Source organism: Stutzerimonas stutzeri, assembly GCF_051028275.1.
Lineage (GTDB): Bacteria > Pseudomonadota > Gammaproteobacteria > Pseudomonadales > Pseudomonadaceae > Stutzerimonas > Stutzerimonas stutzeri_AS.
The window spans coordinates 2,025,952-2,083,622 of the sequence record NZ_CP069269.1 but is presented as its reverse complement, the minus strand read 5'-3'; the positions used below and the strand labels follow the sequence as shown (position 1 = coordinate 2,083,622).

Sequence of the window (57,671 nt, the reverse complement as noted above, 5' to 3'; positions counted from 1 at the left end):
TTCCCCCGTTTGCAGTTATGCGTACTCGCGTTTGCGCTGTTGATCGCGCAAGCGTATCTGCTCTCTTATTCTGAGCTACTGCAGGTTTTCATCTCTGTGGTCGCTATCGGCTGCCTGGCCTACCAGGCCTGGTGGATCATCCCCTATACCTGGCTGTGGCCGCACGAGGTCAAATCGGCCGAGCCTGACAGTAATAAACCCCGTTTAACGGTGATGGCGGCCAACGTCCTCACACCGAATCGGCAGGCTGACCGCCTGGTCGCACTGGTCCGGGAGTTCGAGCCTGATGTATTGGTGACGCTCGAAACCGACAGCTGGTGGGAGGAACAGCTCGATGTGCTAACCGATGACTATCGGTATTCGATCCGCTGCCCGTTGGACAACCTCTACGGCATGCATGTTTACTCCAGGCTGCCGCTGGAAAATGCTGAAACCCGTTTTCTCGTCGAAAATGACAAACCGTCCATGCATGCCAAGGTCCGCATGAACGACCAGCTCGCGGTACGCATGCATTTTCTGCATCCCGCGCCCCCCAGCCCGACTGAAAACGACGAATCGACGGAGCGAGACGTAGAGCTCCTGGTCGTGGCCAAAAGTGTGCGAGACGACAAGGACGACATTCCCATTATCGTCACCGGCGATCTCAATGATGTTGCCTGGTCCGCCAACACCCGACTGTTCCGTAAAATCAGCGGCCTGCTGGACCCGCGGGTCGGTCGCTGTATGGTCAACAGCTTCCATGCCCAGCACTGGTTCCTGCGCTGGCCGCTGGATCACCTGTTCCACAGCCACCACTTCCGTCTCGTGCGGATTCAACGCCTGCAAGAGTTTGGCTCAGACCATTTTCCGGTCCTGGTTGAATTGCAATACGACCCAGCCCCCGAGCAAGAGAGCCTGCAGGGTGATGCCGGGGATGAGCAGGAGGCGAACGAGAAGATTGCAAGCGAGCACGTCGACGAGGGCGATGTGCCCGAGCCAGACAAGCGGTAAGACGTTCATGATGGGCCGCGTCTGCTAACCCAACGTGACGCAGTGCTGCCGTGGTAGCAAGGCTGCCCGGGAGACGTCGCTCAGCGGTACGTTGATTGGCTCGTTGCCAAAAGAGACCTTTGCCGAATGGGCCGCATAACGAACGCAACCACCGATGACCTGCGTTTAGATGCCACAGAGGTATTAATGCGAACGATTTGTGTTTGATATAGCGTTCAGCTTGCCTTAGGATTCAGCCCGCCTGTCAAACCGAGCGCGCCGCAATCCGATGAAAGTTGCCGTCCAGACGAGGATCGCCGTCCACTTAGCGATGCTGATCAACATGCTGTCCATTGGCAGCCTGATGATGGTCATGCCGCTGGGGCCTGACCTTGTGCGCGAGCTTGGTATGGAGGCCAGCCACATCGGCTATATAAGCGGCGGCGCAACCTTGGCTGCCGCGTTGAGCGGATCCGCCGCTGCCCCTTGGCTGGATCGTTTCGACCGTAAGCGCGCGCTGGTCACCCTTCTTCTCCTGCGCTTTCTCCTGCTGCTCAGCTGTGCCTGGGTAAGCGGGCCGAGCCAGCTGATTGTAATCTTCGTCCTGTCAGGCCTGGTGGCGGGTCCGATGGGCGCAATTCTGATGGCAACCATGCTTGACCTGATACCGCCCTCAGAGCGAGGCCGTCAGCTGGCCTACGTCGGAATGGGCTTTTCGCTTGCAGCGATTCTGATCGTTCCATTGGCCTTGGAATTGTCGATTCGGTGGAACTGGACGGCTCCGTTCTTCGTGCTTGGCGGTACAGGCCTGTTGCTCGGGCTGCTGTGTCAGTTGTTCCTGCCCAAGCCCGCGGCTATCGAGCGGCCAAAGGCCTCAGTCAGGGCGCTGCTCACATCCCGCCTCTGCCTGGTTGCGCTCGGCATCACCTCATTGCAGATGTTCGGCCACTTTCTCCTGGTGCCCCACTTCGCCACCTACTTTGAATTCAATCTGGGGTTTCCCCGGGAACATCTTGGCCTACTCTATCTGCTCGGGGGCATTGCCAGCCTTGCGGCCATGCGTATTGGCGGTTCCTGGATTGATCGCGGCAGTGCCATAACCGTAGTGCTGGTCAGCAGCGGCTGCCTCTCGCTGGTGACCTTGCTCGGGTTCGCAGCTCCGGTGGGCATTTCCCTCTACGTCATCTTCACGCTGTTCATGGCACTGAGTGCTGTGCGCACCAACAGCACGATGACCATTGCCGCTGGCGTGCCCCACGCTCATCAACGCGCCGCATTCATGGCGTTTCAAGGAACCGTTTCGAATATCGCAGCCGGGCTCGGCAGTTTGTTTTCAGCGCGCTATTTGAGCGAAGGGCCTCAACACGATGTAGTGGGTTTCGAGCAACTGGCCGCCTTCTATGCAGTGGCAGGCGTCCTAGCGGGTCTGGGCGTGCTCTACCTGCTCCATGGCATCAAGCAGCGCGACATCAACCAGACCCCAACAGAACAACAGGCGGGTTAACCCGCCGCGGATACGTGATCAGTCCTTTCGACCCTTGAGCAGCAACGGAGCATGCTATGTCAATCGCACTTAACCGGGGCATCCGCCGCCCCCGTCACCTATCCCTGACCATCCTGGCCAGCCTCATGCCACTTGCTGCCATCGCGGCCGAGCCTGTTGCGCTCGAACAGCAAGTCGTCACCGCCACCCAGACGGCGCACAGCGAGCTCAGCGCTCCGGCCAGCGTCTCGGTCGTCACGCGCGAAGAGCTCGAGCAGCGTCCGGTGTACAACCTGGCCGATGCGGTGAAGTATTTGCCAGGGGTGCACGTAAACCCGTCCTCAACCTATGGACGCCAGGAAATCAAGATTCGTGGATTGGATTCGGACTACACGCTCTTGCTCGTCAATGGCAGACGAATCAATTCGCGAGACGCGTTAACATCGAACTATGCCAACGACTTCGACCTGTCAGCCATCCCCATGGCAGCAGTTGAACGTATCGAGGTCATTCGTGGACCTATGACGTCACTGTATGGTGCTGATGCCATGGGCGGCGTGATCAATGTAATCCTAAGACAACCAACCAATCAGACAGAAGCTGGCGTGTCTTACAGCTACGAACACCCCACCGAAGGCGATTCAGGTGACAGTCACAAGGCAAGCGGCTACCTGAGCGGTGCCCTGATTGAGGATAAATTGCTTGGCAATCTCATTCTGGACACGGCCGATCAGGCTGCCTGGCAGTCAGATCAATTAAGGCTTGAAGGCACCGACGCTGCTGAAAAGCGCCAGAACGTAAGTGCAATGGGCACGCTTAGCTGGCTTCTGGACGAGCGCCAATCCATAGATCTTGACATGAGCTACCGAGAGGACGACCGCAAGGCGCGCTGGAACAATGCGGGAGCGCCACAACCTCTGACCACAAACATTCAAGAGATGGATCGCTGGACTCTTGGCCTGACACATAACGGCCGCTGGGAAGGTTTCAACACCCGCCTCCGTTATTACTATGAAGAAGTTGAGCTGATGGACGACTCGCAGCTCATGACGACTATGCGTCGCGCCAAAGGCGACGTTAACCAGACTAACCACACCGTAGACGGACAGATAAGCGCCTTTATCGGCAACCAGCTATTTACGCTGGGCAGCGAGTTTCGCCGTACCGAGCTAACCCACAACCAGAACCTCGGCACTGATACCGAGGTCGACCAGAAGGCCATCTATCTGCAGGACGAGTTTTCGCTTGGCGCACTTGACGTAACGCTTGGCGGTCGCTGGGACCATCATGAGGTCTTCGGCAGCGAGTTCAGTCCTCGCGCGTATGGCGTCTACAACCTCAGTGACAACTGGGTGATCAAGGGTGGCGCAGGAAAGGCGTTCAAAGCACCGAGCATTTCGCAGTCCGATCCCAATTACGGCGTGCTGGCCTGCCGTGGTATGTGCACCGTCTTCGGCAATCCGAATCTCAAACCAGAAACGTCCACCAGCTACGAGCTTGGCACCCAGTACCAGACCGAGCGACTGGAAGCCGGCGTGATGTTTTTCCACAATGATATCGATGATCTGATCATTACTGAAACCACACGCCTGGTTTTCAACCCGGTCCTGGGCCGGCCCGTTCCGCTGCGCTCCGAGCTTAGCTATTACAATCTTTCCAAAGCGCGTATCAAAGGATACGAGCTGCAAGGCCGCTACCAGCTCAGCGACGCCGTATCTGTTCGCGCCAACTACACATATTCCGATAGCGAAGACCGCGAAACTGGCGACGAACTGGATTACACGCCAAAACACGTCGGCAATCTGGGCGTTGACTGGCGCGCCCTACCACAGCTCGATCTGAACCTCGATTACCAGTACACAGGTAGCCAGATGGTGTATGTCCCAGCATTGGCAAACAGCGAGCGTTCAGATGAGTTTCATACGCTGGGGGTTGGCGCCAGGTTCAGAGCTACAAACGAGTTGACCCTCAACGCGGGCCTCAACAACCTTACCAACGAGAAGCGTGACGAAGTCGCTCAGTCCGTTGATCACATCCTCATGGGCCGTACGGTGTTCGTTGGCTTCAGTTACGACATCTAATCCGGATGCACCCCGGCAGTCTCGCTGCCGGGTTCAGGAGTCTGCGCAAAACCAATGATACGGACTGATTCGACCTTCCCTGGCTACCAGCAAGCGGTCCTCATAATGGGTGGCGTGCTTCTGCTCTGTTTGGTGGTGCTCTCGATGAGCACCGGGGCCGGTGTCTACGGCGCGGTCGAAGTGCTGCACTATCTGCTGGGAGATCAGCTGGCCGTGGCGGATGAAAAGCTCGCCATGGTGGTAGAGACACTGCGTTTGCCGCGCACACTGGCAGCGCTTGTTGTTGGCGGAAGTCTTGCGATCGCCGCTTCACTGCTGCAAAGCGCGACACGCAATCCGCTTGCCGAACCCGGCTTGCTCGGCGTCAATGCAGGCGCCGTGCTGGGTCTGGTCATCGGTCTCATTTTCTACGACGTCGAATCGACAAGAGGCTATTTGCTCTGGTCCGGTGCCGGAGCCCTGTTGGGCAACCTCGTGGTACTGGGTATAGGCCTGATGCTGGGCCAGGCCAGCCCACTGAAACTCATCCTCGCCGGCGTCGCGCTGGCGGCGATATTCGGCGGTCTTTCCAATTTCATGCTGCTCACGACACGCGTGGCGCTGGAGCAGTTTCGATTCTGGAACCTGGGCTCGCTCTCAGCCACCCGGCTCGACGCGGTGGGCACGGTGACACCCGTCGCGCTGATGGGCTTGGTGCTTGCCGGGCTTCTATGCCGACAACTGACCTTGATGCAGATGGGTGATAGCCAGGCGCGGGCGCTGGGTATTCACACCAGTTGGGTGAGACTAGGTGTGCTGGTCGCGTCGACGTTGCTCACCGCCTGCGCGATTTCGCTGGCCGGCCCCGTTGGCTTCGTGGGTTTTCTAGCGGCGTATTGTGCTCGCTTGATCGAGCCGGTAGCCCTGCTGCGACAGCTGCTGTTCTCGACGATGTTCGGCATGTTGTTTCTGCTGGCGGCCGACGTTCTGGCGCGCTGGCTGTTGCAACCCTTCGAGCTGCCGGTCGGGACGTTGCTGGCTGCGCTGGGCGCGCCGGCTCTGATCGCCATCGTCTTGCGCGGCGGCTTCCGGTCCCTGCTGGCGGTAAAGTAATGATGGAATCAACGACTCCCCGCGGCGTGTGGGCCCTGCGCATCGGTGGCCTGAGCCTGCTGCTGCATCGGCGCAACTGGCTGATGTGTGGTCTGCTGACTCTCTTGCTCATCGTACTGGCCACGTTGGCGATCAGCCTAGGTTCCGGGCAAATGGGCGTGCGAGACGTGATTGCCACCCTGCTTGGCAATGGCAGCAAGCTGCACGAAATCATGGTCTTCAAGATCCGCATGCCGCGGGTTGCTGCAGCGATCGTGGCCGGCTTCGCCATGGGCATGGCCGGCTGCCTGATCCAGACGCTGGTGCGCAACCGCCTGGCAACGCCGGTCATGATCGGTGTGAACGAAGGCGCCTCGCTCGCAGTAGTCGGGTTTTCCCTTTACCTCACACTTGGCAGCTGGCCCTGGTGGGCGTCACCGCTGGGCGCGGTACTGGCCGCTGTGGCGCTGTTCACCCTGTGTCGGCGCCCCGGTGAACAAGGCTATCTGTTCATCGTCATCGGTATCGCGCTGTCGGAGCTGCTCGGCGCGATCGGTGACTTCGCCATGGCCACTCAACCGCTGGTGCACCTGGGCAGTCTATACCTCTGGACCATGGGTCACTTCGCTGGTGTCAGCTACCAGACCGTCAGCCCGATCGCGCTGATTCTGCTGGCGCTGTGTCCATTGATGGCTTTGGTCAACCGACCCCTGGCCTTGTTGCGCTTTGGCGATGCCACCGCCCAGAACCTTGGTATTCGCGTGCCGCTGGTGCAGCTCGGCGTGCTGGGCCTGGCTATTGTGGTGGCCTCGCTCGGCACGGCGATTGGCGGGCCCGTGGTGTTTATCGCGATGGGTGCACCCATTCTGGCGTCCTGGCTGGCGCGCGATAATCTTGCCCCGCTGTGGCTATCGGCCCTTTGCGGAGCGGTGCTGTTGTTGGGCAGTGACACCCTGGTGCGGGTACTGGCGCAGCCGGAAGAGATCCCTACCGGCATCATGACACGGCTACTCGGCGGCATTCTGCTGCTGGCATTGCTGCTCAAGGACAGACGAGGGGCTGATTGATGACGGTACTGAGCGTTGAAAACCTTCGTTTCGCCTATCAGGACAAGGTGGTGCTGGACGACCTCACCTTCTCGCTGCCCAAAGGCCGGCTGATTGGTATCGTCGGGCCCAACGGCAGCGGTAAATCGACCTTACTCAAGCTGCTGGCGCGTCAGCTGCCCTTGCAAGTTGGTGAAGTTCGCGTCAATGGCCAGGCGCTGTCTCGTTATTCGATGAAAAGTCTGGCCCGTCAGCTGGCGTTTCTTCCGCAGCGCCCCGTGATGGCCGAGGGGATTCGCGTCGAACAGCTTGTGCAATACGGTCGGCATCCGCATCAGGGCTGGTTCAACCAGTGGAGCGATGAGGATGCGCAGCAGGTTGCCCGTGCCCGCACGGCCATGCAGCTCGACGCTATCTGGCATCGCCAGGCGTCCTCGCTCTCTGGCGGGCAGGCGCAGCGAGCCTGGCTGGCCATGATCCTGGCGCAGAACACCGATCTGATTCTGCTCGACGAGCCCACCAGCGCACTGGATATCGGCCATCAGGCCGAAGTCATGGAAGCGGTGCACCGGATCGCAGCCGAAGGCCGCACGGTGCTCATCGTCATCCATGACCTGGGCATTGCCGCGCGCTACTGCGACGAGCTTATTGCCCTTGCCGATGGGCAAATTCAGGCCATGGGGCCTGCCCGCGACGTGATGACCAAAGCGCTGGTGGACCGTCTCTATCAGACCGAGGTGGACATCCTGCCAGCGCCGGGTGACGGCGCTCCGGTGATCGTGCCACGTCGCCGTTCGCTCGCAGCGTCATCGCTTCCCGCCGTTTCGCCATCAGCCACTCGCACCCCAGCGGTGCCCGAACCCGCTCAGAAGGACACGACCCAATGATCAAACGAACGCCCTGGCACTTCACCATTGCATTATTAGCCGGGTTGCTGACCCTCAGTGCGCACGCCGCCACCCGTCAGGTGGAAGATGCGTTCGGCAACACCGTCACCGTGCCGGCCACGCCTGAACGTGTCGTCACGCTCAACGAAATCGATCTGGATACGGCCCTGACGCTGGGTGTGACGCCGATAGGCACCGTCAACGGTCGCGGCCAGGCTGCACCGCCGCGTTATCTGGAAGGCAAGGTGCCGTCAAGCATCAAGGTCGTCGGCGATCTGGATAACCCCAACCTGGAGACACTGCTTGAGCTGGAACCGGATCTGATCCTTACCGGTCCGGTCAAGCCAGAGCAATTGGCGATACTCAATGAAATCGCGCCGACGGTCGTGACCTTCAAATGGGCAGAACCGTGGCAATCCAGCATGCAGCGAACCGCTCATGTGCTGAACAAGGATGCTGAGGCCAAGGCGTTTCTCGACCGTTACCAAGCGCGTGTAGCCGAGGCGCGCGAGCGTCTGAAGGACCATCAGGGCGAGACCTTCAGTATCGTTCGCTGGAACCCGAAGGGCCCGTCCTACATGTTCAAGGACGCCTTCTCCAGCACCGTGGTGGAAGACGTCGGCCTCGTCCGCCCGCCTCACCAGCAGGACCCAGGCCACACTCATTCGATGGCGCTCAGCCTTGAATCCTTAGAGCTGCTGGATGCGGACTGGCTGGTGATCGGGACTCTGGCTACCAGCGGCGAAGCCGTCGAAGCGCTTCGCCAGGCAGAGGAGACTCCGGCGTTCCGGCAGCTCTCGGCGATCCAGGCCAAGCGTTTCGCAGCCGTCGACGGTTCACTGTGGACCTCGTTGGGTGGGCCGATGGCCGCCTTGCAGGTGATCGAAGATGTGGAATCCATCGTCGGCAAAGCGGGCGCTGAGCCGGTAGCGGAAAACTAACTCAGAGGTATCCCGTAGCCACCTTGGCCACGGGATACCGCGCTTGCCGCTCAGACCGGTTCGGGCAGCCGCTTGCGATCGATCTTGCCGCTCGGCGTTTTCGGCAATGAATCCAACAGAACGATGCGACTCGGAATCATGTAGTGCGGCAGGCTCAGATGCAGTGCTCGGCGGATCTGAACCCGGCCGGGCGCTCTTTCGCCGCGTGTCTCCACGTAACCGACCAGACAGGCGTCGTCGTCCTCTCCAAGCAAGCGTACCGCAGCATCCTGAACCCCCTCGATGCGCCGTAGGTTGGCTTCGATTTCGCCTAGCTCGATCCGAAAACCCCGCAATTTGATCTGGTCGTCGCGGCGCCCAAGGTATTGGAACTCGTCGTCGGCGATGCGGCGAACGCGATCCCCGGTACGGTACAGACGCCGCCCTTGCCAGCTAACGAAGGCCTGCTCGCTCAGATCGCTGCGCTGCCAGTAACCCTGTGCCAGCGATAGCCCTTCGATGCACAGCTCACCCTCGCCGTCCGGCCCAATTTCATGACCGTCCTCGTCGAGAACCAGGTGCCGATACCCATCGAGCGACTGTTTGAGCCGTACACCTTGGTCTGCCGGTGGTAGCTCGACCTGCGCCATCATCGACCAGACGGTCGCCTCGGTGGGGCCGTAGCAGTTCCAGAGCTGCCCAACCGACGCGCTGAGACGCGCCGCCAGTGTCGCATCCAGCGCCTCGCCTCCGCACAGCGCAACCAGCCCTTCGCGCCCTTTCCATCCGGCTTTGAGCAGCATTCGCCAGAACGCAGGCGTAGCCTGAAAGGTATTGAGGTCCGGCCGGCTGTCGAGCAGCTGAATCAGCGCCACCGGGTCCTTGTGGGCTGGCGCGCAAACCACTTCGACATAGCCGCCGACCCACAGCGGCCCGAGCATTTCCAGCAATGAAATATCGAAAGCCGGCGTGGTGGTAAACAGCCAGCGAGTATCCGGTCCGATCCCGACACGTCGGGTCGCGGCGTCGAGAAAGTTGCTTAACGCAGCCCGGCCAATCACAACACCCTTGGGTTTTCCGGTGGAGCCGGAGGTGAACATCATATAGGCGGGCAACTCGTCATCATCGATATCGGGAGGTTCCGGCATCTCTGCCAGGCCGGGACTCAGGCGCAGTGAAGGTGCCAGCGAGCTCGACGGCTGCTCGTCCTGAACGATGCAGTGCAGACGCGCGTCGTCAGCGATGCCCTGCAGCCGGTCAAGTGGAAACTCAGGCTCGAGCGGCACGAAGCACAGCCCTTCATGCAGGCAGGCAAGCAGCGCCGCAACCAGATCCGGGCCTCGGGCAAGGTGCAGCCCCACGCGATCGCCCGCGGTCAGACCATTTGCGCGAAGTTGCAACACGATGGCCGCGACGCGTGCCTGCAATTCGGCGTAGCTGAAGCTGGCGCCGAGGCACCCTAGCGCCGGCCAGTCGGCGTGACGGGCAAAGACGTGGGCGAGATGGGGGCTCAGAGGAGTCATTGCACGTCTCCCCCTAGCGAAGCCAGGGTGTGCAGGTTTGCCCGCAGCACGTTCAACAATCGGGCGCTGAGGTCCGGGCGCAAGCTGCCGATTTGCCGCAAGGTCAGCAGGCCGTCATAGACACCGCCATGTAGGCTGATCAGTTCTGCAGACAGGTTGCCTGCACCGCTCGGGTTGCCCGGCGGGAGCGGCAATGCCTGCCAGTCGCCTGCTCCGCTCTGATAACTGCCCAGATAATTCAGCGCGACGCTAGGCAACGGAAGGCTTTCTCGATGCGTCGGATTGCTGCGCAGCGGCAGATAGCCAACGCCCTTGTCCGGCACTTGGCGCAATTGCTCGGCAGCGTGCCGAACCAGCGCCGGCCAGTCCGCCTGGTTATGCACCTTGACCGGGAACATGCTGGTGAACCAGCCCACCGTACGGCTGACGTCCAAACCGGCATCAATCGATTCGCGGCCATGCCCCTCCAGCATGATCCACTGCTGCTCGCCGAGGCCCAGATCGACCAGCGATCGGGTCAGCGCAGCCAACAAAAGTTCACGGACGTCGACCTGCAAGCGCCTGGTTGTCATCTGGGTCAGTTGCCTTGTGATGGCTTCGTCCAGCTGCAACAGGTGCGGTTCGGAGCGCTCGGGGGTCGACCACTCCGCGGGCATCGTGTGATGCATCGCACCGACCTGTTCACGCCAGTACGGCAGCTGCATTTCCGCACGCTGCGCATAGGCAGCGAGGCCCTCACCCCATTGCCGGTAGCTGCTGGTCTTGTCGGGCAAGGTGTCGCCGCGGGCCAGCCGTTGCAGGTCTTCGACCAGGATGCGCCAGGACACCGCATCAATGACCAAGTGGTGAAACGCAATGAACAGCCCGCGATGGCCGTTCGGCACGTTCTCGATCAGGGCCCATGCGAGCGTTCGGGCGCTGGCAGGATCAAGGTGGGATTGCAGCTCGGTTAACGCCTGCTGCAATCCCGACTCGCCCAGCTTCGACGCATCCAGTGTTACAGGCTCAGCCAGTGGCAAGAATTCCCGATAAGACTGACCTGACGGCGTGACGATCAACCGCAGTGCATCATGCTGCGCCAGCAATTGGCGCATGTAATCCATCAGCTGCAACTGGCTCACTTCGGCTGGCAGACACAGCACAACGCCCTGGTTCCAATGCTGGGGTTGTGCGAAGGGCTGATCGAAGAACCACCGCTGGATCGGCTGCAACGGGAAGTCACCGGTCAGCAGGCCCTGCTCGGCGCGGATCGCCTGGGTCTCGCGAGGCCCTTCGAGTACACGGCACAGCCTTCGCACGGTCTTTGCCTCGAACACCTCTTTGACGCTGCAGGCGTAACCGGAATCGCGCAGACGTGTGGCCAGCTGGATGCTCAGGATCGAATCGCCGCCCAACCGGAAAAAATCGCTTTCGACGCCCAGCGGCTGATTGAGCACGCCCTGCCAGATCTCCAGCACGTGTCGCTCCAGATCGTCAGCGGGCGGCACAGGCTGATCAGCTTCGGCCAGCTCGACCGTGGGCAGTTGCCGGCGATCCAGTTTGCCGTTGGCGGTGAGCGGCATCTTGTCGAGGATGATCAAACGCTGGGGCACCATGTATTCAGGCAGCCGATGGGCTGCGGCCTGCAATACTGCGTCTGGCTCGGGTATCGGTTCGCCAGGGACGACCGTGGCGTAGGCAACCAGCGCCTGGTGCGCATTCTGGCTGATGACCATGACGGTTGTTTCCTGCAGGACTCGGCAGCTGGCGTGCAGTTGGGCTTCGATTTCGCCCGGTTCGATGCGATAGCCGCGCAGTTTGATCTGCGCATCCAGACGGCCCAGGTATTCGTACTCACCGTTGGCCAACTGCCGTGCGCGATCACCGGTGTGATACAGACGCACCTTCACGCCGGCGACATCATGCTCACGGAAGGCCTTAGCGGTGCGCTCCGGCTGGTTGAGATAACCACGGGCCAGCCCCAGCCCCGCCAGACAGAGCTCACCCGGAACCCTGACCGGGCACACAGCGCCGTGGCGATCAAGAATGACGGCCTGCATGCCATCAATAGGTTTGCCTATGGTCAGCCGTGAGCCTGCTGTGAGCGTCTTGGTCAGCGCCGTGACGGTGGCTTCGGTCGGGCCGTACATGTCGACCAAACGGAACTGGGATGCCCAGCGTTGCGGAATCGACGGCGGACAGGCTTCACCGCCAAAACCCACCGCTTTCATGGCCGGCAATGGTCGCTCCGGCAGTGTTGCCAGCAAGGCTGTTGCGAAGATCATGTGGGTGGTTTCGGTACGCTCGATCTCATCCAGCAGGCCCTCGCCGGGATCGGCCCAGAGCAGGCACGCACCGTGAACCAGCGGCACCAGCGCGCACATATTGCCAGCATCGAACGACAAGGACATGCAGTCCAGCATTCGGTCACCTGGCGCTACATCGAGCCGGCGACCGTGGTCGCGTAACAGGTTGGCCAGTGATCCCTGCTCGATCATCACGCCCTTCGGCACGCCGGTCGATCCCGAGGTGTAGATCACCTGGGCAAGCTGTTGCGGGTCATGCTGGACAGTCGGCGCACTTGGTGACAGGGCATCCAGTTGCGCCTGGATTTCCGGGCTGGCCAGATCGACCCAACGCTGGTTCGTCTCCAGCTCGAACGGCGCTGAGCCCTGCCCGATGACCAGCCGCAAATCAGCGTCCCGCATGATGTGACTGAGGCGCTGCTGGGGATAGTTCGGATCGAGCGGAACATAGGCGGCGCCGACTTTCCAGCAGGCAAGCACCGCGACCGCAAAAGCGTTTTCCCGCCGGGCAAGTACACCGATCAGGTCGCCCGGCTCGCAGCCCTGAGCCTGCAGCCAGTTGGCGAGACGGTTGGCCCGGGCGTCCAGCTCCGCATAGCTGATACTGCCTCCGCCCTGCTGCAGGGCGGGTCGATTCGGATGTAGCCGAGCCATGTCATTGAACAGCGAAAGCGCGGTCAACCCTTCGGGATAGGCAGCGGGCAACGCCGCCAGTCGCTCTGCGGTCTGCTTCAGCAGTGAAGGATCGTGCATAGGCAGCTGCCAGATGTCCTGCTCCGGCGCATCGACCACTGCCTTCAACAAGTTCAGCAGGCGGCTCGCATAGCCTTCGATACTGCTGCGTTCGAACAGCACGGTCGCGTATAGCCAATCGACCCGCACCGAGTCCGTCAGCTCGGTAACTTTGACCGAAATGTCGGTTTTGGCAGGCAATACCGGAGAGGTCTCCTCCACCGCGTCACAGCCGGGGATAAGGTCGCTGAAGTCCACCCGCGCCTGGTATACGAGCATGATCTGGAAGATCGGGTTGATCGCGGTATGGCGGTCCATGCCCAGCGCTTCGCTCAGGGCCTCGAACCGATAGAGCTGGTGATCGAACGCCTGAAGGTCGTCAGCGCGGCACTGTCGCAGATAGTCGACGAAGCTTTGTGCTTCGGGGAGCTGGGTGCGCAACACCAGCGTATTGACGAAGAATCCGACCAGGGGCTCGATATCCGCCCGCTCGCGGTAGGCCAGCGGGGTGCCAATGACAATGTCGCGCTCGCCCGAATGTCGTGCCAGGAGCAACGCGAAGAGTGCGTGCAGGCCGATGAAGGGTGAGGTGTTGTGTTGCTGGCAAAGGCTTTTGAAACGGTCCCAGCGTGCAGTGTCGATGGTGGAGAACACCACCTCGCCGTCGCTGGCGGGTTGGGCGGGCCGTGGCTTGTCCAGCGGCAGACTGTGCACCTCGGGGATGCCAGCCAGGCGCTCGACCCAGAAGGGTTTGAACTGCTCATGGTAGTCGCGGAACAAGGGCGAGTTGAACCACCGGGCGTAGTCGATATACGTCAGGGCGGGGTCGTCCCAGATCAGAGGCTCACGGTTCTGATAAGCGAGAAACGCAGCCTTCAGGTCAGCGAACATGTTCTTCACCGACCAGCCATCGGAGATGATGTGGTGCTGGTTGATCATCAGCACGTGCTCGCGCTCGCCCAACTCCAGCAGCGTGACACGCGTCAGCTGTCCGCTGGTGATATCGAATGGGCGCAGGATCTCTTCACGCACTCGCTGCGCGACCAGATTTTCACGTGCGTGCGGCTCGAGATGACTGAGTTTCTCCTGCGCCAGACGGAACCCGGTGTGCGGCACTATTTCCTGCTCGCCGCGGCCCTCGGCGCTGCGCTGGAAACGCGTGCGCAAACTGGCGTGACGGGCGATCAGCGCATCGAACGCGAACTCCAGCGCCGCCACGTCCAGCTCGCCGGTCAGGCGGAAGAAAACGGGCATGTTGTACAGGTGCGAATCCTGTTCGTACTGCTCGATGAACCAGAGGCCGCTCTGCGAGGAAGACAGCGGCCCCACGCTGAGGTGTTGCGGCACAATCGGGGCATCGAATGCGCGCTGAGCCCTCAGGCACTCGATGATGGCGTCGCGGTTGTCCCGAATCTGCTGCCCGAGCGCGGGGGTCACCGCCTCTTTGCTCGACTGCGAAACCAGCTGCTGCTGATCGTTGAGCGCAAGGTGCACCCCATGCTGAGCCAGATGCTTCAGCAGGCCGATTATGTTGTGTTTCATCTGCTACCTCTCGGAGTCTCAGGCCGCCAGCGTGGCGCCACCGTCGACGACGATGTCCTGCAGGGTGATGTGGCTCGCCAGGTCCGATGCAAGGAACAAAACGGTTCGGGCGACTTCTTCTGGTGTGGCGATCTTGCGCAGCGGAATTCCCAGCTTGTACTGCTCAGGGAAACCGGCGATGGTTCGCTCTCGTGCATCCTCGCTGTGCCACATGCCACGCTGCATGGCGGTGTCGGTGGACCCTGGCGAGACCAGGTTGCAGCGTACGCCGTGCTCAGCGAGCTCCAGGCCAGCGGTTCGGATCAGGCTGGTAAGCGCAGCCTTTGATGCGCTGTAGGCGGCCATCTGCATGCGTGGCACGTGTGTCGCATTGCTGCTTACCGCCACCACCGCTCCGCTGCCCTGCGCCTTGAAGCGCGGGACCAGTTCGCGAAGCAGGTAGAACGGGCCGGACACGTTGACGCGCATCGAATCGTCCCAGTCAGCTAAATCCAGTTCCTCGATAGTCCCGAGCCGCAAGATGCCCGCAACACTGGCGAAGACATCAATTCGCTGATGTGCGCCCAGTAGCTCGTTGCACGCGTGCCGCACCGCGTCCGCGTCTCCCACATCCAGCAGGTAGGTCGTGAAACCGTAATCGCGTTCATCAAAGCAGCGGTCGAAGCCTGTGACCTGCGCACCCAGCCGTGCGAAGCCTTCAGCCACGGCGCGGCCGATCCCCTGCCCGGCACCGGTCACCCAAACGCTTTGCCCATCGAAACTCATCTGATCGTTCATCTGCCCGCCCTTCACCAAACCATTTCCACGAGTTCTTCCGGCTGTTGCAGTCGGCTATCCAGAAAACTGCAGAAGTCCGCCAGCTGCGGATGATCGAAGACATCGGAAACCTTCACGGCGGTGCCGAACTCGGCGCCCAGGCGATTGACGATCTGGATGGTCTGCAGCGACTGCCCGCCCAGTTCGAAAAAATTGTCTTCTGGCTGAATGCCGCTGACGCCAAGGATCTGCTGCCAGATAGCGCTGACGCGCCGCTGCGTCTCGTCGTTCAGCACGCGTTCGGTCGAGCCTTGCAGATAGGCCTGCTGCAAGCGTTTACGGTCGATCTTGTTGCTACCGGTACGGGGCAAGACGGCGAAATGACGGTAGTCGGTTGGCACCATCGCGGCAGGCAGCACTGCACTCAGTTCGCGCTTGATCGTGCGAACGTTGTCTTGCGGTCCGGAAAAGAACGCCACCAACCGACGCACCCCGGCGTCAAGTTCCAGGCCCAGCACGCAGGCTTCGTCGACGCCCGGCAGCGCCAGCATCCGCGCTTCGACCTCGCCAGGCTGGATGCGATAGCCGCTGATCTTGAACTCATTGTCCAACCGGCCGAGGTAGACCAGCTGGCCGTCTACCAGCCGCACGCGGTCCCCGGTGCGGTAGGCCCGCATCGTCTCCTCGCCAATGCGCAGATGGACGAAGGCCGGCGAGTCGCTATTCAGGTAACCATTGGCAAGCTGTGGCCCGAATAACACAAGCTCCCCTTCCTGGCCGGGGCGATTGCCACGCTGCAGCACCAGCGCTTCGATGCCTTCCAGTGGCTGGCCGATTGGCAACCGCTCACGATTGGGATCGAGGCTCTGCAGATCACAGGTGCTCGCGACCACGGTGGTCTCGGTCGGGCCGTAGGTATTGATCAAACGAACATCAGGCAGAACGACGCGTTGCCAGGCTTGCAGCTGCTCGGGGTATACCGCCTCGCCGCCGATGATCACCGTCTTGAGCGATGCCGGAATCCCTACCTGGCCGCTGCGCAACGCCACGACCCACTCATTCCAGAATGCAGTAGGCAGATCAACAACGCTGATCGCCATCTGCTCCAGCCCATCGACGAACGAGGACATCGATTGCAACATGGGGTCGGTACGCAGCACCAGCGTCGCTCCGGCCGACAAGCTGACGAAGACTTCCTCAATGCTCGCATCGAAGTTGAACGGTGCGAATTGCAGGACACGGTCGGCTGAACCAATGCCATAGCGCTTCCGAGCGGCCTGCGCGAAATGGGCCAATGCGCGATGGCTGACTTCCACTCCCTTCGGCGTACCGGTCGAGCCGGAGGTGAACATCAGGTAGCAAGCCGCTTCGTTATCACGCGGGCGGCAGGTCCGGTTCGCCGAGGTCAGCAAGCCGATCAGTTGAATCGGGCCTGTATGGATGTCTGCCAACCGATGCCGATAAGCCGCCTCCGTGATGACCAGCGCCAGGCCTGCAGTCTCGCAGATCAGTCTCTGTCTTTCGGCGGGCTGCTCCGGGTCCAAAGGCACATACACCGCTCCGGCGAGCAAGACCCCCATCTGGGCCAGGACCGCTTGTGGTGACCGGCTCAGCATTACGCCAACGCGTTGGCCCGGCTCGATCCCCTCGTCGACTAGCGCCGCAGCGACCATTTCGGCTCGCGCCTGCAGCTCGCCATAACTCAGGGCTTGCTCCTGCTGAACCAGCGCGATGTGCTCAGGCCGGGACTGTGCCTGGAGACGTATGGCCTCGAGGACGTTGCTCGGTTGCACGTGGGTAGCACTGCCCGGAGCCTTGAGGACTTGCCAGGCTCTGCGAACTGCAAACAGCTCTTCGAGCAGCACGCCGCGTGGCTGCTGCGGCTCAGCCAGCCAGCACTCGAGCAGGTCGAACAGTTCTTCCTGCAGGCTGCGCACCTCATCGAGGCTGTAGCAGGCCGGGTTGGCGTCGTAGTCGAGTATCGGCATACCGTCGGCACCGATCTGGACTTCCAGCGTCAGATCCTCCACCGGACCGGCGCTCAGGTTCAGCGTTCGCGCCGGGCAGTTGCCATACACCAGCGGACGGTCGAACGGCATGATGTTGATCAGCGGGCCGAATAATCGCTGCTCGCCGCCAACACGCCCCAGGTCGCGGCGCAGCGATTCGTAGCGGTAATGCTGATGTTTGCGGCTGCCCCGACGCAGCTTGCCGATGGCTTTGGCACTGGTGATCAGATCGGCGTCGTCCGGCAGATCCAGGCACAACGGTGCGATGTTCATCTGCATGCACGGCACGTTAAACGAGGCGGAGCCGATGCGGTTCATCACCATCAACCCCAGCACTTGGGAGCGAGCGCCACTCACCTGCCGGAGATGAGCCGAGACGCCCGCCAGCAGCAGGTCCGGCCAGCCCACACCCTGAGCTTCGGCAACCTGATTCAAGGCCCGCCACAAGGGCGCTGTGAACGGGGCCTCGTGACGGATGAAGGTAGCCGAAATCGGCGCACTGCGTTCGCTGAAGCTGGCCGGTTCCGGCATGTGTGACAAGGCTTCCAGCCAGTAGCCACGGGCAGCAGCGGTACGACCCTGAGCGTCCCGCTCGGCATCTTCCTGCAGAACGTCTTCATATCGGCCAAACCCGCTTGCAGGTGCCGGGTCGCCTTTCACCAAGGCGCCGTAGAGCTCGGCGATTCGTTGATAAAGCAAGTTGGTGCCGTAGCCATCCAGAGCAATGTGATGCACACAGCTGTAGAGAAAATCGCGCCCTTCGGCCTGGAGCAACGCGAACCTGCACGGCAACTCGCGCTGCAGATCGATCGCTACGCGAATGTCGCGCATGGCCCAGTCACGGACCCAGCGCTCGGCATCCGCCCCTGCCGGAACCTGCACCTGCTGCACAACCACCGGCAGTTCGCAGGGTTCGAAGAAGATGGCGTCGTCCTCGGCCACGAACACCCCAGATAGCGCCTCGCACTCCTGCACGGCCTGCCGCACTGCAGCGATCAGCGTCGTTTCATGGATCTTGCCGGCAAATGCGATGCATTCGGCGGTGTTGAACATGGCGCGGTCTTCGTTGAGCAGGTAGCCGGACCAGAGCCCTTGTTGGGCGATACCGAGCGGCCTCATTGGGCACCTCCATGTTTTTCTATCAACGCCCACCAGCCATTCAACGTTGGGGTCCTGGCCAGATCGGTAAAGCTCAGCTCGAGCCCCTGCTCCCGCCATTCGCTTAGCAGGGTCATGATCTGAATCGAATCCAGACCGTAGTCGAGCAGGTTCTCGTCGGGATCGAAGGGTTCATCCATCTCGTCGAGCATCGACAGCAACCGGGCTTCCAGCCCCTCCCGACTCGGCAATGACCGGTTGGCGGTGCCCAGCTCGAGCACCTCGCGGCATGTCACCACCTTGCCGCACCGCGTTGCCACGTAGTCCAGCGCCATCTGGTGCTCGGCCAGTCCGAAGTCTGCGATGCCGTCCGCCAGCATGAAGGGCTGGATGTCCCGCATGAACGCATCACAGGCTGTCATCAGGCAGCCAATATGGCCGTAGATACCACCAATGATCAGCTGATCGCGACCGAGCTCGCTCAGCATGTGCTCCAGAGGCGAGCGCTGAAACGCGCTGTAGCGCCACTTCACCAGAACCGTGTCGCCCTCGGTGGGAGACAAGCCTTCTACGATTGTCTGACGCTCGGGATATTGAGTGATGCCCGGCCCCCACATGTCGGTTAGCAGCGCCCTGTCCGCATCGGCCTGCTCGCCCGGCTGCGCGGTATAGACGACGGGAATCCCCAATGCTTTGCAGCACTGGCGAACCTGTGCCAGACGCGAGACCAATTGGTCGATAAAGACGCTGTCCTGGCCCCAGAAATCGCAGAAGTACGCTTGCATGTCGTGGATCAGCAGCACCGCGCGATCCGGTGCAAGTGACCACTGCACTTTGTTCGCACTCCATTCGCTGGGCAGGCGGTAAGGCGTCAGGGTGGGAATTGCCATGAAACGAATCCTTATTCGGTGACGGTCAGTTGTTCAGCGACGCGACGGCGCAGGCGGTTCTTGTCCACCTTGCCGACCGCTGTCATTGGCAATGCATCGATATGCTCAAATCGATCAGGCAGCTTGTAGTCCGCCAGGCCAAGCCCCCGCAGGAACTTGCGCAGCACGATGCCCTTGAGCTTGGGGTCATGGCTTACGATGTAGGCGCAGCTCTTCTCGCCCATGGCCTCATCGGGAACGGAAACCAACGCCGCCTGCGCCACGGCCGGATGCGCCATCAGCAGGTTTTCCACCTCTTCGGCTGCGATCTTTTCGCCACCGCGATTGATCTGGTCCTTGATTCGGCCGACGACCACGAGGTAACCGTCAGCTCGCTGGCGGACCAGATCACCGGAGCGGTAGTAGCCGTCGGTATCGAATGCGACGGCGTTGTGCTCCGGGCTCTGGAAGTACCCCCGTATGGTGTAGGGGCCGCGTGTCATCAGCGCCCCAACCTCACCCATGGCCACCGGATTACCCTCGCGATCGACGACCTTGATCTCGTCATCCGGGCTCATTGGCTGTCCCTGGGTCTGGTAGACGTGCTCGTCGTTGTCATCCAGCCGGGTGTAATTGACCAGCCCTTCAGCCATGCCAAAGACTTGTTGCAGCCGACACCCCAGCACCAGTGGCACTCGCCTGGCCTGGGACTCCGGTAATTTCGCTCCCCCGACCTGCACCAACTGCAGCGAGGCGAGCTTGTCTCGATGTCCGGGAGCTGCCTGCATCCACATGGCCAGGGCTGACGGCACCAATGCCGTGACGTTGACCCGATGCTGCGCGATCAACGGGAAGCAACTGGCCGGACCGGGGTCCGGGCTCAGCACGACACAGCCTCCGGCGAGGAACACGCCTAGCGCGCCAGGTGAGCTCAGCGGAAAGTTGTGCGCTGCCGGTAGCGCACAGAGGTAACGGGTGTCGTGATCGAAGCGACAGATCTCGACGCTGCGACGGACACTGTAGAGGTAGTCGTCATGGGTGCGGGGGATCAGTTTCGGCGTGCCGGTACTGCCGCCGGAAAGCTGAAAGAACGCCACCTCGCTGGCCGGCGTAGGGCTGAATGAACGCGACACGGGCGTCGGCTCGAACCAGCTCTGCAGACGCAGCTCCGGCTGTGGATCATCGTCCAGCAGAACGGTATCGAGTTCGGGATTGAGGTCCACCAGCTCATCGACAAAGGCATCGTCAGCAAACAACCTGTGAGCGCGACTGGCGATCAGCAGCCGTGGACGGATTTGCGAGGCATAGGCCACCAGCTCCAGGCGGCTATGGCTGAAGAGCGCATTGACCGGCGCGATACCGGCTTTCATCAATGCGAAGAACACAATGTACAGCTCAGGCTGATTGCTCAGCTGAACGAGGGCCCGATCACCCTGCCCCAGGCCGCGGTTCGCCAGCCGCTGCGCCAGATTCGTCGCAGCACGGTCGATGTCGGCATAGCTGAGTGTCCTGTTGCCAAATACCACGGCAGCGGCGTCCGGCTGGGTGCTGGCTTGATCGGCAAGCATCTGGCCAAGCGGCTCGCCACGCCAGTAGCCGGCACGGCGATAGCGTTCGGCAAACTCTTGGGGCCAGGGTGTAAACGGAACCAGGTTCATACTGCCTCCTGATCGAGGCCGAACGCCGCGAGCATCGTACCGAGCTTGGTGCCGGTCTCGCGCCACTCCGACTCAGGACAGGATTCCGATACAAGCCCAGCCCCGGCAAACAGCCGTACGCTGCACTGATCGATCACGCCACAGCGGATCACTACGGCCCACTCGCCGTTACCAGTGGCATCGCACCAGCCAACGATGCCGCCGAAAACGCCTCGATCAAAGGGCTCAAGTTCGGCAATCAGTCGCTTGGCAGCTGCCGTAGGAAAACCGCAAAGCGCTGGGGTCGGGTGTAACTGGCACGCCAGTTTAAGTGCCGATACGGGCTCGACAAGCTCACCTTCAATCCGCGTCGACAGGTGCCAAAGCTTGGTGGTGCTCATGAGCGACGGTGCAGCGGGGATATGCAACTCCCGGCACAACGGGCGGAGCTGGCGCTCCATATCGCGGATCACCAGGCGGTGTTCGTGCTGGTCCTTGGCCGAATCGAGCAGGCACTGCGCCGCATATTCGTCTTCCGCTGCATTGCCATGACGCCGGGCTGAGCCGGCCAGAGGGTTGGTTTCCAGACGCTGATCGATCTTGCGCAGCAGCAGCTCGGGACTGGCGCCGATCAATACGCTGCCGTCAGGCAAGTCCGCGAGGAAGTGGTACGCCTCGGGATTCTGCTGACGCAACCCTTGGAAGATCGTTGCCGCGCATGGCGGCTCGTCGAATTCAAGCTGCAACAGACGAGACAGCACAGCCTTGTCGAGCCGTCCCTTACGCAGCACATCAAGCGCCCGGGTAACGGCCTGCTGGAAGCCAGCCTGGTCCGGCTGTTCGATGTACTGACGGGCTCTTCCACAAGCAAACCCACATATCGAGGTAGGGGGCGCCGTTGGCGGGAGATGACTGACGTGTCGCGGAATGAACAAGCTTGAGGGTTGCTGCTTATCGAATGGAATCACGCCGACCAATACGGGATTGCTCAGCCCGGCTGCCTGGGCTTCGGCGAATCCGCGCTGAACATCCTGATCCAGAGCCGGCCCGGCGCCTTCCGCCGGCGTGTCTATCACCTTGAAACAACCGCTGGCTTCGATGCCCCCAGCCGGTGAATAGAATCGATACGATGGCGGGAACTTGTAACCTTCCCCAGGCCCATCGTAGGCGACGCGAGTCAATGCGTTCACCACCACCTCCGCAAATACTAATGAGATTGCTTATCATCTACATGCGGCACGATAGTCAGCTCCAGCGGATGCGTCAAATTGTTTCTGTGTGAAGTTTTGGTGTCGGTTTCCTGACGGTCAGCCAGGCCTGGCTGTCAGCTGGGCTGTGGATCAGCACGTGAACATTTCGCGCGAGCGCCGCTTGGATGGGTGAATCTAAGGAACGGCTAAAGACCGATATAAGCGCCTAAATATCAACAGTTTATAATCGAAACTGCATGTGGTTTATCGAGTAATCACGACTGACGTGTTTTACCTAAGGAGACAGCTGTATGTGCGTGCTTTCTGTTAGATATCGAACGTAGATTGCTGAAACTAAAGGCAATCGTCGGGACATCGAGCTGGGTATGGCTACCCTGATAGCACGGACTGCGAAGCGGTCTTAGATGACCCTATCCACGGTGTAATGGTGAGACTGGCTTTCTACGTGAATCTCGATTTCGTCGCCCGCCAGGCAGCCCAGCAATGCTCGGCCCAGTGGCGAGCGCGGCGAGATCACCAACACCTCTTCGCCCTCAAGTGACACGCTAATGCCTGCCGCATCCGGTCCCAGGAAGACCCAACGATAATGGTCAGCGGACTCCAGCGAAACCAGTGCTCCTAGGGTTATCGCTTCATTGTGATGCGATCGTACGGGCAGGTTTCGATAGCTCGATAGCGCTGTCTCTATTTCATGCACACGCCGCCGTTGGCCATCGGCCAGATAGGCCGCTTCCAGCCCCCGGGTGTCGTACTTGTTCTCTGCTTTGCTTTCTGCATGCGTCGCAGCTTCATGGGATGCCCTTAGTGCATCCTTTGCAACCACCAGATCGGATTGCAGCCTGTCGATAATCAACCGCTGAAGGTGGGCCTTTTCCATGGGGGCTCGGTCGGTAGGTTATTTAACGCCTAGCATCGCATCGCCGTTCTTGCGGCGCCATGATGTCATCACCCTATACACACTGGGCGGCTAATGTGCCGCTTAGGCTGGCCGACCGCGCATAACCGCGGCAATATCGCGGGACTCTTCAGGGCACACCACCCCATGTGGATACGCCAGGACCTTCGAGATGCATGTCAACCAGGAGCGAATCGATGACACCGCGCCTAGCGCTTTCCTTCATAGCAGTGGCGGCGGGTCAAGCGGCTTTCGCCGACGACCAGCCGCTGACGGTCAGGCTGAACAACCTCGAACACGACCAGGGGACGGTTCGCGTGGCACTGTTTTCGGATCCCAAGACCTTCCGCAAGGCCGACCAGGCCTTTGCGTCCGCCGAGTCGGCAGCCAAGGCCGGGACGGTCACGGTGGTGTTCGAAGGCGTGCCAGCCGGTCATTACGCAGTGATGGCGTATCACGACGAAAACGATAACGGAAAGCTAGACCTCCGGTTTGGCATGTTTCCAACCGAAGGGTACGGCCTGTCCAATAACCCGAAGGTGATGGGCCCGCCAGCATTCGAGGAGAGCCGCTTTGAAATTCCGGGCGATACGCCGAGCGAAATCGACATCGACATCCGCTACTAGAGTTCATGCGGGCCAATCGATAGGTGAGTGGGCCAGTCGCAGGCGCCCTTTAACCGTGACAGGCCAGTAACGACGGCGCGCGGAACGCGATGCATCCAGCCGACAGCCAAGCTACCAATAGTCGGGACGGCAATGAACCGGAGCCAAAATCCTGCTGTCCAGACAGATGCGCCTGGATCAGGTAAACAAGCGAATTTGCCGCGGCCGGAAGATTTTTTTGCAAAAGAGGAAATTTGCCGCAGGCGACAGAGCAAGACGCTGCTTATACTGTCCCCCCATTCCAATCTGGAGCCACACCTGTGAATAAAGCCGAGTTGATTGAAGCGATCGCCGCCTCCGCCGATGTACCTAAGAGCACTGCCACTCGCGTGCTGGACGCCTTCACTGAGAGCGTTACCACTACCCTGCAGAACGGCGACAGCGTGACGCTGGTCGGCTTCGGCACCTTTGCCGTCAAAGAGCGTGCAGCCCGAGATGGCCGCAATCCGCAGACTGGCGCAACGATCAAGATTTCCGCAGCAAAGCTGCCAGGCTTCAAGCCGGGCAAATCGCTGAAGGACGCCGTGAACTAAGGCACTGCATTCTGGAAACCGGGCCGCTGACGTCCTCCGGACGCAGCGCCTGCTCCGACCTCTCCTCCCCTCCGCTAGCCGAGCGTTCCGCCTGCTCAAACTCAGCTCACCGCACGATTCGTACGGCGTCCTGGCCGAAATCATCCGACCTGTTCGGCTTTGTTCTTAGCGTCTTGCCAACGGCTGATGACGCCAACCGTTACTCCACCAAATTGGAACATCCCGTTCCAGACGCCCTCCCATGCAAAGACGCCGATCTTTTCGGCTCCACCTGCATAAGAGGAGGCAATATGCGTATCACCCTTCCACGTCTTGGTTTTGGCGGCGCGCCGCTAGGCAACATGTTCACGCCGCTCGACGAGCCAACCGCCGACGCTACGCTCAAGGCCGCCTGGGACGCCGGAATACGCTATTACGACACCTCACCACATTATGGCGCGGGCCTCGCCGAGCAGCGTTTTGGCCGCATGCTCAGTAGCAAACCACGTGATGAATTCGTGTTGAGCACCAAGGTGGGCCGTTTGCTGCAGCCGACGAATAAGCCCGAGAATGCCCAACCCTTCGTCGACGAGCTTCCCAACAGGCGTGTCGTCGACTACTCGGCGGACGGTGCGCGACGCTCGATTGAAGACAGCCTGGAGCGCATGGGCGTTGACCGCATCGATGTCGTATTCATACATGATGTCTCGGAAGACCAGTGGGGGCCGCAGTGGACCGAGTATTTCCAACAGGCCATGCAAGGCGCGGCCAAAGCGCTGACACAGATGCGTGAGGAAGGCATGATCCGGGGCTGGGGACTGGGCGTGAACCTGGTCGAGCCCTGCCGCATGGCGCTGGAGCAAGCCGACCCGGACGTATTTCTGCTTGCCGGCCGCTATTCCCTGCTCGACCACCGCGAGGCACTGGACACGCTGTTTCCGCAGTGCGTGGAGCGCGGCATTGGCATTGTGATAGGCGGCCCTTTCAACTCCGGCGTCCTGGCTGGCGGCAACCACTACGACTATGCACAAGCGCCCGATGAGATTCGCCAGAAGACCGCTCAGCTCGAATCGGTATGCCAAACGTTCGGCGTCGATCTGAGGGCCGCTGCGCTGCAGTTCTGCCTCGCTCACCCGGCTGTGCTCTCGGCTATCCCAGGCACCAGCAACCCGAAACGCCCGAAGCAGTACGTGGAGCAGTATGAAGCCGAGATCCCGGATGAGTTCTGGCGCGCATTGAAAGCCAAACAGCTGCTTCCAGAAGACGCACCGACGCCGGTTTAACGTAGTGAACATAGGGGAGCGCGAACGACACGTGCTGTTCGCGCTTTGCTCCTCGTTTCAGCTGATAAGGCGCAACGCGCCGACCTAAGCACTGCGCCGCTTATTGCAAATCAGTACAACCGAAAAAAGTAGCATCGAAACACCGCCAAGCCCGCTTTCCGGGGTCTGCAACGAACTACCGTTGGGCTTAATGCTCCGCTGATCCAACATCGCCCTAACGATGGGTAGACGGGCACAAACGACACGGCTAGAACACGGTTTCCTTAACCCAAAGGACACTGAAATGGACACAAGAAAAACAATACTGGCGGCCGCTATAACGCTGTTCATTGCTAACCAGGCTATCGCTGATAGCGAATCGACACAGGAACAGACAGGGTCTGACAACAACGCCGAGGTCATGCAGCAGGGCGATGAAGGCAGCATCAGTCAGATCCAGGACGGCACGGCAAACGTTGTCCTTACGAGCCAGCAAGGATACGGTCTGACGGCGAACAGCGATCAGCGCGGCGACGGTAACATCTCGATCACGGACCAAACCGGTGCTAACGGTTCGGTCGACATTACCCAGGATGGGGATGTCAATCTGGCAACCGTTGCCCAGACTTCCGCCGAGAACGGTCACACAGCGAGCATTTCCCAGATGGGTACCGGCAACATTGCCTATGTCGAGCAATTGGATGGAGACGTCAGCAGCGCTGCGATCAGCCAGGACGGGCAGCTCAATGCAATCGAGCTGTCTCAGGAAGGCATTGGCAACCGGTACGACGGTACCCAGTCAGGCGTTGGCAACACAGCTTATGTTGAGCAGGCTGGGGGCGCTTTCGCTACCACGATCCAGACGGGCTCCGATAACCGTTTGACACTGACACAAGACGGCTTCCCCTACGGCGCCACCGCCTCCATCAGCCAGAACGGCACCAACAATCAGGCTACGGTAGATCAGCCATCTGCTGTTCGCTACAACTCAGGTTCGGTCGACTTGGTGCAGAACGGCTCAGACAATGTGGCGGATATCGTGGCGTTCGTAGGAGATGGATACATCTCGTTCACCCAAGAGGGCCTTGGCAACGAACTGACAATTGATCAGGGAGGACGTGACTCGTCGGTCGTGGGAACCTCTTCAGGCGAAGAGAACCGGGTAACCATCACTCAGGATTTCGATGGCAATAGCGTCGCTATCGCACAGGACGGCACCCAGAACGAAATCGACGTCGTGCAGGAGGGTTACTACAGCAGCGGCACTATCGAGCAGACGGGGACGGAAAACTACGCATCTCTGGTCCAAACCGGAGGACTGGACGCTATGACGCAGTACGATGCGGTGATCATGCAAAATGGAACTGGCAATTCGGCGCTCGTCACGCAGGGCCCATAACGGGCTATCGACCAGTGCAGCATACAAGCCCGCACCCGTGCGGGCTTGTTCATTGATATCATGTCTTGGACCGTCAGCTTTTGCCTAGCGCCTGCCGCACGACGCGCTCAAGGTCAGCGAAAAAGAACGGTTTTTGGAGCGTCGGAACATGCGCGTAACGCGGGTCCATTCCAACCGAACCATAGCCGGTAGCGAAAATCAGCGGGATACTCCGCGCAATCAGACGCTCCGCGATCGGAAAGCTGTTGATGCCGTCCAGATTCACATCCAGCACCGCCAGGTCATAGCTGCCACTCTCGGCGGCCTTCATACCATCGGCAAAGCGTGGCACCAGCTCCACGTGCTCACAGCCAATGTCTTGCAGCATGTCTTCCAGCAGCATACCGACCAGCGCCTCATCCTCGATGACCAAGACGCTTGAGCAGAGACCATTCATTGCAACGGCACCTCGATATCGCAAACCACCCCGCCCGTGAGGAAGGCCAGGCGTACCTCTGCGTTCAGTTCACCGCCCAGGCCGCGTTCGAGCAGCCTCGATCCGAACCCTTTACGTACGGGCGAAGCGACGATCGGCCCGCCAGCCTCCTCCCAGTGCAGCTGCAGTGTGGTTGTCTGCTCAGACTGTGACACCTTCCAGACGATGCGAACCTGCCCCGAGTCGCTGGACAAGGCGCCATATTTGGCCGCGTTGGTACACAACTCATGCAGCGCCATGGCGAGCGCCAATGCCAGTTTAGGCCGCAACCGTTGCACAGGCCCTTCGGTGACGAAACGTTGCCGGCTGCTGACCCGGAACGGCGCGATCGCCTGCTCAATGACTTCACGCAGGTCAGCGGTGTGCCAGTTCTCACGCGATAGGACGTCGTGTGCCTTGGATAAAGCAATCAAACGACCTTCAAACCATTGATAGCTCTGATTTTCAGAGTCTCGCCTAAAGCTCTGCGCTGCAATCGACTGTACCGTCGCAAGCGTGTTTTTAACCCGATGGTTCAGCTCGTTGAGTAACAACTGGCGATGGTCCTCGGCCAACTTACGTTCAGTGATGTCAACCATCATGTTCACCGCGCCGATTACCTCGCCCGCGTCGTTACACAACGGCGCCGGATAACCGAGAAACGGCACGCTGCTGCCATCCGGACGCTGCGCCAGCGCTTCTACCGCCTGGAAAGACCTGTTTTCGGCAATCGCTTTCGCCAATGGGCAGGTGCCCGGCTCTATGGGTGTACCGTCGGGACGGCAGAGCCGCCAGATCACGTTCCATTCATCCACGCCGACCTGCGGCACCCGTCCCGCCAGCTCGACGCAGGCCTGATTGAAATACGTGACCACACCCTTGGCATCGGTCGTGTAAACGGCGGTGGGCAAGGCTTCCAGAAGATCGCGCAGACGCTGTTCCGCCTCCTGGTTGGCTGCCTCCAGTTGCTTGCGTTCGGTAATGTCGCGGGTGATCGCCAGTTGCACGAAACCGCCCCTTGATCCGCTGCCTTCGTTTGGCAGCGTCATGGGCACCGCATGGGTTTCCATGTGTCGCCGTTTTCCAGCGAGGTTGATGATGTCGAATTCCCAGCTGAGCTTCTCGCCGTCGCACACCCGCAGATGATGCTCTTTCCACATCGTTCGAAACTCGGGAGCGACCAGATCGAATACGCAGCCACCCTCCACGTCCTGCGGCGCGTTGGCCTCGAGCATTTGCAGACCAGCTGGGTTCATCTGGATCAGTACCCCGTCGCGGTCGACGACCTTCACGCATTCGGGCGTGTTGTTCACGATTGCGCTCAACCAGTCGAGGTTACGCCGGTTATCCGCATTCGATTCTCGCGCCGGCGTGCTGGCCTGGAAACAGACCACTGCGCCCATGATCTGCCCCGTGTCGTTGCGCAGTGCCTCGATATTGGCCAGGACAGCGGCCGGAACACCGTCGGGCCGCTCGATCAATAGCGCAACATCCAGCGCGGAGCGTCCGGTGCGGATCGTGTAAGCCAACGGCGTATCGGCCAGCGGCAGCAACGCACCATCGCTGCGTACGATCCGCAAGCGTCCCTGACTGGCTATGACACCGCCGCACAGCTGATCGGCCAATCGGTTGTAGCGCAGCACTGCACCGTTTGCATCGAGCATGCAAACGCCCATGGGCAGCACATCAAGCACGGGATCATCGAACGGCAGCGGATTCGGAAGGGAATCGGTTGCCAGGTTCCCACCGGGGATATTTGCAATCTGCATCAGTACCTTTAACGACCAGTCGACGGGTGTCTTGCGGGCTGAGTGTACCTAACCGAACAAGGCGGCGAAGCCCGACTGCTAAGCGGCACGCGCCGCGCGGAACGGGTGTGCATTTATGCAGACTCAGTATGCAGCAAGCCGCATTGATGTTAGCAAATTTGCACTCTAGGATCAGGACAGCTCCATCAACTTGCCTAACCAAATAACAACAACCGGTAGGACACACCATGACCCCGTCAAGTGCCATCCCCACAGTCAAACTCCTGATCGGCGGTGAGCTGGTCGAGTCGACCACCAGCGAGTGGCGCGACATCGTCAATCCGGCGACGCAGGAAGTCCTGGCGCGGGTCCCCTTCGCCACCGAAGCTGAGATGAACGCTGCCGTCGCGAGCGCCAAAGAAGCTTTCAAAACCTGGCGAAAGACGCCCATTGGCGCGCGGTCGCGCATCTTCCTCAAGTACCAACAGCTGATCCGCGAAAACATGAAGGAGCTCGCCTCCATCCTCACCGCCGAACAGGGAAAGACCCTGCCGGACGCCGAGGGCGATGTGTTCCGTGGGCTAGAGGTGGTCGAGCATGCCGCCGGTATCGGCAACCTGCAGCTGGGCGAGCTCGCCAACAACGTGGCCACGGGCGTCGACACCTACACCTTGCTGCAACCGCTGGGCGTCTGTGCCGGCATCACACCTTTCAATTTTCCGGCAATGATCCCGCTGTGGATGTTCCCGATGGCCATCGCCACCGGCAATACCTTTGTCCTCAAACCCTCCGAACAGGACCCAATGGTGACCATGCGCCTTGCCGAGTTGGCGATGGAAGCAGGCGTGCCACCGGGCGTGCTTAACGTCATCCACGGTGGCGCCGACGCGGTGAACCTGATCTGCGACCATCCGGACATCAAGGCCGTCTCCTTCGTCGGCTCGACCAAGGTGGGCACGCACGTCTACAACCGTGCCAGCCAGGCCGGCAAGCGCGTGCAGTGCATGATGGGCGCGAAGAACCACGGCATCATCCTGCCCGACGCTCACAAGGAGCAGACGCTCAACAACCTGGCCGGCGCCGCTTTCGGCGCAGCTGGCCAACGGTGTATGGCCCTGTCGGTGCTGATCCTCGTGGGCGAAGCGCAGAGCTGGCTGCCAGACCTGATCGCCAAAGCCAAGACATTGAAAGTCAACGCAGGCGCCGAAAGCGGGACCGACGTCGGTCCGGTGGTGTCCTGCGCTGCACTGGATCGCATTAGCTCGCTGATCGAGCGCGGCGTGTCCGAAGGCGCCGAGCTGGTCCTCGACGGGCGCAATCCTCAGGTGGCGGGTTACGACAACGGCAATTTCGTGGGTCCAACCATCTTCTCTGGGGTAACGCCTGAGATGACCATCTACCGCGAGGAGATCTTCGGCCCGGTGCTCTGCGTCATGCAGGTCGACACCCTCGATCAGGCCATCGAGCTGATCAATGCCAACCCCAACGGCAACGGCACCGCCCTCTTCACCCGCTCCGGCGCCGCCGCCCGGCATTTTCAGGAAGAGATCGATGTGGGCCAGGTGGGTATCAACGTACCGATCCCGGTACCGGTGCCGATGTTTTCCTTTACCGGCTCACGCGCCTCCAAGCTCGGCGACCTCGGCCCGTATGGCAAGCAGGTGGTGCAGTTCTACACTCAGACCAAGACGGTTACCCAGCGCTGGTTCGATGAAAATGAAGTGGGCGGCCCGGTGAACACCACGATCAACCTCAAGTAACAGGATCGGCGCCGGCTAGGCGCCGTTTAAGCCGTCAATCAAAACAAGAAGGAAACGGCCATGCATATCGGTTTTCTAGGGCTGGGCAACATGGGCGGGCCGATGGCGCGCAACCTGCTCAAAGCCGGCCATCAAATCACGGTGTTCGACCTCTGCGCGGCTGCAGTGTCGGGCCTGGTCGAGGCCGGGGCCAAAGAGGCGACCTCGCCTGCAGCGGTCGCGGGCGCAGGTATCGAAGCCATCATCACCATGCTGCCGGCAGCCGCGCATGTGAAGCAGGTCTACCTCGGCGACGACGGCCTGCTTGCACACGTCCCGGCAGGCGTGCTGCTGATCGATTCTTCCACCATTGATCCGATGTCCGCACGGGAAGTCGCCGCCGCAGCCGCGGAGAACGGCAATCCGATGCTCGACGCACCGGTTTCCGGTGGCACAGTCGGCGCCGCCGCCGGCACCTTGACCTTCATGGTCGGCGGCAGCGAGGCAGCGTTTCAGAAGGCGCAGCCGATCCTGTCCGCCATGGGCAAGAATATTGTCCACTGCGGCGACAGCGGTAACGGTCAGGTCGCCAAGGTCGCCAATAACATGCTGCTTGGCATCTCGATGATCGGCGTGGCCGAGGCCATGTCGCTCGGCGTGGCGCTTGGAATGGACGCCAAGGTCCTGGCCGGCATCATCAACTCGTCGAGCGGTCGTTGCTGGGCGTCGGAGATCAACAACCCCTTCCCCGGCGTACTGGAGAACGGCCCCGCGTCGCGCAGCTATAGCGGTGGCTTTGGCACCGATCTTATGCTCAAGGACCTCGGCCTCGCCAGCGAGGCGGCCAAACAGGTGCGTCAGCCGGTTATCCTCGGGGGTCTCGCGCAGCAGCTGTACCAGGCTTTCAGTATGCAAGGCCATGGCGGGCTGGACTTCTCCGCGATCATCAAACTCTACCGCCAAGAGGACCAGACATGACCCACGCAGAAGCGCCGGTACTGATTGAGATTCGTAACCGCGTCGGCTACCTCACGCTCAACCGCCCAGCCGGATTGAATGCCGTTAACCTGGACATGGTGCGGATGCTGCACCGCCAGTTGCAGGCCTGGGCGGATGACCCGGACGTGGTCGCGGTGGTGTTACGTGGCGCTGGCGAGAAAGCATTCTGCGCCGGCGGTGACATTCGCTCGCTGTACGACAGCTATAGGAACGGCGACAGCCTGCACCGCGAGTTCTTTGAAGAGGAGTACGCGCTGGATCAATACATCCACGCTTACACCAAGCCACTTCTGGCGCTGATGAACGGCTTCGTCCTTGGTGGTGGGATGGGCCTGGTCCAGGGTGCCTCCCTGCGTGTGATTTCCGAACGTACCCGGATGGGCATGCCGGAGGTCGGCATCGGCTACTTCCCCGATGTGGGCGGCAGCTATTTTCTGTCGCGGCTGCCGAACCGGCTCGGTTTCTACATGGGCCTGACCGGAAACCACGTCGGTTCCGCCGATGCCCTGTTTGCAGGCTTGGCCGACTATTGCGTGCCGCATGAACAGTTTGCCGATCTGGAGCGCTGCCTCGACCAGCAGGACTGGTCAACGCCGCCGCTGCAAGCACTGACCAACCTGCTGGTATGCATGGGCCGCACCGAACTGCCGGATGCACCGCTCACGAAACTCTCGCCAGCCATCGACGAGCATTTCGCGCACGACACCGTCGCGGCTATCCGCCAGTCCCTCGCTGGAGAAAACCGCGCCGAATACAGCGACTGGGCCGCCGAGACGCTCAAAACGATGGACAGTCGCTCACCGCTGTCGATGAGCGTGACCCTGGAAATGCTGCGTCGTGGTCGGGAGCTATCGCTGGCCGACTGCTTCCGCATGGAGCTGCATCTAGACCGCCAGTGGTTCGATGGGGGCGACATCATCGAGGGCGTTCGCGCATTGATCGTCGACAAAGACAAGAACCCGCGCTGGAACCCGCCTACGCTGGATGAAGTGACGCCCGAGCGCGTCGCCGCATTCTTCGCCGGCGTCTGACACAGGGAGCTCCCATGCAAGACATCGAACTGACCGAAGAACAACGGATGATCCGCGACATGGCGCGCGACTTTGCACGCGCCGAAATCGCGCCCAAGGCACAGGCCTGGGAACAGGCCGGTTGGATCGACGACATGACCGTCACCCAGCTGGGCGAGCTCGGCCTGCTCGGCATGATCGTGCCCGAGCAATGGGGCGGCACCTATATGGACTACGTCGCCTATGCGCTGGCTGTAGAGGAGATATCTGCTGGTGACGGCGCCATAGGTGCGCTGATGAGCATCCACAGCTCGGTCGGCTGCGGTCCGATCCTCAAATACGGCACGCCGGAGCAGCAGGACCAGTGGCTCCCGGATCTGGCTGCCGGTCGCGCCATCGGTTGCTTCGCTCTCACCGAACCCCAGGCCGGCTCGGAGGCGCACAACCTGCGCACCCGTGCTGTGCTGGAAAAGGGCGAATGGGTCATCAACGGCGCCAAGCAATTCGTCAGCAACGGCAAGCGTGCCAAGATCGCCATCGTCTTCGCCGTTACCGATCCAGAGTTGGGAAAGAAAGGCCTCTCCGCGTTTCTCGTGCCCACCGACAACCCCGGTTTCGTCGTTGACCGCATGGAAAAGAAGATGGGCATTCGTGCCTCGGACACCTGCGGCGTTACCCTGCGTGACTGCCGCATCCCGCAAGCCCACCTGCTCGGCCCGCGCGGCAAGGGGCTGGCCATTGCGCTTTCCAATCTCGAAGGCGGCCGCATCGGCATCGGTGCCCAAGCCCTCGGCATCGCCCGCGCGGCATTCGAGGCGGCGCTGGGTTACGCCCGCGAACGCATCCAGTTCGACAAGCCAATCATCGAACACCAGAGCGTGGCGAACATGCTCGCGGACATGCACACGCGGATCAACGCCGCGCGACTGCTCATCCTGCATGCCGCGCGCCTGCGTAGCGCCAATCTGCCGTGCCTGTCCGAAGCCTCCCAGGCCAAGCTGTTCGCCTCGGAGGTAGCCGAATACGTCTGCTCAAAGGCCATGCAGATCCACGGCGGCTACGGTTATCTGGAGGACTACCCCGTCGAGCGCCACTACCGCGACGCGCGCATCACGCAGATCTATGAAGGCTCCAGCGAGATTCAGCGGCTGTTGATTGCCAGGGAGTTGAATAATTACGGGCTGTGAGAAACCGCTTCGCGAGCAAGCTCGCCTCTACAGGATCGTGTGGCCGTGACTTTTGTAGAAGCCAGCTTGCTGGTGATCAGGCCGGGCACGGACTGACTGGTAAAAACGCCGCGAAACAGTATTCCAACGAGTGATGTCGGCAAGCGCGACCGTCATCCAGACAACAATAAAAAGGATACGACGATGCTCAAAGGTACGATGCAGCAGACCCCGCTGATGATCAGCGGCATCCTCACCCACGCCGCCCTCGCCCATGGCGACACGGAAGTGGTGTCTCGGCTGGTGGACGAACCCATCTGGCGCTACGACTATGCGGGCCTGGCGAAACGCTCCGGACAGGCAGCCTCAATGTTGCGCAGCCTGGGCGTCAAACCCGGCGACCTGGTCTCGTCCATGGCCTGGAACACGCATCGTCATTTCGAGCTGTTCTTCGCGGTGCCCGGCATCGGCGCGGTGCTACACACCGCTAATCCGCGGCTGTCGGATGAACAGATTGTCTATACCCTCAACCACGCTGGGAGCGCCGTGCTGCTGTTCGACCGCAGCTTCCTCGCTGTGGTCGAGCGCGTTCGGCCGCGGCTGGAGCACATCCATACCTTCATCATGCTGTCAGACGCTGAACGTACCGAGCCGGGTGAACTCGGTGCGCTGAGCTATGAGACGTTGATCGCCCGGGAACAGCCGGTCACCGACTGGCCACGGTTCGACGAGCATGCGGGCGCCATGCTCTGTTACACCTCCGGCACCACCGGCAACCCGAAGGGTGTCGTCTACAGCCACCGCTCGGTAGTCCTGCACGCCATGGCGGCGGGCCTCACCGGTGCCTTCGGGTTTTCGGCGTTCGACTGCATCATGCCCTGTTCCTCGCTCTACCACGCCACCGCCTGGGGCGTGCCCTTCACAGCGGCCATCAACGGCTGCAAGTTCGTGTTGCCGTGCGACAAGATGGACGGTGCGAGCCTGCAGGAATTGATTCAGGACGAAGGCGTGACCTTCTCCGGCGGAGTGCCGACGATCTGGACCATGTATCTCAACCATCTGGAGCGCACCGGCGAAAGCACTGGTCAGCTCAAGTGCCTGGTTATAGCGGGATCCGCCGTACCCCGCGCACTGGCAGAGAAATTCGAGACACGCTACGGCGTGAGCGTCAGGCAACTCTGGGGCATGACCGAGACGAGCCCGCTCGGCGTCGTCGCCACACCCACGCCCAAGCTCGCCGCACAGGGCGACGCCGCCACCAGGGAGGCCATCTGGACTCGCCAGGGCCGGCTCCAATTCGGCATCGAGCTGAAGATCGTCGACGAGGCCGGCAATTCACTGCCGCACGATGGCACCACGTCCGGCGCACTACTCGTGCGCGGTCCCTGGACCGTTGAGCGTTATTTCCGCAGCGACACCAGCGCGCTCGACGCTGACGGCTGGTTCGACACGGGCGACATCGCCACGCTCGACCCCAACGGCTACATGCGCATCACCGACCGCAGCAAGGACGTGATCAAGTCCGGCGGCGAATGGATCAGCTCAATCGACATCGAAAACATCGCCGTGGGCTGCCCAGGCGTGCGAATTGCCGCGGTGGTTGGGGTAACTCATGAAAAATGGGAAGAGCGCCCGATCCTGATCATCGAACCACACGACGATGCGCAAATATGCATCGAGACCGTTCTGGCGTTTCTCGAACCGCAGATCGTCAAATGGTGGATGCCCGATGCGGTGATCATCGACAGCGTTCCGCTCACCGCCACCGGCAAGATCGACAAGAAAACGCTGCGCGACCGCTATCGCAACCATCTGCTGGAGTCGACCGTAAAGGTTGCAGGCAGCTAGCACATGCGAAGCTTGCCACCGATGGGTTGAGACCTCATCTGAGCCGTCACGAAAGCCATATGCACAGGCGTACGCCCGTCATGGCCCATTGTTGGCACAGGTGCAGGTGCGTCCAACGACCAGCACGGCGCGCACCGATCTCTTACCGAATCGATACACTACGCCTCGGGAGGTACCCATGCTGGACAGATCGCAATCTCGCCAGGGCCCGCTGCTTGGGCTGCGCGTGCTGGAGTTTGCCAGCATCGGTCCCGGCCCGCATTGCGCGATGCTGCTGGCCGACCTTGGCGCCGAGGTCATCCGCATCGAGCGTGAAGCCGGTAATGGCTGGCCCAACCCGGTGGTGGATCGCGGTCGCAAGCGAATGATGCTGGACATCCGCGCGGACGCAGGGCGCGAGCGTTGCCTGGAACTGGCCGAAAATGCGGACGTTCTGATCGAAGGTTATCGCCCCGGCGTGATGGAACGCCTGGGCCTCGGACCGGAGCAAATCCACGAACGCAACCCACGCCTGGTCTACGGACGAATGACTGGCTGGGGCCAAACCGGGCCGCTAGCCAACAGCGCAGGCCATGACATCAATTACCTGGCGATCACTGGTGCACTGGCTGCTATCGGCGGCCGCGGAGGGCCGGCGATCCCACCACTCAATTTCGTGGGCGACTTTGGCGGAGGCTCGCTGTATCTCGCATTCGGCATCATGGCTGCGCTCTGGGAACGGGAGCGTTCGGGAAAGGGCCAAGTGGTCGACGCCGCCATCGTCGACGGTGTGTCCTCGATGATGACCTTCTTCGCCGGGCTTCTGCCCAGCGGTGTCATATCCCTGGAACGCGACCGTAACCTGCTCTCCGGCGCCGCCCCGCATTACCGCTGCTACAGCTGTGCGGACGGGCGCGAGATTGCCATTGGGCCGCTAGAACCGCATTTCTTCAGAGAGCTGATGCAGCGCATTGATGCGCCCCCGTCATTGCGTGATGGCTTCACAGACCCCGCCGTCTGGCAGGAGCAGAGCGAGCAGCTGGCCGAACTGTTTGCCAGCCGAACCCAGGCTGAGTGGTGCGCCCTGCTCGAAGGGACCGATGCCTGCTTTGCCCCGGTGTTGACCTTGGAAGAAGCCGTGAAACATCCACATATGGCGCAACGCGGTGTTTATCGCGAAATCGACGGCGCCCTGCACGCCGCACCCGCGCCGCGCTTTTCGCGCACGCCGGGGGCGATAAGGGCGTCGGACAATGCAAGTGGCTGGGATTGATCAGGCACAGGAGCAAATCACCGGTAGATCGGTGAAGCGTGATCCACCCTACGTCCGCTTGCCCAACCGAGGGTGGCATCAAACGGCCAGGCATCGTTTCGCTCACCGGCTCCGTAGGGTGGATCACGCTCTATTCATCCACCAAGCGACGACGCGGGGGTTAACGGTGGACCGGTGAAGCGTGATCCACCCTACGACCAGCCGCGCGCGGCGAGACGTCTTATTCACCCAGGTTGCGCGCGATCACCAACCGTTGAATGTCGCTTGTCCCCTCGTAGATCTGGCAAACGCGCACGTCCCGGTAGATGCGTTCGACGGGGAAATCCTTGAGGTAGCCGTAGCCGCCCAGCGTCTGGATGGCGGCGGAGCAAACCTTTTCTGCCATCTCCGAAGCGAACAGCTTGGCCATGGAGGCTTCGACCAGTGCCGGCTGGCCGGCCTCGCGCAGTGCGGCGGCGTGCAGCACCATCTGCCGCGCCACTGCGATCTGCGTCGCCATGTCGGCGAGACGGAAGGCGACGGCTTGGTGCTCGGTGATCGCCGTGCCGAACGCCTCACGCTCACGGGCGTAATCGCGGGCGGCTTCAAAGGCTGCACGTGCCATTCCCACGGCCTGAGCAGCGATGCCGATCCGGCCGCCTTCTAGGTTCGCCAGGGCGATGCGGTAGCCCTCACCCTCCTCGCCCAGGCGTTGAGATTCGTGCACGCGCATGTCCTCGAAGGCCAGTTGGCAAGTGTCCGACGCATGCTGGCCGAGCTTGTCCTCCACGCGCACCACTTGATAACCGGGCGTATCGGTGGGGACGATGAAGGCGCTGATGCCTCGCTTGCCGGCATCCGGATCGGTCACGGCGAAGAGGATTACCGTGCCGGCATGCTGGCCTGAGGTGATGAATTGCTTGGCACCGTTGATTACATAGCCATCGCCGTCGCGCCGTGCACGGGTGCGCAAGCTGCTGGCATCGGAGCCTGCATGGGGTTCGGTCAAGGCAAAGGCGCCGATCTGCGCGCCGCTGGCCAGCGGTGTCAGGTAGCGCTGCTTCTGCTCCTGGTTGCCGAACCGCAGGATCGGCACACAGCCCACCGAGTTATGCACGCTCATGATGGTCGAGCAGGCGCCGTCTCCGGCCGCGATCTCTTCTAGCGCCAGTGCATAAGCGATGTAGCCGGTGTCGCTGCCGCCCCATTGCTCGGGGCAGAGCATGCCAAAAAAGCCGAGTTCGGCCATCTCGCTGATCGCCTCGGCCGGGTAGCGATGTTCACGGTCCCAGTCGGCAGCAAACGGCTTGAGGCGTTCCTGAGCGAATTGCCGGGCCATGTCGCGAATGCTGGTTTGATCGTCGTTGAGCAGCATGGCAATTCCTCAGTCGAGCAATTCGACAGCCATGGCGGTCGCTTCGCCCCCGCCGATGCAGATGGCCGCGATGCCCTTGCGCAGGCCCCGGTCACGCAGTGCGGCAATCAGCGTGACGAGAATCCGCGCGCCGGAGGCGCCGATTGGATGGCCCAATGCGCAGGCTCCGCCATTGACGTTGACCTTGGCGTGATCGAGCCCAAGCTCGCGCATGGTCACCATGCTGACCACTGCGAAGGCCTCGTTGATCTCGAACAGATCCACCTCGTCGAGGCTCCAGCCGGTGCGTTCCAGCAGCTTGTGGATGGCCCCGATGGGTGCGGTCGGGAACAGATTGGGCGCATCGGCAAACACGGCGTGGCCATGGATGATCGCCTGGGGTTTCAAGCCGCGGCGTTCGGCCTCGGAACGGCGGGTCATAACCAGTGCCGCAGCGCCGTCAGAGATCGAACTGGAATTGGCAGCCGTCACCGTGCCGCCCTCGCGGAACGCCGGCTTGAGCGACGGAATCTTCTCCGGCATCGCCTTGGGCGGCTGTTCGTCGTCGCGTATGGTGCGCTGCTCACGGCCCTGGGTCACATCCAGCGGGACAATTTCACTGGCGAAACGGCCGCCGGCGATGGCATCGCGGGCGCGCTGAAGCGAGGTCAGTGCATAAGCGTCCTGCTCCTCACGGCTGAAGCCGTGGTTCTGCGCGCAATCCTCGGCAAAGGTGCCCATCAGGCGGCCCTTGTCATAGGCGTCCTCCAGGCCATCGAGGAACATATGATCGAGCACCTTCCCGTGGCCCATGCGATAGCCACCACGCGCTTTTTCCAATAGGTAAGGCGCGTTGGACATGCTCTCCATGCCGCCAGCGACGATCAGGTCGACGCTGCCGGCGCGCAACGCATCATGGCCGAGTATGGTGGCCTGCATCCCCGAGCCGCACATCTTGTTCAGCGTGGTCGACGCGGTGGCCTTGCCCAATCCAGCGCCGAGCGCGGCCTGGCGCGCCGGGGCTTGGCCCAAACCGGCTGGCAGCACGCAGCCCATCAGCACTTCCTGCACCTGGTCTGCAGCGACACCGCTACGCTCGACCGCCGCGCGAATCGCAGCTGCGCCCAACTCCGGCGCGCTGAGGCTTTTCAGATCGCCTTGAAAACCGCCCATAGGCGTGCGGGCCGAGCCCAGAATCACGATTGCATCGTCGTTCATCATCTGTCTCCCGTTATTTCGCGGCCATGCGCAGCGCGCCGTCGAGGCGTATCACTTCGCCATTGAGCATGTCGTTCTCGATGATGTGGCGCACCAGGGCCGCGTACTCCGGCGCTCTTCCCAATCGAGGCGGGAACGGCACGCCAGCGGCCAGCGAGTCGCGAACGTCCTGGGTCATCCCAGCCATCATTGGCGTCTCGAATACGCCCGGGGCGATGGTCATCACCCGGATACCGTGGCGCGCCAGTTCACGTGCTGCGGGCAGCGTCATGGCGACCACGCCGCCCTTGGATGCTGCGTAGGCGGCCTGGCCAATCTGTCCGTCATAGGCGGCGATGGAAGCGGTGTTGATGATCACGCCGCGGTTGCCCTGGGCATCCGGCTCGCCGCGAGCAATGGCTTCGGCGGCCAGGCGCAGCATGTTGAAACTGCCGATCAGGTTGAGGCCTATGACCTTGCTGAAACTGTCCAGACCATGCGGTCCCTGGCGGCCCAAGATCTTTTCGCCGCTGGCGACACCGGCACAATTGACCAGCCCGTGCAGAGCACCGAAATGCTCGACCGCCGCATTCACTGCCGCTTGTGCAGCGGCTTCTTCACATACGTTGGTGACCACGGCGTGAGCACCAGCACCCAACGCATCGCTGCGTTCGCTAAGCAGCTCTGCATTGATATCGGCGAGCACGACTTTCGCGCCCGCCCCAACCAGCGATTCGGCAGCAGCCGCACCCAGGCCGGACGCCCCGCCGGTGATCAGGAAAACCTTGTCTTGAATGTTCACTGCACGACCTCATGAAAACGTGAGGGGCGCTGCGACTGATAGCGCCCGCCCTGCTGGTTTCATATTCATCAGACCGACGGGCGTGAACAATGGTCGTTACGGGCAATCTGGATGACTGTTTTGGCCAAATCGTTGCGCGCTCGCCAGCTCACCCCAAGACCCCGCCGTCGCCAGGCCTCTGCAACGCTGTACATTTCAGGAGCTGGCTTGCTGGCGATCCGTACGTCCGACTGAGGCTCGTACCGCCTGATCGCGAGCAAGCTCGCTCCTACCAAAAGCGATGCCGAGTATCGGTTTAAGCGATGAGCTTGCTCAGCCCTGGCCACCTTCGGCGATAGGTTGCTCAATGTCCGAGACAATATGGGCAAACCTAACCGTAGGAGCGAGCTTGCTCGCGAATGTGGAACCACGGAACAGCTTCGCGAACACGCTCGCCCCAACAGGAGTGCGCTATTTCGTGGTGCCTTGGACGGGCCTCGTCAATGAGGTGCGCCGAGTATCAACCCTCGATATTGACCCGGATTGGTTCCGGTCCATTTGCGAAAGGCCTTGTAGAACGAGCTGACGTCGGCAAAGCCCAGACGCTCGGCAATTTCGGCGAAGGTGATCGAGGCATCGGCCAGCCAGAGGGTAGCCATCTCCTGGCGGATCTGGTCCTTGATCGCCTGGTATGGCTGGCCTGCATCGGCGAGGCGGCGGCGCAGTGTCGAGGATGAAACGCACAGTGATTGCGCAAGGTGTTCACTGGTGGGCCACTGCTCGGCTGGCAGGTCACGCAGGTGAGACTTGATGCGGCTGGCAAGGCTGGTGGTGTCGCGATACCTGACCAGGATATTGGCCGGTGCCTGAGCCAAAAAGCCATGCAGTTCCTGCTCGCTGCGCCGCACTGGAAGATCCAGCACTTCGGCGGCAAAGATGATGCGGGTAGTGGGTCGCGCAAAGCGCAGATTCCCAGAAAACATCACGCGATAGTCGTCGGTGTACTCGGGTTCGTTGCAACGCAGTTCGACGGCCAGCAATGGAATGCGCCGACCCACCAGCCAGCAGGCCAAGCCATGTATCAACATCCAGAACGTGAAATAGCTGAACGCTCGTAACGGCAGCGCTTCGCGCCCTTCTTCCAGCGTGACTTCGGCCAGGCTCTCGCTGCGATGCAGTGCACCGCGAAAGCCCTCGAACGTCAGCCCGAAGAATTCCAATGCCACGCGCAGCGCGGCGTCCAGATTGGGTTGCGCCATCGCTGCGCGGCATACGAATGCGAAACTGCCGGTACGCATGCGGCGCGCGTCCATGCCGAAGAATTCGTCGTCGAAATGCCGGGCCAGGCGGCGCCAGAGTTTGCTGTACTCCGCCACGTCGATACGTGCGTGAGGGTCGGATAGGTCGATCGCAGGCAACCCAAGCAGCTGCAGCAGTTGTTCGGGCTGCAGAGCGGGTGACGTCAGGCCCTGCAGTGCTTCGTCTACGAGCCGTACGGAAATAGTGCCCTTGCCGTCGCGAATCATGTTCGCCCCATCATCACGTCGTGGCTGGTGGCGGCGACGTCCCGCAGGAAGTCCCAGCACACGCGCATGCGTGCCAGATCCTTGTTTTCCACCGGCATCAGCATCCAGAACGTGCGGGTGAACTCGATTTCCTCCACCAGCACCTCCCTGAGTCGTGGTTCCCTGCTCGCCGAAAACGCCGGCAGGATCGCCAACCCGGCCCCGGCGGCGGCGGCCTCCTGTTGCGCCAGGATGCTGGTGCTACGTAGCGAATGCTGGCGAGGACGAACGAGTTCATCGAGAAAATACAACTCCTTGCTGTACAGCAGATCCTCGATATAGCTGACGAATACGTGCCCGTTGAGGTCGTCGCGGCTGCGGATGGGCGGATGCGATGAGAGGTAGCCTTCGGATGCGTACAGCCGCAGGACATAGTCGGTGAGCTTGGTGATCACATAGGGGCCACGCTCGGGCCGTTCCAGCGTGATCACAATATCCGCCTCATGCCGCGCCAGCCGTACCGACCTGGGCACCGCCAGCAGGTCCACGCCAAGGTGCGGATAGTCTCGGGTGAGGCTGGCCAACTGGCCAGCCAGCATCAGGGTGCCATATCCCTCAGTGGCCCCGATGCGAACCTGGCCGGACAGCTTGTCGGCGGTCAGGCTCGGCTGTTCGATGGACGCAATGGCGCTTTCCATGGCTTCGGCCTGCGCAAGCAGTTCGCGGCCGGCTTCGGACAAGCGATAGCCCGCCTTTGCACGGATGAACAACTGCCGGTCCAGCGCTTTTTCCAGGGCCTGCACTCGACGTGCCACGGTGGTGTGGTCGACGGCCAGGCGCCGCGCTGCCACGGTAAGCCTTCCAGCCCTTGATAATTCGAGAAAGAAACGCAGGTTGTCCCAGTCCACTGCCGACTCCATCCTTCGTGTTCAGCGACCCGCTCTCGGCCCGCTGTGCAAAAACACAGAATACCTCTGCATTTCGCACCATGGGTTTACTATTTTTACGCTGCTAGGCTCGTCTATCGAACCCCATTAGCCTCACGGCATCCGCTTATTTGCAAGCAGAAGGAACCGACATGAGTGAGAAGATCCAGCTCGAAATGCGCGATCACACGGCCCTGCTCACCATCGCGAACCCACCCGCCAACACCTGGGACCGCGAGTCGCTGGCGGCACTGGAGCAGATGGTTGGCCAGCTCAACGATAACCCGGACGTCTACGCACTGGTGATCACAGGGCAGGGCGACAAGTTTTTCTCTGCTGGGGCCGACCTTAAACAATTTGCCGACGGCGACAAGGATGGCGCCCGCGAAGTCGCACAGCTCTTCGGCCGTGCCTTTGATGCACTGACTCGTTTTCGCGGGGTGTCCATCGCTGCGATCAATGGATATGCCATGGGCGGCGGGCTTGAATGCGCCCTGGCCTGCGACATCCGCATCGCTGAGGAACAGGCACAGATGGCACTGCCTGAAGCCAGCGTCGGCCTGCTGCCCTGCGCCGGCGGTACGCAGAACCTGCCGTGGCTGGTAGGCGAAGGATGGGCCAAGCGCATGATCCTCTGCGGTGAACGCATCGATGCTCAGCGCGCCGAGAAGATCGGTCTGGTTGAAGAAGTGGTGCCACGGGGGGAATCCCTGGAAGCTGCATTGAAGCTTGCAGAGGGTGCCAGCAAGCAGAGCCCCTCCTCCGTCAGCCGTTGCAAACGCCTGGTGATGAACGCACGTAACGATGACCACACTTCGGGCTGGGCCGAGGAACGTGAGCTGTTCGCTGAGCTGTTCGATACGAAGGATCAGAAGGAAGGCGTAAACGCGTTCCTCGAAAAGCGCAAGCCCAACTGGCAGAACGCCTGAGGCGATCAACTTTATGCTGCAGGGGCTATCGCAGGCTCAAGGACGAGCCTGAACGATGCGGCGTCGTCTCCACCAATGAAGCCGATCAGGATGCGTAAGGGCCGGAATCATCTGGCATGGCGGAATCCGAAGGGGATCGCCGAACCGAGTTTCGGCGCTTCGGTTGTCGTGTCGTGCTCGCCTGGAGCGGCGAGCACCCAGTCGCTATTTGAAGTTGCGCTTGATCAACCGCTCCACCCATCCCACGATCCCCGAGCGGAACAGCAGCACGCAGAGCACGAAGATTACACCCAGTATCACATGCACCCACTCGCCCAGCGGGCCGTTGGAGAGTGAGGTCTGCAGCGTGACCACGACCGTCGCACCCACGACCGGGCCGAGGATGGTGCCAACGCCGCCAAGCAGGGTCATGAGAATCACCTCGCCGGACATGTGCCAGTGTGCATCGGTCAGCGAGGCGAGCTGAAACACCACCGTCTTCGTCGAGCCCGCCAGGCCAGTCAATCCAGCTGAGATGACGAAGGCCAGCAACTTGTGTGCATCGACGTTGTAGCCCAGGGAAACAGCCCGCGGCTCGTTCTCGCGAATCGCCTTGAGCACCTGTCCGTAGGGTGAATGGATGGTGCGCTGGATGATGACAAAGCCGAGCACGAACACAGCGAGCACGAAGTAATACAGGGACATGTTGTTCTGCATGTCGAACAGACCAAACAGATGCCCTCTCGGTACGCCCTGCATGCCGTTCTCGCCCCCGGTGAACGGCGCCTGGACGAAAACAAAGAACACCATCTGCGCCAGTGCGAGGGTAATCATCGCGAAATAGATGCCTTGCCTGCGAATCGCCAGCACGCCGAAGACAAACCCCAGCACAGTCGAAGCCAGTGTGCCGGCCACGATGCCTAGCTCGGTGCTCAGGCCCGTATAGGTACTCAACATATAGCCGGTGATATAGCCGCCACAGGCGAAGAAAGCCGCATGCCCGAAGGACAGTAACCCCGCGTAACCCAGCAGCAGATTGAACGCACAGGCGAACAGCGCGAAGCACAGCAGCTTCATCAGGAACACCGGGTACACCATCAGCGGCGCCACCATCGCCACGCCCAACAGCGCCAGGTAGAACAGATGCTGCCGTCGCCGCGCCGCACGGCGGCGCTCGCGTTCGGCATTGGCGCGAACCTGTATGGCCGACGCATGCATGGGGGACACTTGAACGTTCTCTTGAGTCGACATGTTCATGCCTCCTTTCCAAACAGACCGGCCGGCCGCAACAGCAGTACCAGCACCATGATCACGAAGATCACCGTGTTGGCCGCCTCCGGATAGAACACCTTGGTGAGCCCCTCGATCAGCCCCATCGCAAGGCCGGTGACAATCGCACCCATGATCGAGCCCATCCCGCCGATCACCACGACGGCAAACACCACAATCAGCAGATTCGAGCCCATTCCAGGCGTGACGGCGTAAATAGGTGCTGCCAGCACACCAGCAAACGCGGCCAGCGCAACGCCATAACCGTAGGTCAGCGTGACCAGCAGCGGAACGTTGATACCGAACGCCTGCATCAGTTTCGGGTTCTCCGTGCCGGCGCGCAGGTACGAGCCCAGCCGGGTCCGTTCAATCATGTACCAGGTCGCGAAGCACACCGTCAGCGCAGCGACGATCACCCAGCCGCGATAGGTCGGCAGGAACATGAAGCCCAGGTTATGCCCGCCCTTGAGCAAGTCAGGCATGGGATACGGCGAGCCGGAGACACCGAACAACTTGACGAAGCTGCCCTCGACGATCAGCGCCAGCCCGAAGGTCAGCAGCAGGCCGTACAGGTGATCCTCCCCGGCGATACGGCGCAGCAGGCCGCGCTCGATGCCCATGCCCAGCAGGCCGATCAGCAGCGGCGACAGCAGCAACGCCATCCAATAATTGACGCCCAGGTAATTCAACCCGATGAAGGCAGCAAAGGCGCCGAGCATGTATTGCGCGCCGTGGGCGAAATTGATGATGCGCAGCAAGCCGAAGATGATCGCCAGGCCAAGGCTCAGCAGCGCGTAGAACGAGCCATTGATCAGGCCAAGCAGCAATTGCCCGAGCAGAACGCTCAGCGGTACGCCGAATACGAGAGTCATGGGATACCTACCAAAGAATTTCGACGAAGGCCCGGCCGCTCTGGCGAGCAGGCCGGGTGGCGGCAGGTTGGCCGGTCAGCTCTTCGGTGCCATCTTCTGGCACTGGCTTTCGCTGATCGGGCGGAACGCCTCGTCTCCGGGAATGGTGCTGACGATCTTGTACAGATCCCATTCGCCCTTGGATTCTTCCGGTGTCTTGACCTGGACAAGATACATGTCGTGCACCATGCGGCCGTCCTCGCGGATCTTCCCGTTCTTGGCAAACATGTCGTTGACCGGTGTCTTGGCCATTTGCGCGCGAACGACCTGGGCGTCGTCGCTGCCCGTCTCCTTGACGGCGTTAAGGTAGTGCATCGTTGCCGAGTAGATGCCGGCGGGCACCATGCCCGGCATGCGGCCGACGCGGTCGTAGTACCGCTTGGCCCAGGCGCGGGTTTCCTCGTTCATGTCCCAATACCATCCTGTTGTCAGCATCAGCCCCTGGGTGACGTCCAGCCCCATGGCATGGATGTCGTTCAGGAAAACCACCATGCCGGCGAGCTTCTGCCCGGACTGGGTGACGCCAAATTCGCTGGCAGTCTTCAGTGAATTCACCGTGTCCGCACCGGCGTTGGCCAGCGCGACCACATCAGCGCCCGAGCCTTGAGCCTGGAGAATGTAGGACGAGAAGTCGCTGCTCGGGAACGGATGGCGCACTGTGCCCACCACGCTGCCGCCTTCGGCTTCGACGACCTTCTTGATGTCAGTTTCCATGGCGTGGCCGAACGCGTAATCGGCAGTGAGGATGAACCAGCTCTTGCCGCCATCCTTGAGCACGGCATTGGCGGTGCCGTTTGCCAGCGCGAAGGTGTCATAGGTCCAGTGGATATGACTCGGTGCACAATACTCATTAGTGATACTGGATGCCGCAGCGCCGGAGATGAGCGCGAGCTTACCGCCCTGCTCCACCACCTTGGCGGCCGCCAGGACCACGGAGCTTGCGACCATGCCGGTCACCATGTCGACGTTGCGCTCATCGATCCACTGGCGGACCGTGTTTGCGCCAACGTCGGGCTTGTTCAGATCATCGGCATTGAAGGTAACGATTTTCTTGCCGTTGACCGTGCCGCCGAAATCTTCGATGGCCATCTGCAGTGCTTCCAGCCCGCCGGGGCCGGACAGGTCACGGTAGGTTCCTGACATATCGGCGAGATAACCGATGCGGACTTCGTCGTTGCTGATTTCGGCCTGCGCGGCACCGGCGATCATGCTGGAAACGAGAACGGCGGCTGCGGTTTTCTTTAGATTTTTCATATTCACCCACTGTGATTGTTTTTGTTGTGGCTATGGATCACCGGCGTGACTGCAGACCGGTTGGCTTGCAATGCCTGCTTGTTGGGGCTGTCAGACCCCTAGACAACTATTCAAAAACTCCTTTTTCGAATTCAGGTCTGCGGCGCTGATCTCTTCGATGATCTGCCCGTGCTCCATCACGTAGTGGCGGTCAGCCAGGGGCGCTGCAAAGCGGAAATTCTGCTCGACCAGCACGATGGTCAGCCCGCGTTTTTTCAGCTTGATCAACACGTCGGCAAGCTTCTGAACGATCACCGGGGCCAGACCTTCGGTGATCTCGTCGAGCAGCAGGAGGTTGGCACCGGTGCGAAGAATCCGCGCCATCGCCAGCATCTGCTGCTCGCCACCGGACAGCCGCGTGCCCTGGCTAAAGCGCCGCTCATAGAGATTGGGGAACATCTCGTAAATATCATCCAGCCCCATCCCGCCGCTGCGCACGGTTGGCGGCAGCAAGAGATTCTCCTGGACGTTCAGGCTGGAAAAGATGCCGCGCTCTTCAGGGCAGTAGCCGACGCCGAGTCTGGGTATCTGGTGGGCAGGTATGCCCATGGTTTCGTTGCCGTTGACGATGATGGAACCGGTACGCCGACCCACCATGTTCATGATGGCCCGCAGTGTGGTGCTGCGGCCTGATCCGTTGCGCCCGAGCAGCGTCACCAGCTCGCCGCGGCCGACCACCATGTCGACGCCATGCAAAATGTGAGATTCGCCGTAAAAAGCATGCAGATCATCGACCCGCAACTGATCGCGGTCAGCCATGGGCGTCATGCGTGAGCCTCCTCTGCATCGGCTTCACTGCCCATGTAGGCCTCGCGGACATCAGGGTTGGCAGAAACGCTGTCGTAGTCGCCTTCGGCCAGAACCGAGCCACGCGCCAGGACCGTGATGCGGTCACAAAGGCGGCTGACGACGCTGAGGTTGTGCTCGACCATCAGCACCGTTCGGTTTTCGGCGGCGCGCCGTACCAGCGCCACGACCATATCGACGTCTTCGCCGCCCATGCCCTGGGTCGGCTCGTCGAGCAGCAGCACTACGGGGTCCAGCGCGAGCGTCGTAGCCAGCTCGAGTGCGCGCTTGCGTCCGTAAGGCAGTTCGACGGCCAGCGTCTGGGCATAGTTTTCCAGATCGACCTCGGCGAGTAGCTGCAGGGCACGCTCATCGAGCGCTCGTAGCGTGCCTTCGGACTTCCAGAAGTGAAGCGAATTACCCAGTTTCTGCTGCAGTGCAACGCGCACGTTTTCCAGCACGGTCATATGGCCGAAGACTGCAGATATCTGGAACGAACGAACCAGGCCAAGACGCGCAATCTGGTTTGCCTTCATCGAGGTGATGGCTTTGCCGCGGTAGAGGATTTCGCCGCGTGTGGGCGTTAGGAATTTGGTAAGGAGATTGAATACTGTGGTCTTGCCGGCGCCGTTAGGGCCGATCAGAGCGTGGATGTGTCCCTTCTGGACGCGTAGATCGACGGAATCCACTGCGGTAAAGCCGCGAAATTCCTTGGTCAGGCTGCGCGTTTCCAGCACGAACTCTGGTGCCATGGTTTGCCCTCTAACCTTGATTATTTTTGTTGGTTATGGCGCAGGTCTTTGCATGACCTTTACGTAAACGATAACAACCGATTGCAAGCAGAGGCAAGCATCGTTTTCAAACACTTGATTGAGGTCATGACGTGTAACGGCGCGGGTTCGACACTACCGCCCCACGCTTGAATCATATTGAAAAAAACCGGGCCGCAAGGCCCGGAAAAAGTTCAACGAGGAGGAATTGCTACATCGGGTCCTGGCGCTACCAGAGCGCCAGGGTGTAGCTGAGGATCACACGGGTTTCATTGATGTCGCTGCCGAAGTTGCTGCGTACAGTGGCATTACGCACTTTCATAGCGAGGTTCTTCAACGGCCCGCTCTGGACCACATAGGCGATGTCAGTGTCGCGTTCCCACTCTTCGCCTTCGGCGCCGCTGGCAAGGCTGACGTTGTCACCGGAGACGTAGCGTGTCATCAAACTCAGCCCAGGGATCCCCATCGCAGCAAAGTCATAGTCGTAGCGGACCTGCCAGGACTTCTCGTCTTCGTTACCGAAGTCGTTGATCTGCAGCAGGTTGATCAACATGTTGTCGCCGCCGCTGATGTAGGCAAAACCGGTGTCACCGCTCAGCGTCTGATAACCACCCGTAAAGCCGTGCCCGCCGATCCTGTAAGTGAACAGCGCTCCGAAGGCGTTGTTATCGACATTGCTACCACCATCGTCGGTGGATCGCACGTAGCGAAGGTCAGTCTTGAAGCTTTGGTTTTCACCGAGCGCCGCGACGTGAACCAGCTGCATGTTGTGCTGCTTGTAGATGCCGTCCAGTCCGCCATAGTAGTAGTTACCGGTCAGCTCGGGCATGAACTGGTAACGCCCCCCGGCGAACACGAACTCATCGCTGGTCTTGGCATTGCCTAACACAATGTTGCGCGCGCCTCCATTGAAGACCGCCATCTCTTCGTAGTTGGACGAGTCACGATAGCTGGTGCGATCAAGCATGCCCAGGTCGAAGGTCAGACCCTCGACCTCCTTGCTTTGCAACCAGGCGCCGCGATAGATGCTGGGCAGCAGTCGGCTGTCGTTTCGCATCACCACCGGAATGATCGGCTGCAAGGTACCGACATGCAATGTCGTGTCGGAGACCTTTGCCTTGGCCGTCAGGCCTGCCGTGCCGTAATCATCTTCAGGCACGCCGGACGAATCGCGTTGCAGCAGACCGGTGCCGGATCGATCCTCACTCGAATCAAGCTTGACGCCAAGCAGGCCAAGTGCGTCGACGCCGAAGCCGATCGGCCCTTCGGTGTAGCCGGATTCCATTTTGAGAATGAAGCCTTGGCCCCACTCTTCAGCCTTTGACTGGGAAGCACCGCTGTCGCGGAAATCCCGGTTCATGTAGAAGTTACGCGCCTCTACGCTCGCTTTGCTGTCTTCGAGAAACGCGGCGGATGCCATGGTTGAGGTACCTAGCGCAGAAGCTGCCAGGCTGCTGAAGAGGAAGAAACGGCTCAGGGGTTTCAATTGCATGATCATCTCTCTTGTTATTGTCTTCGTTGGTGCAGCTGATGGACCCGACCTCGCTCCTGCCGAGTCTCGTTTACCGCCGGAGCGGTAAATCTTCTACCACCGCTCAGTTAGCGGCAGCCTTGGGCACCCGGCCCAGCAAATAAAACTCGTCGTTGGGCGGCGTGCGCGCCATCGACACCAGACGGTTGGAAAGACCGAACAGCGCAGCAATCGCGCCGATATCCCAAATGTCGTTCAGCGTGAAGCCCATCTGTTCCAGTCGAGCCTGCCAGGCATCATCCAGCACTCCACGCCCGGCGGCCAGATGCAGCGCGAAATCGAGCATAGTCCGCTGGCGATCACTGATCGTCGCGGTGCGATAGTTGACCGATATCTGGTCGGCGATCAATGGGTCCTTCGTCAGAATTCGCAGGATTGCGCCGTGGGCCACCACGCAGTACAAGCAGCCATGGTCGGCGCTAACGGCTACGACGATCATCTCTTTCTCGGCCTTGGTCAGACTGTCACTTTCTCTCTCCATCAAAGCATCGTGATAGCTAAAGAAGGCACGAAATTCATCAGGCCGATGAGCCAACATAAGGAAGACGTTGGGCACAAAGCCCGCTTTTTCCTGAACAGCGGCAATTCGATCGCGGATATCAGCCGGTAGCGCGTTCAGGCTATCGACCAGTGGAAAACGACTGATGGCTTGGGTCATGCGGTGCTCCGAATGGATTCGCAGAGGGCTTATCGGCCGACCGTAGTCGACCGGGTAACCGGTCTAGTCGGCAAGCCCCAGCTCGACGACGCTTACCTCGCGCATGCGGAATTTCTGCACCTTCCCGCTGATCGTCATCGGAAAATCTTCCACGAATTTGATGTGCCGGGGCGTCTTGAAATGGGCGATACGGCCCTTGCAGAAACCGCGAAGGTCGTCGGCACTGGCCTCATGCCCCGGATGCAGTTTCACCCAGGCGACGATCTCTTCACCGTAGGTCTTATCCGGCACGCCGATCACCTGCACGTCCGCAACGGCCGGGTGGGTGAAGAGAAACTCTTCGATCTCACGCGGATACACGTTTTCTCCGCCGCGAATGATCATGTCCTTGTTGCGCCCGACGATCTTGATATAGCCATCCTCGTCCATGATCGCCAGATCCCCGGTGCGCATCCAGCGTGCGCCGTCGATCGCGCCAGCTGTGGCCTCAGGGTTGTTCCAATAACCGAGCATTACGCTGTAGCCACGCGTGCAAAGCTCGCCGATCTGGCCGCGCGGGACGATGCGGTTGTGCTCATCGACCACCTTGCTCTCCAGGTGCGGTTGGGTTCGACCCACGCTGGTCACACGCCGCTCCAGGTCGTCGTCTGGACCGGTCTGGGTAGAAACCGGGCTGGTTTCGGTCATGCCATAGGCGATCTGCATTTCGGCGAGATGCATCTCGTCAATCACCCGCTTCATCACCTCGATCGGGCAGGTGGAGCCGGCCATGATGCCGGTGCGCAGGCTGGTGAGGTCCAGCGACTGACGCTCGGGGTGGTCAAGCATGGCGATGAACATGGTCGGCACCCCATACATCCCCGTGGCCTTCTCTTCGGCTGCAGCTTGCAACGCTGCCAGCGGTTCGAAAGCGGCGCTCGGATAGATCATGGTGGTGCCATGGGTAACGCAACCAAGGTTGCCCATCACCATGCCGAAGCAGTGGTACAGCGGCACCGGGATCACCAGCCGGTCATGCTCGGTGAGCTTGAGGCTTTCGCCGACCATGTAGCCGTTATTGAGAATGTTGTAGTGACTGAGCGTGGCGCCCTTCGGGAATCCGGTAGTGCCCGAGGTGTACTGGATGTTGATTGGGTCGTCGAACTGCAGCTGCTCGCTGCATTGGCGAAGCTGTTCAGGGCCTATCTGCTGGGCCATGCCCATCAGCGCCTTCCAGAGCAGCATGCCGTCTACCGGCGTGTCGCACAGGCTGATGACACCGCGCAGCTCCGGGAGCATATGACTGTGCAGAGCACCGACTGCGGAGCGTTCCAGCTCAGGCAACAGCTCATGGAGCATCGCATGATAATCGGAGGTCTTGAACGCATCGGCGCAGATCAACCAGCGACAGCCGGACTGTTTGAGCGCGTATTCGAGTTCGTTCAGGCGGTAGGCTGGATTGATGTTGACCAGCACCACGCCGATTTTGGCGGTCGCGAATTGAGTAATGCACCACTGGGCATTGTTGGGCGACCAGATGCCCACCCGCTCGCCCGATTGCAACCCCAGCGCGAGCAGCCCGCGTGCGCAGCGATCCACCTCATCGGCCAGCTGCGCCCAGGTATAGCGCAGGTTCTGATGTCGCACGACCAGGGCCTCACGGTCTGAGAATCGCTCGACCGTCCGGTCGAACGCTGCACCAATGGTCATCGGCAACAGGGGGTTGGTCTGCGGTCCGCAGGTATAGCTCGGAAGACTCATGTCGAATTCCTCAGTCTTATGTTTGTTATGAGGCCTTGCTGCCCGGATTTCCGCTGTTGACAGCCATTCGGGACGTGGTTACGTTAACGTAAAGGTAACAGCGTGACAACCCGACGTATTCCGCTTCGAAACACTGGGCTGGATCGCTGAAAACAACAGGCTGGATCGCGGGCGCATCAACGTTTCCCCTCGGCCGGCAGTCGAACAGAACAACTACAAGACAGACAGGTGGCACATGAACTATTCCGGCCTCAACTTCGCTCTTGGCGAGACCGTCGACATGCTGCGCGACCAGGTCCGCGGTTTCGTGGCTGATGAAGTGGCGCCCCGCGCCGAAGCGATCGACCGCGACAACCTCTTCCCCAGCGACCTGTGGCGCAAGTTTGGCGACATGGGCCTTTTAGGTATCACCATAGACGAGGAATACGGCGGCGCCGGCATGGGTTACCTGGCACATGTCATCGCCATCGAGGAAATAAGCCGTGGTTCAGCCTCCGTGGGGCTGTCCTACGGCGCGCATTCCAACCTGTGCGTCAATCAGATCAACCGCAACGGAACGCCTGAGCAGAAGGCGAAATACCTGCCCAAACTGATCTCTGGCGAGCATGTCGGCGCGTTGGCGATGAGCGAGCCGAATGCCGGTTCAGACGTGGTATCGATGAAGCTGCGCGCGGATCGCAAAGGTGACCGTTTCGTGCTCAACGGCAGCAAGACCTGGATCACCAACGGCCCGGACGCCAACACCTATGTGATCTACGCCAAGACCGACCTGGACAAGGGCCCGCACGGCATCACCGCGTTCATTGTCGAGCGCGATTGGAAAGGCTTCACCCGCGGCAACAAATTCGACAAGCTCGGCATGCGCGGCTCCAACACCTGCGAGCTGTTCTTCGACGACGTCGAGGTGCCGGAGGAGAATGTCCTGGGCGTCGAGAACGGCGGCGTCAAGGTGCTGATGAGCGGCCTGGATTACGAGCGCGTGGTGCTGGCCGGCGGCCCGGTCGGAATCATGCAGGCGTGCCTGGATGTGGTTGTGCCTTACATCCACGACCGAAAGCAGTTCGGCCAGAGCATCGGCGAGTTCCAGTTCATTCAGGGCAAGGTGGCGGACATGTACACCCAGCTCAACGCCAGCCGCGCCTACCTGTACACCGTCGCGCAGGCCTGCGACCGTGGCGAAACCACCCGCAAGGACGCCGCCGGGGTGATCCTTTACACCGCCGAGAACGCCACGCAGATGGCGCTTCAGGCCATTCAGATTCTCGGTGGCAACGGGTACATCAATGAATTCCCCACCGGCCGTCTGCTGCGCGACGCCAAGCTCTACGAGATCGGGGCCGGCACCAGCGAAATCCGCCGGATGCTGATCGGCCGTGAGCTGTTCAACGAAAGCAAATAATCCGTAACCAGTTGTTGTAGGAGCCAGCTTGCCGGCTATTGGCAGAAGAGCATCGCCAGCAAGCTGGCTCCTACGTAAAGCACTTAATCCGGAGTGAGCCGCATGGCTATCCTGAATACCCAGATCAACGCCCGCTCGCCAGAGTTCGTTGCGAACCGCGACGCCATGCTGGAACAAGTCGAGCAGCTAAGGTCGCTGCTTGGCCGTGTCAGCGAAGGCGGCGGTGAAAAGGCGCAGCATCGCCACGTCTCACGCGGCAAGCTGCTGGTGCGTGACCGCATCAACGCCCTTCTCGACGGCGGGTCAGCCTTCCTTGAAGTGGCGCCACTGGCTGCACACGAGGTCTACGGTGAGGACGTTGCCGCCGCTGGAGTGGTGGCCGGCATCGGCCGGATCGAAGGCGTCGAATGCATGATCATCGCCAACGACGCCACGGTAAAAGGCGGCAGTTACTACCCGCTGACCGTCAAGAAACATCTGCGCGCCCAATCCATCGCCCAGCAGAATCGCCTGCCTTGCATCTACCTGGTCGACTCTGGCGGCGCCAATCTGCCGCGCCAGGACGAAGTCTTTCCCGACCGTGAACACTTCGGTCGCATCTTCTTCAACCAGGCGAACATGAGTGCGATGGGCATTCCACAGATCGCGGTTGTCATGGGCTCCTGTACAGCAGGCGGTGCTTATGTACCGGCAATGGCGGACGAAACCATCATGGTGCGCAACCAAGCCACCATCTTTCTCGCTGGCCCGCCATTGGTGAAGGCAGCGACGGGTGAAGTGGTGACCGCAGAAGATCTGGGCGGTGCCGATGTGCACTGCAAGACTTCAGGCGTTGCCGACCACTACGCCGAGAATGACGAACATGCCCTGGCTATTGCCCGGCGCTGCGTGGCTAATCTCAACTGGCAGAAGCTCGGTCAACTGCAGGTTCGCCAGCCGCTCGCACCGCTATACGCAGCGGATGAACTCTACGGTGTGATCCCCGCTCAATCCAAGCAGCCCTACGACGTACGAGAGGTCATCGCGCGGTTGGTCGACGGCAGCGAATTCGACGAATTCAAGGCGCTGTTCGGCACGACCCTCGTCTGCGGCTTCGCCACCTTGCACGGCTACCCGATCGCGATCCTCGCGAACAACGGCATCCTCTTTGCCGAAGCCGCGCAGAAAGGCGCGCATTTCATCGAGCTGGCCTGCCAGCGCGGCATCCCGTTGCTGTTCCTGCAGAACATCACTGGCTTCATGGTCGGCCAGAAATACGAGACCGGCGGCATCGCCAAGCACGGCGCCAAATTGGTAACGGCCGTTGCCTGCGCCCAGGTGCCGAAGTTCACCGTCGTCATCGGCGGCAGCTTCGGTGCGGGCAACTACGGCATGTGCGGTCGGGCCTACGACCCGCGTTTCCTGTGGATGTGGCCGAATGCGCGCATCGGCGTGATGGGCGGCGAACAGGCCGCTGGGGTGCTGGTACAAGTCAAGCGTGAGCAGGCCGAGCGCAGTGGGCAGACCTTCTCTGAGCAGGACGAGGCGCAACTCAAACAACCGATCCTCGAGCAATACGAGCACCAGGGGCATCCGTACTACTCCAGTGCTCGGCTATGGGATGACGGCGTTATTGATCCGGCGCAGACGCGCGATCTGCTGGGCCTGGCAATCTCGGCAAGTCTCAACGCGCCGATCGAACCGACCCGGTTTGGCGTATTCCGGATGTAAGCCTGCCTGCGCAGACGCCTTGACGTCGCGCAAGCACGCTCGCTCCTCAAGGAGAAGCATATGACCGATTTCCAGACCATCGAACTGAGCAAAGACCCGCGCGGCTTCGCCACCCTGTGGCTCAACCGACCGGATAAGAACAACGCCTTCAATGCCGAGATGATCCGCGAACTGGTTCAGGCCATCGACGCGGTGCAGGCAGACAAGGCCCTGCGATTCCTGCTGCTGCGCGGTCGCGGCAAGCATTTTTCGGCCGGGGCGGATCTGGCCTGGATGCAACAGTCTGCCAAGCTGGACTTCGACGCCAACCTCACCGACGCCCGTGAGTTGGCTGAACTGATGTACAGCCTCTACCACCTGAAGCTGCCGACGCTGGCCGTGGTGCAAGGCGCAGCGTTCGGCGGTGCTGTCGGACTGGTCGCCTGCTGCGATATGGCCATCGGTGCGCATGACGCGCTGTTTTCGCTCTCGGAGGTGCGCATTGGCCTGGCACCTGCAGTGATCAGCCCCTTCGTGGTCAAGGCCATAGGAGAACGTGCCACTCGTCGCTACGCCCTGACAGGTGAACGTTTCAGTGGTGAGCGCGCCCGTGACCTCGGTCTGTTGTCGGAGACCTACGCCGCCCCCGAACTAGACGATGCCCTGCAGGGCTGGCTCGACAACCTGATGCTCAACAGCCCGCAGGCAATGCGAGCCAGCAAGGACCTGCTGCGTGAAGCCGCCAGCATCTCGCTGAGCCCGGCGCTGCGCCGCTACACCGAAAATGCCATTGCGCGTATTCGGGTCAGCCCCGAAGGACAGGAAGGCCTGAACGCCTTTCTGGAAAAGCGCAAACCGAATTGGATGCAGGAGCCAGAACAATGATAACCAACCTGCTGGTTGCCAACCGCGGCGAGATTGCCTGCCGTGTGATGCGCACCGCCAAGGCCCTCGGCCTGAGCACCGTTGCCGTACACAGCGCCATCGACCGCGACGCACGGCATGCTCGCGAAGCGGATATTCGCGTCGACCTCGGCGGGGCCAAGCCCGGCGAAAGTTATCTGCTGATAGACAAGCTGATCGCCGCCGCCAAGGCGAGCGGCGCCCAGGCGATCCATCCGGGCTACGGCTTTCTCTCGGAAAATGCCGATTTCGCGCGAGCGATTGGAGAAGCCGGGCTGATCTTCGTCGGCCCACCCGCCTCGGCCATCGATGCAATGGGTAGCAAGTCCGCCGCCAAGGCACTGATGGAAAAAGCTGGCGTACCGCTGGTGCCCGGCTATCACGGCGAAGCCCAGGACGTGGGCACCTTCCGCGCCGCTGCAGAAAAGATTGGCTACCCGGTCCTGCTCAAGGCTACAGCAGGCGGCGGTGGCAAAGGCATGAAGGTGGTTGAGCGTGAGGCGGATCTCGCCGAAGCGTTGCAGTCGGCCCAGCGAGAGGCGCAATCATCTTTCGGTGACTCGCGCATGCTGGTCGAGAAGTACGTGCTCAAGCCGCGCCACGTAGAAATCCAGGTATTTGCCGATCAGCACGGCAATTGCCTGTACCTCAATGAGCGCGACTGCTCAATCCAGCGCCGCCATCAGAAAGTCGTCGAGGAGGCACCTGCCCCCGGCCTCTCTCCCGACTTGCGCCGCGCCATGGGCGAAGCTGCGGTGAAGGCCGCACAGGCGATCGGGTACGTCGGTGCCGGGACGGTGGAATTTCTGCTCGACGCACGCGGCGAGTTCTTTTTCATGGAAATGAACACGCGCCTGCAGGTGGAGCATCCCGTCACGGAGGCGATCACGGGGCTCGACCTGGTGGCCTGGCAGATTCGCGTCGCCCGTGGCGAGCCGCTGCCAATCACCCAGGAGCAGGTGCCGCTCAATGGCCACGCCATTGAAGTGCGGCTCTATGCCGAA

The 57,671-nt window shown here is 61.1% G+C and carries 45 protein-coding genes (2 of these 45 only partly in view); 22 read left to right on the top strand and 23 right to left on the bottom strand.

Translation table 11 applies throughout. The features are described 5' to 3' along the window. The 7 genes from JQR87_RS09575 to JQR87_RS09545 all read left to right on the top strand — a co-directional run. On the top strand, positions 1 to 990 hold the 3' portion of the coding sequence (locus JQR87_RS09575) for an endonuclease/exonuclease/phosphatase family protein (protein WP_407290662.1). It extends 99 nt beyond the left edge of the window; only the last 990 of its 1,089 coding nucleotides appear in the window; its start codon lies beyond the left edge, outside the window; it ends in the stop codon at positions 988 to 990. Between the two features lie 268 nt (positions 991 to 1,258). Next, positions 1,259 to 2,473, top strand: a complete 1,215-nt coding sequence (locus tag JQR87_RS09570) for an MFS transporter (RefSeq protein ID WP_407290663.1) — start codon at positions 1,259 to 1,261, stop codon at positions 2,471 to 2,473. Positions 2,474 to 2,529: 56 nt separating this feature from the next. After that, positions 2,530 to 4,533, top strand: a complete 2,004-nt coding sequence (locus tag JQR87_RS09565; RefSeq protein ID WP_407290664.1) for a TonB-dependent receptor domain-containing protein — start codon at positions 2,530 to 2,532, stop codon at positions 4,531 to 4,533. Between the two features lie 54 nt (positions 4,534 to 4,587). Next, positions 4,588 to 5,625: a FecCD family ABC transporter permease gene (locus JQR87_RS09560; protein WP_407290665.1), complete on the top strand. Its 1,038-nt coding sequence runs from the start codon at positions 4,588 to 4,590 to the stop codon at positions 5,623 to 5,625. Then, positions 5,625 to 6,671 carry a FecCD family ABC transporter permease gene (locus JQR87_RS09555; RefSeq protein WP_407290666.1) on the top strand — a complete coding sequence of 349 codons (1,047 nt, stop codon included), beginning with the start codon at positions 5,625 to 5,627 and terminating at the stop codon, positions 6,669 to 6,671. The genes JQR87_RS09560 and JQR87_RS09555 overlap by 1 nt, the downstream gene beginning before the upstream one ends. Beyond that, entirely contained in the window at positions 6,671 to 7,537 is an 867-nt protein-coding gene (locus JQR87_RS09550; RefSeq protein ID WP_407290667.1) for an ABC transporter ATP-binding protein, read from the top strand. The genes JQR87_RS09555 and JQR87_RS09550 overlap by 1 nt, the downstream gene beginning before the upstream one ends. Beyond that, positions 7,534 to 8,478 (top strand): ABC transporter substrate-binding protein, encoded by a 945-nt coding sequence (locus tag JQR87_RS09545; protein ID WP_407290668.1) that lies wholly within the window; start codon positions 7,534 to 7,536, stop codon positions 8,476 to 8,478. The genes JQR87_RS09550 and JQR87_RS09545 overlap by 4 nt, the downstream gene beginning before the upstream one ends. Before the next feature lie 50 nt (positions 8,479 to 8,528). Here the strand turns inward: JQR87_RS09545 and JQR87_RS09540 are convergent, their stop codons facing one another. The 8 genes from JQR87_RS09540 to JQR87_RS09505 all read right to left on the bottom strand — a co-directional run bounded on the left by JQR87_RS09540 (position 8,529) and on the right by JQR87_RS09505 (position 22,996). After that, the gene (locus JQR87_RS09540) at positions 8,529 to 9,980 is read right to left on the bottom strand and encodes an amino acid adenylation domain-containing protein (RefSeq protein WP_407290669.1); all 1,452 of its coding nucleotides are present in this window, start codon (positions 9,978 to 9,980) and stop codon (positions 8,529 to 8,531) included. Beyond that, positions 9,977 to 14,539, bottom strand: coding sequence for an amino acid adenylation domain-containing protein (locus JQR87_RS09535; protein WP_407290670.1), 4,563 nt, complete (start codon positions 14,537 to 14,539; stop codon positions 9,977 to 9,979). Before JQR87_RS09535 ends, JQR87_RS09540 begins: the two co-directional genes overlap by 4 nt. Before the next feature lie 18 nt (positions 14,540 to 14,557). Next, a complete protein-coding gene (gene dhbA, locus JQR87_RS09530) occupies positions 14,558 to 15,316 on the bottom strand; it encodes a 2,3-dihydro-2,3-dihydroxybenzoate dehydrogenase (RefSeq protein WP_407290671.1) in 759 nt (252 codons plus the stop codon). An 11-nt stretch (positions 15,317 to 15,327) separates the two neighbouring features. Then, positions 15,328 to 18,423 carry an amino acid adenylation domain-containing protein gene (locus JQR87_RS09525; protein ID WP_407290672.1) on the bottom strand — a complete coding sequence of 1,032 codons (3,096 nt, stop codon included), beginning with the start codon at positions 18,421 to 18,423 and terminating at the stop codon, positions 15,328 to 15,330. After that, positions 18,420 to 19,292 (bottom strand): isochorismatase family protein, encoded by an 873-nt coding sequence (locus JQR87_RS09520; RefSeq protein ID WP_407290673.1) that lies wholly within the window; start codon positions 19,290 to 19,292, stop codon positions 18,420 to 18,422. The genes JQR87_RS09525 and JQR87_RS09520 overlap by 4 nt, the downstream gene beginning before the upstream one ends. A gap of 11 nt (positions 19,293 to 19,303) precedes the next feature. After that, on the bottom strand, positions 19,304 to 20,929 hold the full coding sequence (locus JQR87_RS09515; protein WP_407290674.1) for a (2,3-dihydroxybenzoyl)adenylate synthase: 1,626 nt from the start codon (positions 20,927 to 20,929) through the stop codon (positions 19,304 to 19,306). Further along, entirely contained in the window at positions 20,926 to 22,098 is a 1,173-nt protein-coding gene (locus JQR87_RS09510; RefSeq protein ID WP_407290675.1) for an isochorismate synthase, read from the bottom strand. The genes JQR87_RS09515 and JQR87_RS09510 overlap by 4 nt, the downstream gene beginning before the upstream one ends. Positions 22,099 to 22,519: 421 nt before the next feature. Further along, positions 22,520 to 22,996 (bottom strand): GreA/GreB family elongation factor, encoded by a 477-nt coding sequence (locus JQR87_RS09505; protein ID WP_407290676.1) that lies wholly within the window; start codon positions 22,994 to 22,996, stop codon positions 22,520 to 22,522. Positions 22,997 to 23,211: 215 nt separating this feature from the next. Between JQR87_RS09505 and JQR87_RS09500 the strand changes: the two genes are divergently transcribed. The 4 genes from JQR87_RS09500 to JQR87_RS09485 all read left to right on the top strand — a co-directional run bounded on the left by JQR87_RS09500 (position 23,212) and on the right by JQR87_RS09485 (position 26,852). Then, a complete protein-coding gene (locus JQR87_RS09500; RefSeq protein WP_407290677.1) occupies positions 23,212 to 23,640 on the top strand; it encodes a DUF2141 domain-containing protein in 429 nt (142 codons plus the stop codon). 299 nt (positions 23,641 to 23,939) lie between these two features. Beyond that, positions 23,940 to 24,212, top strand: a complete 273-nt coding sequence (locus tag JQR87_RS09495; protein ID WP_407290678.1) for an HU family DNA-binding protein — start codon at positions 23,940 to 23,942, stop codon at positions 24,210 to 24,212. Positions 24,213 to 24,502: 290 nt separating this feature from the next. Then, positions 24,503 to 25,474, top strand: a complete 972-nt coding sequence (locus JQR87_RS09490; protein ID WP_407290679.1) for an aldo/keto reductase — start codon at positions 24,503 to 24,505, stop codon at positions 25,472 to 25,474. 283 nt (positions 25,475 to 25,757) lie between these two features. After that, positions 25,758 to 26,852 carry a hypothetical protein gene (locus JQR87_RS09485; protein WP_407290680.1) on the top strand — a complete coding sequence of 365 codons (1,095 nt, stop codon included), beginning with the start codon at positions 25,758 to 25,760 and terminating at the stop codon, positions 26,850 to 26,852. Positions 26,853 to 26,925: 73 nt separating this feature from the next. On the opposite strand, the gene JQR87_RS09480 is transcribed toward JQR87_RS09485, so the two are convergent. Next, on the bottom strand, positions 26,926 to 27,288 hold the full coding sequence (locus JQR87_RS09480) for a response regulator (protein WP_407290681.1): 363 nt from the start codon (positions 27,286 to 27,288) through the stop codon (positions 26,926 to 26,928). Beyond that, on the bottom strand, positions 27,285 to 29,075 hold the full coding sequence (locus JQR87_RS09475) for a sensor histidine kinase (RefSeq protein WP_407290682.1): 1,791 nt from the start codon (positions 29,073 to 29,075) through the stop codon (positions 27,285 to 27,287). The genes JQR87_RS09480 and JQR87_RS09475 overlap by 4 nt, the downstream gene beginning before the upstream one ends. A 227-nt stretch (positions 29,076 to 29,302) precedes the next feature. Here JQR87_RS09475 and JQR87_RS09470 point away from each other — a divergent pair, with 227 nt between their 5' ends. From JQR87_RS09470 to JQR87_RS09445, 6 genes are all read left to right on the top strand, one after another. Next, entirely contained in the window at positions 29,303 to 30,814 is a 1,512-nt protein-coding gene (locus tag JQR87_RS09470) for a CoA-acylating methylmalonate-semialdehyde dehydrogenase (protein WP_407290683.1), read from the top strand. Between the two features lie 60 nt (positions 30,815 to 30,874). Next, complete coding sequence (mmsB, locus tag JQR87_RS09465; RefSeq protein ID WP_407290684.1) at positions 30,875 to 31,771, top strand: 3-hydroxyisobutyrate dehydrogenase; 897 nt, start codon at positions 30,875 to 30,877, stop codon at positions 31,769 to 31,771. After that, on the top strand, positions 31,768 to 32,823 hold the full coding sequence (locus JQR87_RS09460) for an enoyl-CoA hydratase/isomerase family protein (protein ID WP_407290685.1): 1,056 nt from the start codon (positions 31,768 to 31,770) through the stop codon (positions 32,821 to 32,823). Before mmsB ends, JQR87_RS09460 begins: the two co-directional genes overlap by 4 nt. A 14-nt stretch (positions 32,824 to 32,837) precedes the next feature. Beyond that, entirely contained in the window at positions 32,838 to 33,989 is a 1,152-nt protein-coding gene (locus JQR87_RS09455; RefSeq protein WP_407290686.1) for an acyl-CoA dehydrogenase family protein, read from the top strand. A gap of 183 nt (positions 33,990 to 34,172) precedes the next feature. Beyond that, complete coding sequence (locus JQR87_RS09450; protein WP_407290687.1) at positions 34,173 to 35,816, top strand: long-chain fatty acid--CoA ligase; 1,644 nt, start codon at positions 34,173 to 34,175, stop codon at positions 35,814 to 35,816. Between the two features lie 178 nt (positions 35,817 to 35,994). Next, entirely contained in the window at positions 35,995 to 37,068 is a 1,074-nt protein-coding gene (locus tag JQR87_RS09445; protein WP_407290688.1) for a CaiB/BaiF CoA transferase family protein, read from the top strand. A gap of 220 nt (positions 37,069 to 37,288) precedes the next feature. Here JQR87_RS09445 and JQR87_RS09440 read toward each other — a convergent pair whose 3' ends face one another. The 5 genes from JQR87_RS09440 to JQR87_RS09420 all read right to left on the bottom strand — a co-directional run bounded on the left by JQR87_RS09440 (position 37,289) and on the right by JQR87_RS09420 (position 42,792). After that, on the bottom strand, positions 37,289 to 38,422 hold the full coding sequence (locus JQR87_RS09440; RefSeq protein WP_407290689.1) for an acyl-CoA dehydrogenase: 1,134 nt from the start codon (positions 38,420 to 38,422) through the stop codon (positions 37,289 to 37,291). Positions 38,423 to 38,431: 9 nt separating this feature from the next. Next, positions 38,432 to 39,619 (bottom strand): acetyl-CoA C-acyltransferase, encoded by a 1,188-nt coding sequence (locus JQR87_RS09435; RefSeq protein ID WP_407290690.1) that lies wholly within the window; start codon positions 39,617 to 39,619, stop codon positions 38,432 to 38,434. A gap of 13 nt (positions 39,620 to 39,632) precedes the next feature. Further along, positions 39,633 to 40,400 carry an SDR family NAD(P)-dependent oxidoreductase gene (locus JQR87_RS09430; RefSeq protein WP_407290691.1) on the bottom strand — a complete coding sequence of 256 codons (768 nt, stop codon included), beginning with the start codon at positions 40,398 to 40,400 and terminating at the stop codon, positions 39,633 to 39,635. Positions 40,401 to 40,879: 479 nt separating this feature from the next. Continuing rightward, a complete protein-coding gene (locus JQR87_RS09425) occupies positions 40,880 to 41,905 on the bottom strand; it encodes an AraC family transcriptional regulator (protein ID WP_407290693.1) in 1,026 nt (341 codons plus the stop codon). After that, on the bottom strand, positions 41,902 to 42,792 hold the full coding sequence (locus tag JQR87_RS09420; RefSeq protein ID WP_407290694.1) for a LysR family transcriptional regulator: 891 nt from the start codon (positions 42,790 to 42,792) through the stop codon (positions 41,902 to 41,904). The genes JQR87_RS09425 and JQR87_RS09420 overlap by 4 nt, the downstream gene beginning before the upstream one ends. Positions 42,793 to 42,962: 170 nt before the next feature. Between JQR87_RS09420 and JQR87_RS09415 the strand changes: the two genes are divergently transcribed. Further along, positions 42,963 to 43,739 carry an enoyl-CoA hydratase gene (locus JQR87_RS09415; RefSeq protein WP_407290695.1) on the top strand — a complete coding sequence of 259 codons (777 nt, stop codon included), beginning with the start codon at positions 42,963 to 42,965 and terminating at the stop codon, positions 43,737 to 43,739. A gap of 204 nt (positions 43,740 to 43,943) precedes the next feature. Here JQR87_RS09415 and JQR87_RS09410 read toward each other — a convergent pair whose 3' ends face one another. The 8 genes from JQR87_RS09410 to JQR87_RS09375 all read right to left on the bottom strand — a co-directional run bounded on the left by JQR87_RS09410 (position 43,944) and on the right by JQR87_RS09375 (position 52,676). Next, entirely contained in the window at positions 43,944 to 44,936 is a 993-nt protein-coding gene (locus tag JQR87_RS09410; RefSeq protein WP_407297766.1) for a branched-chain amino acid ABC transporter permease, read from the bottom strand. Between the two features lie 35 nt (positions 44,937 to 44,971). Next, positions 44,972 to 45,859 (bottom strand): branched-chain amino acid ABC transporter permease, encoded by an 888-nt coding sequence (locus tag JQR87_RS09405; protein ID WP_407290696.1) that lies wholly within the window; start codon positions 45,857 to 45,859, stop codon positions 44,972 to 44,974. Positions 45,860 to 45,934: 75 nt separating this feature from the next. Further along, complete coding sequence (locus JQR87_RS09400) at positions 45,935 to 47,152, bottom strand: ABC transporter substrate-binding protein (protein WP_407290698.1); 1,218 nt, start codon at positions 47,150 to 47,152, stop codon at positions 45,935 to 45,937. Between the two features lie 90 nt (positions 47,153 to 47,242). Further along, positions 47,243 to 47,959, bottom strand: coding sequence for an ABC transporter ATP-binding protein (locus JQR87_RS09395; RefSeq protein WP_407290699.1), 717 nt, complete (start codon positions 47,957 to 47,959; stop codon positions 47,243 to 47,245). Then, complete coding sequence (locus JQR87_RS09390) at positions 47,956 to 48,729, bottom strand: ABC transporter ATP-binding protein (protein ID WP_407290701.1); 774 nt, start codon at positions 48,727 to 48,729, stop codon at positions 47,956 to 47,958. Before JQR87_RS09390 ends, JQR87_RS09395 begins: the two co-directional genes overlap by 4 nt. Positions 48,730 to 48,976: 247 nt before the next feature. After that, the gene (locus JQR87_RS09385) at positions 48,977 to 50,239 is read right to left on the bottom strand and encodes an OprD family porin (protein WP_407290703.1); all 1,263 of its coding nucleotides are present in this window, start codon (positions 50,237 to 50,239) and stop codon (positions 48,977 to 48,979) included. A 103-nt stretch (positions 50,240 to 50,342) separates the two neighbouring features. Beyond that, positions 50,343 to 50,936 (bottom strand): peroxidase-related enzyme, encoded by a 594-nt coding sequence (locus JQR87_RS09380; RefSeq protein WP_407290704.1) that lies wholly within the window; start codon positions 50,934 to 50,936, stop codon positions 50,343 to 50,345. Positions 50,937 to 50,999: 63 nt separating this feature from the next. Next, positions 51,000 to 52,676, bottom strand: coding sequence for an AMP-binding protein (locus JQR87_RS09375; RefSeq protein WP_407290705.1), 1,677 nt, complete (start codon positions 52,674 to 52,676; stop codon positions 51,000 to 51,002). Positions 52,677 to 52,911: 235 nt separating this feature from the next. Between JQR87_RS09375 and JQR87_RS09370 the strand changes: the two genes are divergently transcribed. The 4 genes from JQR87_RS09370 to JQR87_RS09355 form a co-directional block, all read left to right on the top strand. Then, entirely contained in the window at positions 52,912 to 54,075 is a 1,164-nt protein-coding gene (locus JQR87_RS09370) for an isovaleryl-CoA dehydrogenase (protein WP_407290706.1), read from the top strand. A 102-nt stretch (positions 54,076 to 54,177) separates the two neighbouring features. Beyond that, a complete protein-coding gene (locus JQR87_RS09365) occupies positions 54,178 to 55,785 on the top strand; it encodes a carboxyl transferase domain-containing protein (protein WP_407290707.1) in 1,608 nt (535 codons plus the stop codon). A 60-nt stretch (positions 55,786 to 55,845) separates the two neighbouring features. After that, positions 55,846 to 56,649 (top strand): gamma-carboxygeranoyl-CoA hydratase, encoded by an 804-nt coding sequence (locus JQR87_RS09360; RefSeq protein ID WP_407290708.1) that lies wholly within the window; start codon positions 55,846 to 55,848, stop codon positions 56,647 to 56,649. Continuing rightward, positions 56,646 to 57,671: the 5' portion of an acetyl-CoA carboxylase biotin carboxylase subunit gene (locus tag JQR87_RS09355; protein ID WP_407290709.1), read on the top strand. Its footprint extends 951 nt past the window's final position; only the first 1,026 of its 1,977 coding nucleotides appear in the window; its start codon is at positions 56,646 to 56,648; its stop codon lies beyond the right edge, outside the window. The genes JQR87_RS09360 and JQR87_RS09355 overlap by 4 nt, the downstream gene beginning before the upstream one ends.

Bases quoted from the DNA above. Each gene is read 5' to 3' on its own strand.
- JQR87_RS09570 (WP_407290663.1), top strand. From the start codon at position 1,259: ATGAAAGTTGCCGTCCAGACGAGGATCGCCGTCCACTTAGCGATGCTG.
- JQR87_RS09565 (WP_407290664.1), top strand. From the start codon at position 2,530: ATGTCAATCGCACTTAACCGGGGCATCCGCCGCCCCCGTCACCTATCC.
- JQR87_RS09560 (WP_407290665.1), top strand. From the start codon at position 4,588: ATGATACGGACTGATTCGACCTTCCCTGGCTACCAGCAAGCGGTCCTC.
- JQR87_RS09555 (WP_407290666.1), top strand. From the start codon at position 5,625: ATGATGGAATCAACGACTCCCCGCGGCGTGTGGGCCCTGCGCATCGGT.
- JQR87_RS09550 (WP_407290667.1), top strand. From the start codon at position 6,671: ATGACGGTACTGAGCGTTGAAAACCTTCGTTTCGCCTATCAGGACAAG.
- JQR87_RS09545 (WP_407290668.1), top strand. From the start codon at position 7,534: ATGATCAAACGAACGCCCTGGCACTTCACCATTGCATTATTAGCCGGG.
- JQR87_RS09540 (WP_407290669.1), bottom strand. From the start codon at position 9,980: ATGACTCCTCTGAGCCCCCATCTCGCCCACGTCTTTGCCCGTCACGCC.
- JQR87_RS09535 (WP_407290670.1), bottom strand. From the start codon at position 14,539: ATGAAACACAACATAATCGGCCTGCTGAAGCATCTGGCTCAGCATGGG.
- dhbA (WP_407290671.1), bottom strand. From the start codon at position 15,316: ATGAACGATCAGATGAGTTTCGATGGGCAAAGCGTTTGGGTGACCGGT.
- JQR87_RS09525 (WP_407290672.1), bottom strand. From the start codon at position 18,423: ATGAGGCCGCTCGGTATCGCCCAACAAGGGCTCTGGTCCGGCTACCTG.
- JQR87_RS09520 (WP_407290673.1), bottom strand. From the start codon at position 19,292: ATGGCAATTCCCACCCTGACGCCTTACCGCCTGCCCAGCGAATGGAGT.
- JQR87_RS09515 (WP_407290674.1), bottom strand. From the start codon at position 20,929: ATGAACCTGGTTCCGTTTACACCCTGGCCCCAAGAGTTTGCCGAACGC.
- JQR87_RS09505 (WP_407290676.1), bottom strand. From the start codon at position 22,996: ATGGAAAAGGCCCACCTTCAGCGGTTGATTATCGACAGGCTGCAATCC.
- JQR87_RS09500 (WP_407290677.1), top strand. From the start codon at position 23,212: ATGACACCGCGCCTAGCGCTTTCCTTCATAGCAGTGGCGGCGGGTCAA.
- JQR87_RS09490 (WP_407290679.1), top strand. From the start codon at position 24,503: ATGCGTATCACCCTTCCACGTCTTGGTTTTGGCGGCGCGCCGCTAGGC.
- JQR87_RS09485 (WP_407290680.1), top strand. From the start codon at position 25,758: ATGGACACAAGAAAAACAATACTGGCGGCCGCTATAACGCTGTTCATT.
- JQR87_RS09480 (WP_407290681.1), bottom strand. From the start codon at position 27,288: ATGAATGGTCTCTGCTCAAGCGTCTTGGTCATCGAGGATGAGGCGCTG.
- JQR87_RS09475 (WP_407290682.1), bottom strand. From the start codon at position 29,075: ATGCAGATTGCAAATATCCCCGGTGGGAACCTGGCAACCGATTCCCTT.
- JQR87_RS09470 (WP_407290683.1), top strand. From the start codon at position 29,303: ATGACCCCGTCAAGTGCCATCCCCACAGTCAAACTCCTGATCGGCGGT.
- mmsB (WP_407290684.1), top strand. From the start codon at position 30,875: ATGCATATCGGTTTTCTAGGGCTGGGCAACATGGGCGGGCCGATGGCG.
- JQR87_RS09460 (WP_407290685.1), top strand. From the start codon at position 31,768: ATGACCCACGCAGAAGCGCCGGTACTGATTGAGATTCGTAACCGCGTC.
- JQR87_RS09455 (WP_407290686.1), top strand. From the start codon at position 32,838: ATGCAAGACATCGAACTGACCGAAGAACAACGGATGATCCGCGACATG.
- JQR87_RS09450 (WP_407290687.1), top strand. From the start codon at position 34,173: ATGCTCAAAGGTACGATGCAGCAGACCCCGCTGATGATCAGCGGCATC.
- JQR87_RS09445 (WP_407290688.1), top strand. From the start codon at position 35,995: ATGCTGGACAGATCGCAATCTCGCCAGGGCCCGCTGCTTGGGCTGCGC.
- JQR87_RS09440 (WP_407290689.1), bottom strand. From the start codon at position 38,422: ATGCTGCTCAACGACGATCAAACCAGCATTCGCGACATGGCCCGGCAA.
- JQR87_RS09435 (WP_407290690.1), bottom strand. From the start codon at position 39,619: ATGAACGACGATGCAATCGTGATTCTGGGCTCGGCCCGCACGCCTATG.
- JQR87_RS09425 (WP_407290693.1), bottom strand. From the start codon at position 41,905: ATGATTCGCGACGGCAAGGGCACTATTTCCGTACGGCTCGTAGACGAA.
- JQR87_RS09415 (WP_407290695.1), top strand. From the start codon at position 42,963: ATGAGTGAGAAGATCCAGCTCGAAATGCGCGATCACACGGCCCTGCTC.
- JQR87_RS09410 (WP_407297766.1), bottom strand. From the start codon at position 44,936: ATGCATGCGTCGGCCATACAGGTTCGCGCCAATGCCGAACGCGAGCGC.
- JQR87_RS09405 (WP_407290696.1), bottom strand. From the start codon at position 45,859: ATGACTCTCGTATTCGGCGTACCGCTGAGCGTTCTGCTCGGGCAATTG.
- JQR87_RS09400 (WP_407290698.1), bottom strand. From the start codon at position 47,152: ATGAAAAATCTAAAGAAAACCGCAGCCGCCGTTCTCGTTTCCAGCATG.
- JQR87_RS09395 (WP_407290699.1), bottom strand. From the start codon at position 47,959: ATGACGCCCATGGCTGACCGCGATCAGTTGCGGGTCGATGATCTGCAT.
- JQR87_RS09390 (WP_407290701.1), bottom strand. From the start codon at position 48,729: ATGGCACCAGAGTTCGTGCTGGAAACGCGCAGCCTGACCAAGGAATTT.
- JQR87_RS09385 (WP_407290703.1), bottom strand. From the start codon at position 50,239: ATGCAATTGAAACCCCTGAGCCGTTTCTTCCTCTTCAGCAGCCTGGCA.
- JQR87_RS09380 (WP_407290704.1), bottom strand. From the start codon at position 50,936: ATGACCCAAGCCATCAGTCGTTTTCCACTGGTCGATAGCCTGAACGCG.
- JQR87_RS09375 (WP_407290705.1), bottom strand. From the start codon at position 52,676: ATGAGTCTTCCGAGCTATACCTGCGGACCGCAGACCAACCCCCTGTTG.
- JQR87_RS09370 (WP_407290706.1), top strand. From the start codon at position 52,912: ATGAACTATTCCGGCCTCAACTTCGCTCTTGGCGAGACCGTCGACATG.
- JQR87_RS09365 (WP_407290707.1), top strand. From the start codon at position 54,178: ATGGCTATCCTGAATACCCAGATCAACGCCCGCTCGCCAGAGTTCGTT.
- JQR87_RS09360 (WP_407290708.1), top strand. From the start codon at position 55,846: ATGACCGATTTCCAGACCATCGAACTGAGCAAAGACCCGCGCGGCTTC.